The organism is Spongiactinospora sp. 9N601 (assembly GCF_044326295.1).
GTDB classification, from domain to species: domain Bacteria; phylum Actinomycetota; class Actinomycetes; order Streptosporangiales; family Streptosporangiaceae; genus Spongiactinospora; species Spongiactinospora gelatinilytica.
On the sequence record NZ_JBIRBB010000004.1, the window covers coordinates 57672 to 112949 of the forward strand.

The following is a 55278-nucleotide window of genomic DNA, read 5'->3' on the forward strand; positions in this document are numbered from 1 at the left end:
TGCTGTGCGGGCCGAGCGGGACCGGGAAGACGACGCTGCTCACCTGTGTGTTGGGACTCACCAAGCCCGAGGACGGGCGTATCTGGGTGATGGGCGAGGATATCACCGCATTGCCGCGACGCCGCCTGGCGCAGTACCGGCGCAAGCACCTCGGCATGGTGTTCCAGTTCGGTGAACTATTGCCGGAGTTGTCACCGGTGGAGAACGTGGCGCTCGCCGCCCTTCTCGCCGGGGTCGGCCGCAAGGCGGCCTTTGATTCCGCCCGTGGCCTGCTGGTGGATCTGGGTGTCCCGGTGGACGGCACGCCGGCCGCTCATCTGTCCGGTGGCGAGCGGCAGCGTACGGCTGTGGCACGGGCGTTGATCAACGACCCTCCGCTGATCCTCGCGGACGAGCCTACCGGTGCACTGGATCAGGACAGCCGGGACGCCGTCGCCGATCTGCTGTTCACGCTGCCGCGCCGACGGCGGCGCGGGGTGCTGATCGTGACGCACGACCAAGCCATCGCCGCCAGGGCGGACCGCAGGCTTGACCTGATGGCGGGTCGTTTCGTCGGGGACCACGCGTGAGGGACTCCACGGCGGCCCTGCACCTGCTTCGGTTGGGCCTGGCCGCGTCGGGCCGCGGGCAGGGGAGCAGGCTCCGCTTCACGGCGCTTGTGGCGGCCGCATTCACCGTGACGCTGGTGGTCATGGCCGGGGTCGCGGTCATCGCCACCTATGACGGCTGGGATCGGCGTGAACTCGCCCGCGGCGCCGAGCCGGCGCGAAAAGGCGACCCGGTGGTCGCCCGCTACAAATGGGCCGGCGACTCCATCGAAACGATTCCGCATCAGGTGGTCTACCTGGAGCCGGAATCGCCTGCCGTTGCGCCACCTCCGGGTATCCCCCGCTGGCCGAAGCGCGGTGAGGTGTTCCTTTCGCCGGAGCTGATCCGCGCCGGCGCGGCGGAGGGCATCACCCGGCGGTACGGCGAAATGGCGGGGACCATAGAGGCCGAGGGCCTGGCCACGCCTTCCGAGCGGCTGGCGTATGTCCGACCGGTGGTCACCGACCACCGGGGGTGGTTCGAGATCACTCGGATCGGCTCGGCGCGTGCCACCCCGATGGGGGACACGGCCGACCGGGTCTCAGTTGGCCAGTTGCTCAGCGCGATCGGGTTCACGTTCGGCGGCGCGGCGATCGTACTACTCGTGGTCGCCGCCCGCTGCGGATCGACCGCGCGCGACCGGCGTCTGCACCTGCTGGCCGCGCTCGGCGCGGGACGGCGGCACCGGACACTTATGGATGCCGGGGAGGCCGTCGTTCCTCTGGCGATCGGCACGGCCCTGGGTGCCGTGCCGTACGCAGTGATGTCCGCGGTGCCGATCCGCGTCCCAGTAGTCGACCAGGTCGCTCATCCGGCGGATCTTCGCGAGTGGGCGGGGTCAGCGGCAATCGTCGCGGTCGCTGTCTTGGCGTTGATGCTGTGCATGGTCATGGGGCTGCACCGGTATACCTCGGACGGGAAGTCGACCCGCCCGCGTACGTTCGCGGACGCCATCCCCCGGTGGCGGCTCTATGCGGGCCTGCTCGCACTGGTGGCGATCGTGGCTGCGCCCTACCTGCCGAAGGTGGTCGGGTTCCTGGCCTATGTTGGTGGTACGGCCCTGCTGTGGGGGATGCTGCCTTCGGCGGTCGGGGTGGCGATCCGCCGCTGGGGCGGCGCTGCCGCGGCGTACGGGAGACGGGTGGGCTGGGGCGCCGCCCTGATCGCGGGCCGCTGGACTCAGGCACGCCCGGGGGTCGTGGTCCGGGTCGTCGCGGTGGTGGTCATCGGTTTGGGTGTGGTGACCCAGGCCCAGGTATGGTCCAGCCGTCTCGGCGACTCCGGGCAGAACGCGCAGCTCATGCGGCAGCGGTTGCAGGACTCAGTGCTGGTGGTCACGCCACAATCAGGCACGCCCACCGCCCTGGCCGCCTTTCGCCGTACGCTGCCCGACACCGCACATGCGTTCCCGGTTACCCGCAGGGACGCGTCCGTCCTGCATGGCTCGTGCCCGGACGTGACAGCGCTCGGCATCGCTTGCCCCACGCGAAAACCCCGGCTGGCCGACGGCGATGTACGCGCCGAAGTGCTGGGGCAATACCTCCGTACCGGAAATGAGGTCGAGATCCGAGAAACCCCCGGAACGGGGTACGACGAGATAGCGGTGGTGTCTCCGCTGGGCACGACGGACCTGGCCGCGGAGGTGAAGCAGACCGCTCGCGAGGCTTTCGGCATGGCGAAGGTGGCCCGTCCCTACGACAGCTGGCTTCTGGGCTCCCAGCGTCTGGTCGCCATGGCGGACTGGGTACGGTTGCTGACCGTACTCACCTTGGGGGTGCTGGCGCTCGCCATGGCGTTCAGTTCCGCCGCGGAGTTTCTCGTGTTCACCACCGCGGTCGCACCGCTGGCGGTGCTCAACGACCGGCGCCGTTTCCTGTTCGGCACGGCGGTGTGGAACCTGACTCTGCCCACCACGATCGCCCTCATCTTCGGCGCGGCCGTCGCGGCCTGGCAGGGCTTGTTCTTCATCGCCATGTCGAACACGGGTGTCTTCTCCTGGCCCCTCCTGCTGGCGAGTACGGCAGGAGCCCTCGTCCTGGCCGTGTCCATCGGCCTGGCGGCAGGCGTGGGCGCCGTGCGCAGTGCGGCCCACTGGCGTCCCGCGACCGACTGACCATGGTGCGGGAGGGCGATCGCGATGACCTCACAGCCCGCGCGTCCGCTGCGCGGGCCATGGCTAACCTGTGCGGGTCCTTTACCCGGAACCTCTCTTGGGATTGCGGATCAGTTCGCCAATGCGGGCTTCGGTTTCGCGGGCTGGTTGGTCCCCTCGCATGCGGGCCCCATCGAGGGTGCCGCTGTCGCAGACGTCCTCCGGGTGATGGTGACGGCACCGGGGATGGCAGCCTCGCTTCTCGCTGACCGCAGCTGGAGCTTCGAAGATCGGCGTTCGGCTGCGGCCCGTCATGACGAGGGTCATCAGATCGAGTGCGATCGTTTGTGCCTCCTCATGTGTCACACCAGTTTGGCAGAGAGGGAGAGGAATCCTCGCGACGTGCTTGTGGGCTTGGATCGGGCACCTGGGTGATCGTTCAGGTGCTGGTAGGTGAGGCTGTCGGGCCAAGTACATGTTCCGCCGACTGTAGCGGCTGCCGGTGACGAGGACGGGGCCCGCCGCGGCCTGCGGTGGACCCCGTCTCGGTCGGGTGGCCCGGCTGATGCGCGTGCTGGGACTGGCCGGGCGGCATCGGCGGCGCGGGCGGCGGACGACTGTCGCGGATCCGCACGCGCATGTCCGGGCGGATCTGATCGGCTGGGACTTCGCTCCGGACGCCTCGGCGGTCGATGCCCGCTGGTGCGGGGATGTCACCTACATCGCCACCGGGCAGGGGTGGTTGTATCCGGCCACGGTGATCGACATCGCCTCGCGGCGGGTGGTGGGCTGGGCGGCGGCCGATCACCTGCGCACCGATCTGGTGGCCGAGGCGTTGCGGCAGACCTACGTTCGCCGCCGTCCGGCCGGGCGGGTGATCTTCCACTCCGACCGTGGTCGTCAGCGATCGTCCGGCGGCGTCGTTCCCAGCGCGCCTCATCGTACTCCTCGCAAAAGCGTAGGAACTGGACAGCAATTGATCTAGAATTTAGTTCTGTGTCCTCAGCGTTCTTCGCGCGGAAGCGGGACGAACTCGTCCCCGCGCCGCACGCACACGGTCCATGGTCCCCCGACATGCTGCACGGCCGCCTTCTCGGCGGGCTGGCCGCGCGTGCCATCGAGGAGCGGTACGCGGAGCCCGGGCTGCACTTCGCCCGGCTGACCGTGGACCTGTTCCGCAACAGCCCGATGATGCCCGTCACGGTCGAGACCGCCCTCGTCAGGGACGGACGCCGGATCCGCGTCGCCGACGCGACGATCACCACGGAACAGGGCGTGATCGGCCGGGCCGCCGCCGTGCTGCTCCGGCAGGGCGAGCAGCCCGGCGGTACGCGGTCCGTCGTCACGCCCGCCTGGGACGCGGCTCCGCCGTCCGGGCCGCCGGAGCGGGGCCGCTACTGGACGCCGCCGTTCGACCTGTGGCGGCTGGCCGGCTGGGAGCGGCCCGGGCCCGGGCGGGCGTGGTTGCGGGAGACGTACCCGCTGGTGGAGGACGAGCCCATAACGCCGTTCGTCCGCGCGGCGCTGGCGGCCGACTTCGCCAGCCCCCTCAGCAACGCGGGCCCTGAAGGGCTGCGGTTCATCAACGCCGACTACACGCTCACCATGGGGCGGGTGCCGGAAGGGGAGCTCATCGGAGTGGAGGCCACCGGGCACCTGAGCGCGGCCGGGGTGGCCACGGGGCAGATCACCCTGCACGACACGACGGGGCCGTTCGGCTTCTGCGTCGTGACGGCCGTGGCCAACCCGGCCCCCACCGGCTGAACGGCTCCCACGCGCCGTGCTCGGCGGCCGGCACTACGGCCCTGGCGGACGGGGCAAAGTGTCAGACCAGCCGGGCGAGGGCGGACTCGGAGGGGCTTTCCGGCGTCGCCTGGTAGACGATGATCACCTGGTGCTCGGCGCCGCCGACGGTGAGGGCCTGCCGCCGCAGGGCGAGTTCCCCGACGACCGGATGGACGAACCGTTTGAGCTCGTCGCGGGCGGGGCGCGCGTCGTGCAGCGCCCACAGGCGGCGGAAGTCCTCGTCGGCCTCCAGTTCGGCCACGAGCCGCGCGGTCCTGGGATCGCGCGGGTCGACTCGGCACGCAGGGCCGCGGCCGTCTGCGCGGCGATCTGCTGCCAGTCGGGGAACAGCCGGCGGGCCTCGGGACGGAGGAACACCTCCCGCGCCAGGTTGTGCCCGGGCTCGTACATCGGGGCGAGCGCGCGGGCCCACTTGTTGGCGGCCAGCACGTCGAACCGCCGGTTGCGCGCGTACGCCGGAGTGCCCGCCCACATGTCGAGCAGCCGCTGCACGTCCGCGCCGACCTCGGTCTCCGGCGGTCGTACGGGGTCGGGGGCGGCCAGGGCCAGCAGGTACGCCGAGGCGTCGGCGTCCAGCTCCAGCGCCCGCGCGAGGGCCCGCAGCACCTGCGGTGACGGGTGCCGGTCGATGCCCTGCTCCAGCCGGGTCAGGTACGGCTCGCTGATGCCGGCCAAGCCGGCCAGCTCATCTCTGCGCAGCCCCGCCACCCGGCGCCGGCCGATGGCGGGCGGGTTCGCCCGCGACGGCGGAACCCGTCCCCGCCTGGCCTTCAGGAATTCCCCCAAGGCGTTGTCGCTCGCCATATCCGAAGGGTAACCCTGCCGGGGTGCTGGCTGGAGGCCGGCGGACCGCGCAGGGTGGAGGCATGAAGACCTGGTTCATCACCGGCGCGTCCCGCGGCTTCGGCCGCATCTGGGCCGAAGCCGCCCTCGCCCGCGGCGACCGCGTCGCCGCCACGGCGCGCCGCCCCGAAGCCCTGCTGCCCCTCGTCGAGGCGTACGGGGACGGCGTCCTGCCGCTCCACCTCGACGTCACCGACCGGGCCACCGCCACCGCCGCGGTACGGCGGGCCGCCGACGCCTTCGGCCACCTCGACGTGGTCGTGAACAACGCGGGCTACGGCCTGTTCGGGATGGTCGAGGAGGTCACGGAAGAGCAGGCCCGTGCCCAGCTCGACACCAATCTGCTCGGTCCGCTCTGGGTGACCCAGACCGCGCTGCCGCTGATGCGCGCCCGAGGCGGCGGGCACATCGTGCAGGTGTCCAGCCTCGGCGGCCTGGCCGCCTTCCCTACCCTCGGGCTGTACAACGCCTCCAAGTGGGCGCTGGAGGGGATGAGCGAAGCGCTCGCCCAGGAGGTCGGCCCGCTCGGCATCCGCGTCACGATCGTCGAACCCGGCCCGTACGGCACCGACTGGTCCGGCGCGTCCGCGGTCCACACCGAACCCCTCGCCGCCTACGAACCGATCCGCCGCGCCCGCCAGGCCGGCGCGACCGCCCGCGCACCACAGGACCCCCGGGCCACCGCCGACGTCATCCTCGAACTGATCGACACCGACGATCCGCCCCTGCGGCTCTTCCTCGGCACCTACCCCTATCCCGTCGTCGAAGCCGCCTACCGGCAGCGGCTCGACACCTGGAACGCGTGGCGACCACTGGCCGCCAAGGCATGAGCCGGTGATCCGGCACGAAACAGGAAGTCGCGTGTCCCGCGTCCGGCACCAGGCACGCGGGGCGGCTGCGCGGCGGCCTCCACCGGCAGTGCGAGGCCGCGTGTCTCGGGATGACGGGCGTTGATCGAGGTCATGGGGCTCTTAGGAGGAGGCGGTGGCGGCGCGGTGCGCCGCCGCGGCGAGCCGGTCGTGCTCGGGGTAGGACCAGCCGAATCCGAAACGGCGGCGTGCGTAGCCGACGGCGATGCCGCTGGCGGGGTCGGCGAAGGACTCCGAGCCTGCCGAGCCGTCGTGGCCGAACGCATGGGCGCTGAGGAACCCATAGCGCCGGCCCTTGGCCTGGAACCCGAGCGCGTAGGCGCGCTGCTCGCCGCGTACCAGGTCGCCGCCGGTGGAGTGCAGCATGGATAACTCGCCGACGGTGTCCGGCTTGAGCAGCGGAGGGCGTGCGTCGATGCCCCAGACGGCCGCCGCGTACATGGCGGCCAGGCCACCCGTCCCACCTTTGCAGCTCGTCGCGCACACCAGCGTCGGTCCACCGCTTCGACCGCCGCCAGCACGTCATCCCGAGCGAGATCCCAGTTTCTGCGGCAGGGTTCGGCCGACCAATGCCGATAGGCGGCACGAAGAGTTGCCCTGCAGCAGGCCGATGCCCGGCGCGCCCTTGACAAACGATAAATAAGCATCGATTATCGATATATGTCTCGGACCCTCGCCTCCCTCCTTCAGCTGTGCTTCGGCTTCGCGATGATCGTCGGCCTCTACGCGCAGATCGTCATCATCCCAACCATCGCCGCCGACGAGGTCGCCGCTTTCCCGCCGTACGCACCGCTGGAGACGCCCCTGGTGACAGCCGCGATCACCTTCATCGCTTGCGTCCAGGTCGGGCTCCTCGCGCTGATCATCCTGCTCAGGCGGGCGGGTGCCGGCACGCTGTTCGCTGGTCCCACGTTGACCTGGGTCAACGTCGGCGTCGGGGTTGCAGCCGCAGCCACCGTGGTCACCCTCGGCCTCTTTCTGTTCGTAACGTTCGCCGACATCCCCTCCCCAACCGACGGCATGGAGACTCTCGGCCTTTGGCTCGGCTCGGCTGGCGGCGTCGCGGCAGGCGTGGTGTTGCTCCTGCTCACCCTTGTCGGCCGGCACCTGCTGGTGCAGGCGATCGCGCTACGCACCGAACTCGACGAGGTGATCTGATGAGCATCATTGTCGACATCGACGTCCAGTTGGCCCGACGCAAGATGTCCGTCGGCGAGTTCGTCACCGCGGTGAACATCTCCGCCGCGAACATCTCCGTCCTGAAGAATGGCCGTGGGAAGGCAATCCGCTTCAGCACCCTAGACGCCATCTGCAAAGCCCTCGGCTGCCAGCCCGGCGACATCCTTCGCTATGTCCCGGACGAGGACGTCAATCGGCAAGAACCCGGAAGCTGACAGCGGCGGGGCCTACGGCGCCGGTCGCGACACCTCCACTCGGCAGCGTGGCCGTCACCGACTCGGTTTAGTGCGACGTTCCTTTTGCTGCCAAAGGGTCTAGGTCTGCGCTCAAAGCGTCCGGGAAACACAGACCCCCTCCCTTCAGACCCCTCAAAACCCTTCATCTCTCTCGCACCTGGAGCGCGCGGTGACCGAGCTGACCGGCGCCGACCAGGGGAGGCGAGAGAGGTCATCGAGCTGATCCGGCGCGAACGCGCGCCGGGGAACATGCGCGCCTACCTGACCACCCTGGCCCGCAACGGCGACCTGCCCGCACGCGCCGTTCGACCCCAACCAGGTCCAGCAGATCGAAAGCCTCTACTGGCGCGCCTACGCAACCGAGCCCGACAACACCAGCTTCACCCTGCGCGACCTGCACATGCTGGAGACCATCCTCGCCGATCAGATGGACGCCGACCCCGACCCCGACGCCGACCCCGGCCCCCGGCCCCGGCCCCGGTCGGCACCGCACCCAGTCCTCACCGCCCCCCTCTCCGCTAAGGAACGGGTACTACCCGGCCCTCCAGGACCTATATGGCCAGTCATGGGCCGGCCAAACCTCGAAGATCCCTAGCCTGACCTTCTGTAATGCCGAAGCGTCTGGCGCGGATCTCTGGGTATGGAACGTCCGCCGCTTGGCATGGACGAACTCATCGAGCACTGGAAGGCAGTCGTCTGGCCTTCGCTCTGTTGCTGAAGTACTTCACGCAGCAACGGCGGTTCCCGCGCGGGCGGGCGGAGTTCCCTGACGAGGTGGTCGACTACGTCGCGAAGCAGACCAATAGGATGTCTTTTGAGCTCGCCGGGTGGCGAATATCGCCGCGACCAGGAAAAAGAACCATGGCGGCCAGTGTCCATCGGTGTCGTGGGCTGAATCGCTTCAGAGTCGGTATTGTCGCTGATTTGTGTTTTCTGTGGGGCGGTTCAGGTTGATGTGGGGGCTCTGAGGTGACGCCCGCTCGCGGGTTGCGCCGGCTGATCGCGGCGTGTGAGCTGCTCGCCAAAGTCGCCGAGCTTTCCCGGTGGCTTCGATGTGGTGACGGCGTACGTGGCGCTCGCCGACGCGTGGCTGGGCGTCCACCAGGTGATGGCGTACAGCGTGGCCTGGGCCGGCTTCGACCGTTAGGTGTCGGGGGCGTCGAGTTGGTCGGTTGCTTCGCCGAGGTGGTGCAGCGCTGAGCGGAGCATCATGACCGCGCCGTACAACGCGAGTTCGTTCTCCCCGGTGCCGTCATCTCGTGCGGTTCGACGACGGTCTGCTCGAACGCCTCGGGGGCGTCCTGCACCTCCCCGCAGCCGGAGACGGCGACGGCGAGCTTGTCCCGCGCCGCCATGTACCCGGTGGTAACCGTCATCTTCGTGGTGTCGGCCTTCTCGGCGAGCGCCGCTCGTCCGTAGACGGCACCGATATCTCCAGGTTGTAGACGTACTCGGGGGAGGCGCAAATGTTGAAGAACTACACCTGTCATGCCGGTACCTGGACAGGTCCGGCGTGATCCTTCGCAGCGATGACGTCGGGGTACAAACGCCGCTCGGGGCGGGGGTTGTCCTTGAGGACCAGCGCCAGCAGCGCGATGTCCGCAAGGCATTGCTCCAGGTCATTGGCCATCTGCCCGTTTCTTCACTTCTTGCCGGTCGGCCTTTACCCGATGCCGGATCCTCGTTCAAGTAATGACAGATTTAATGATTTAGCTATACGATCGCCGTTCGTGGCCGGAGTCGACCCTTCAAGAACCCGATTAGCCAACGACCTGTTCTTCGCCGTGCATGACAACGTGTCCGGCCGGATGAGGCTTCATGCCCGCCTGACCGGCTTGGGGTTGGCCGCTGCCATCCTGGGAGAGCTGATGCTCGCCGGGCGGACGACCTTGGCATCGGCGGCGGGGCGGACACGGCTCGTCGTTCTCGACGCGACGCCGCCCGACGACGCGCTCACCAGGACCGCCCTGGACCACATCATCGCGGAACCCTCGCATCGATTCCGTACCTGGCTGCAGTTCCTCGCCCGTACGGCGGCCACCGACGTGGCGGCCCGGATGACCGCCGACGGGCTGCTGCGCCCGTCTGCGGTCAGACGGCTGTCGCGGAGGCAGGTACCGGTCAACGCGAACATCGCGGCGCTGTCCAGGGGACGCGTCAACCTGGCGATCGACCGCGATGAGCCGCTCAACGTTCAGGACAGCGTCCTGCTGGGGCTGCTCGTCGCGACCGGAGGCAGCCGGTTGGTCCTGTGGGAGCAGAACCGGAGATACGTCTCTGATGCGATCGCCGCCCTCCCGGCGCCGCTTCGGGAACTGATCGCGCAGACCGAGGCGGCCGTAGGCGACTCCACCATCAGCCCCCGATGAACCCGCCCCCCTCATCACAAGGATGCCAATGTCAGTGACAGAACGTAGGGCCGGCGCCGTTTCCGCCGCGCTCGCCGAGGACCGCCTCGGTGTCCCATCGGTGATGTTCTTCGTCATCTCGGCGGCGGCGCCGCTGACTGTCATCGGCGGCTCGGTGACCGCTGCCTACGCCGCGACCGGCGTGACGGGCGTGCCGCTCGCCTACCTCCTGATCGGGGCCATCCTGGGCCTGTTCGCCGTCGGCTACGTGACGATGGCCCGATACATCGTCAACGCCGGGGCGTTCTACGCGTACACCGCCAGAGGACTCGGCAGGCCGGTGGGGGTGGCGACCGCGTGGGTCGCGTTGCTGGCCTACAACCCGCTCCAGGTGGGTCTCTACGGCATGATCGGTGCGGCAGCCCAGCCGCTGATCGACGACTGGTTCGGATTCGCTCCGCCCTGGTGGGTCATCGGACTGGTCGCCTGGGCGCTGACCGGGGTGCTCGGCCTCATGCGGGTCGACGTGAACGGGAAGGTCCTGGCGGTCCTGCTGCTGACGGAGATAGCCGTCATCGTCGTGTTCGACATCGCGGACCTGATCAACCCGGCGGCCTCGGGCTACAGCCTGGACGTCTTCGCCCCGTCCAGCCTTTTCGTCCCCGGGGTCGGTGCGGTGGTCGCGATCTGCATGGCGTCCTTCGCGGGCTTCGAGGCGTCGGTGGTGTTCTCCGAGGAGACCAAGGACCCGAGGCGCACGGTGCCGATCGCGACCTATGTCGCACTCGCCGTCATCTCCGGCCTCTACGCCGTTTCGTCCTGGGCGATGACCGTGCCGATCGGCTCGGACAAGATCGCCGAGACCTCACGCCAGCAGAGTTCGGCCCTGTTGTTCAACCTGGCCGGGCAGCATCTGGGCGCGACCCTCGCCACCATCGGCTCCCTCCTCTTCGTGACGAGCCTCCTCGCCGCGCTGATCGCCTTCCACAACACGATCTCCCGGTACATCTTCGCCCTCGGCAGGGAGAGGGTTCTGCCCGAGGCATTGGGTCGCACTTCCCCCCGGACCGGTGCGCCGATCAACGGCTCGCTGACGCAGAGTGTCATCGCGCTGGCCACGATCGTCATATACGCGGTCCTCGGCCTGGATCCGGTCGTCCAGCTGTTCTTCACCGTTGGATCGTTCGGCGGCCTGGGCCTGCTCATACTGCTCGCGGCCACCTCCATCTCCGTGCTGGTCTTCTTCGCCAAGAACCACCACGAGGAGAACGCCTGGCGGGCCAGGATCGCCCCGGGCGTCTCCTCGGTCCTGCTGATCGTGGTCATCGCGCTCGTCATAGCCAACTTCGACGTCGTGCTCGGCGTGGCGCCCGACTCCCCTCTGCGCTGGATCATGCCCTTCGTCTACGTCGTCGCCGTGGGGCTCGGCGTCATATGGGGACTCGCCCTGCGGGCCAACCGGCCACAGGTGTACGCGAACATCGGGAGGGGCGCCCAGTCGGCCGTGGGAGGGACCAAATGACAGAGATCATTCGCGTTCAGAACGGTCCCGGAGTCGCCGAGACCATCGGCGCGATCATCGCCACCTCCTTCCACGAGCAGGAGATCTCGGCCTGGACGATCCCACCGGACGACGACCGCCGCCGCGTGCTGCCCCCCTTGTTCTCCATGGCCGCCGAGAGCGCCCTCGTCCACGGCGAGGTCCACGCGACGGCCGACATGTCCGCCGTGGCCGTGTGGTTCCCCAAGGGGGCCGAGCCAATTCCCGAGACCCCCGACCGGGACGCCCGGGTGGAGGCGTTCGCCGGTCCCCACGCGGAGCGCATCAGGCGGATGGAGGAGGAGATGGACAAGCGCCACCCACAGGACCCGCACCACTACCTGGCGTTCCTCGCGGTGCTCCCTGGGCACCAGGGGCGGAGGACGGGGACCCGGCTGCTTGCGGAGTACCACCGCAAGCTCGACGAAGCGGGCATACCCGCATATTTGGAGGCCAGCAGCACCCGCAGCCGCAGGCTCTACCTGCGCCACGGCTATCAGGACCTTGGCGACCCGATCTTTATGCCCGACGGCCCGCCGATGTTCCCGATGTGGCGCTCCTCCAGATCGGCCGCTTCGGCGCCCCTGACGTCCTGACCATCGCTGAGGCGCCGCCTCGAGGTCGGTCGATACGTGTCAACGGGGCGTTGACGTCCGGGGGCAGATGGTCGCCGGGTGTGCTCCAGCAGCGGGGAAGGCTCTCCTGGCCGTGCCGCGCGCACCGCCTCCCAATCGACGCCGGGCATGTCCGGAAGGTCCTCCAGGTCGCCCACGGCGAACAGCGGCACCTGCACCGTTCGCCTGCCGACCGTGTAGTCGACATGGTCGGCCGGGTGCAGCCATCCGGCCTCAGCACATGGTTCAGGTCGCTGCGGCGGATCTCCAGATGCCGGGCGGCCTCATCCGGGCCGAGGAACTGCCCGCAGCGGACGCCGGCCACCAGGTCCTCGCCCTGGCACAGCCTGTCCAGTGCCGCTTGGTCGTAGCAGCCGAACCGTCCCGGGGTGATGCCGTGCCGGGCGAGGGTCTGCTGGATGTCCCGCTCCTGCCGGCCCACGACCGCGGCGGCCTCGGCAGCGTCGAGCGATGTCGCCATCCATGCGCGATGCGCGGTGACTAGCTCGACCAGGTCGCCGTGGCGGGGGTGGGCCGGGTCGGCCAGGGCGCGCAGCGCGGCCACGTCGTACTACGGCCACCGTTTGTACCAGTCGACCACCTCCACCAGGCCCCGCTCGGCCAGAGCTTTGATGTCTACGTCTTCGACCGGCAGTCCCGTCAGCTCGGCCAGCAGCGTGGCACACCGGGCGGCCCGCAGCGGCTGCGGCGGGGTGGCCTGGCGAAGGTCGCCGGCGCGGGCGATCAGCGCGGCCCGTCTGAAGATCGCCACCTGGGTCGCCGACTTCTACAACACCACCCGGCGGCACAGCGCCAACGATGGGCTGCCGCCCACCACATTCGAACGTCAGATGATCGAGAAGAGGTCAGCCTCGTCGGCCCTGCTGAGGACCGCTGTGGCATAGAACCGTCTCCACGATTTCAGGGGATTGACACCGGAGTCTCCCGCACGATCAGCGAAGACCTCAAAGCCGTCGGAGCGCATGCCGTCGCGGTGGATCTGGCCACCGCCGATGGTCCTGGCCAGGCCGTGCGCCAGGCCGTCGACCTGCTCGGCGGAATCGACATCCTGATCAACAATGTGGGCGCGTTCGACGCGCGACTGGGAGGGTTCGGCGAGATCACTGACGCTCAATGGCAGCACACGTTCGAGGTCAACTTCTTCTCCGCGGTCCGCGCGATCCGCGCGGCTCTGCCGTCCCTGCTGGAACGCCAGGGGGCGATCGTGAACGTCTCCTCCATTCGCGGGCGCTTCCCGCAGCCCGCCACGGTCGACTACGGGGCGTCCAAGGCGGCGCTGACCAACCTCGGTAAGGCTCTGGCCGAGGAACTCGGGCCGCGCGGGGTGCGGGTCAACACCGTCTCACCCGGCCCGACCCGTACCCCTGCCTGGGAGGGCGAGCACGGCATCGGAGCGGTGCTCGCCGCGGCCGGTGGCAGCACCGTGCCTGAGTTTCTGGCCGGATTCCCGGCCAGGGCGGGCTTCAACACCGGGCGGCTCACCGAGCCCGACGAGGTCGCCGCCCTCGTGCTGTTCCTGGCCTCAGGACAGGCCCGCAACATCAACGGTGGCGACTACATCATCGACGGCGGCCAGTCCAAGACCGCCTGACAGGCCGAGCCGGGGACCGAAACCCCGGGGCGGATGTCGCTTCGGGGCCACATCCGCCCCGGGTCACAGGAAGTCCGGTGGCCTGGCGAACGGCTCACGGGCTGGGGCCTGCCTAGCGGCGAGGAGGCGGCTCCGCCCCGGTGAAGAGCCGGTCGAGGTACCCATCCAGTACGGCAACCTCGGCCGCCACGTCACGCAGGTTCACCGCGTCGGGGAACGATCGGCGGGGAGGGTAGGGCAAGCTGCCACAGCGTGGCCGTCCCGATCCGGCACCGGCTCCTACTGGCAGTCACCTCGCGGATGGCAGCCCCTGCATCTGCCGGATCTGCTCGATGATGGTGAGGATCGCCCCGCGGTTCTCCGGGGTCAGGTCCCTGCTGCGCAGGGCGATCTGGAACACGTCGTTGTCGCCCATCGCGACGACGTGCTCGAGTTCGGTGTCGATCTTGGCGGCGGATTCGTCTCATGCTCCTCTTGCCATCACGGTGGACGCCTGGGCGCGGGCGGCAACAGGAGCTGCCACGGCCATGAGGCACGTCTTGGCCGGGGCGCGATGTCGAGTGTCGCAGGGGAAGGAGCTGTCGCCGCACCCGCAAGAATTATCGGTATTGTCCGGACTGATCCCCAGTCGCTGAAACGGTGGGCATCTTGACCATGGAAGAAAGTTTTCCCCAGCAGGTGGAACCGAGGGGCGGGGAGGGCTCGGGAGCCTGGTTCGGGATCCTGGGTTCGTTGGCGGTGGTCATAGGAGGGCGGCATGTCGCCATCACCGCGACCAAGCAACGCATCGTGCTGACCACCCTCCTATTGCACGTCAACCAGTACGTCTCCGGTGAACGCCTGATCGAGCACATCTGGCCGGATGAGATGCCGCGCGACGCGCGGGCGTCCCTCCGCACGCATATCGCACGGCTGAGGCAGGTGCTCGGTGATGACCAGGGCGGTGCGGGGCTGATCCGCACCCGGGACCACGGATACCTGATCGAGCTCAGCGGCGCCGATATCGACGTCGTGCAGTTCCGTGATCTCGTCGGCCGCGCAGGACTGGCGGCGGATGCGGACGCCGAGATCAGCCTGCTCCACCAAGCGCTGGCCCTGTGGCGTGGACCTGCCCTGGCCGACGTTCCGTCCGAGTCGCTGCGTCGTGTCCACGCTGACGGCCTGGACGAAGAACGGATGCGGGCACTGGAACGCTGGCTCGAACTCGGTCTTCTGGCCGGCAGGCACGAACAACTGGTCGGGGAGCTGAAGACCGCGTCGGCGTCACATCCGTTGCGCGAACGCCTGTGGGGCCAGTTGATGCTGGCGTTGTACCGGTGCGGACGCCAAGCCGAAGCGCTCCAGGCCTATCGCACGATCGGGAGCCTGCTACGCGAGGAACTAGGCGTAGACCCGGGGGATGAGCTGCGTCACCTGCACCAGTCCATCCTCCATGCCGATCCCGCCCTGCTCCTGCCGGTGAACGCTTCCTCCCCCGCCGGCGGACCGCTCAGCGTCTCGACGCCGGCGGCCGAAGTCCCGGCGGCCGAAGTCCCGGCGGCCGAAGTCCCGGTGGCAGAGCCTTCTCCAGCCGCCCTTGCTGGGCTGCCTCACCCGGCCGAATTGCCTGCTGATATCGCCGGCTTCACAGGACGCGTATCGGAGGTGGAGCGTCTGAGGCGAACATTGACCTCCCACGGTCAAGCTCCAGTGATCACGATCAGTGGAGTGGGGGGTGTCGGCAAGTCCACCCTCGCCAACCACGTCGCCCACCGCGTTTCCAGTCATTTCCCCGACGGGCAGCTCTATGTCAACCTGCACGGCGCCACGCCCGATGTGAAGCCGCTCGACCCGCACGAAGCACTCGCTCGCTTCCTGCGCTCTCTTGGGGTCGCCGACTCGGCCATCCCCCCAGAGGTGGACGAGGCTGCGGCACGATTTCGCTCCTTGATCGATGGCAAGCGGATGATCGTCGTGTTGGACAACGCTCGCGATGTCGCTCAGATTCGTCCGTTGCTCCCCGGCAGTGGATCCAGCGCCGTGCTGATCACCAGCCGTCGAATGCTGGCCTCACTTGACGGCTCCAGCCACGTACAGCTCGGCGTTCTATCAGAGGCAGAGGCAAGGACGCTGCTGGGCAACTTGATCGGCGCTGTTCGCGTCCAGGCGGATAGCCGCGCCGCCACACGGGTGATCGAGCTGTGTGAAGGGTTTCCCTTGGCGATTCGCATCGCCGCCGCCCGCCTTGTCTCGCGACCGGAGTGGCCCATTCAGCCTTTCGCCGACCGGCTCGCCCTCGAACATCATCGTCTGGCCGAGCTGCAGATCGATGATCGGGCGGTGCGTGCCACCTTCCAAGTCAGCTATCAGGATCTGCTGGAAGGTCCCGATGGCATTGGCGCAGCCCGGATGTTCCGGTTGCTCAGTTTATTGGAAGGGCCCGATGCAGGGGTCAGGGCGGCGGCTGCCGCCAGCGGCATCTCCATGGACGCGGCTCAGCGACTCCTCGACCGTCTGGCTGACGTGCACCTGATCAACACCAACGTCGTCAACCGTTACAGCATGCACGACCTGCTGCGGTTGTTCGCTCGTGAACGAGCGCAGCAGGAGGAGAGCGATCAAGCGCGGGAGCAGGCCGTACGGCGCGTCCTGCACAGCTATTTGAGCACCGCTCGAAGCGCTACCAACCTCACCCCCTCGGCCGGCTGGCGTACCGAGCTCGCTCCCCAGTCGCTGACCTGTCCAGGGGAAATCCTCACCAGTAGCGACGAGGTCACCACCTGGATCAACGGTGAGATCCGGAACTTGGTCGCTGCTGTCGCCCAGGCGACCCGCTTGGGCGACGACGGCCCGGTCCTCGCGGTCGCCCTCGCCGCCGCCCTCGACACCCCGTTGGATCGCCGTGGCCGCTGGCGGGACGAACTGGCCGTCGCTGAGCGAGCGGCGGAGGCAGCCCACCGCTCCGGCGATCCTCTGCATCAGGGAATCTCGTATACCGACCTGGGGTGGACCAAGGTGCGGGTGGGCAGGTTGGCTGAGGGAGTCGCGGATCTCAGCCAAGCCGTGGAGGCCTATGACCAGATAGGCGCTCTGGAGCGTCAGCCCGGACCGCTGTCCGGCCTGGCGGTTGCCTATCGCCAGCTCGGCGACTTCGCGCAGGCCATCAGGTATCACTCCGATCTGCTGGTGCTCAATCGGCAGTTGGGGAGCCGATTCAACGAGGCCGCCACCCTGACCAACCTTGGATTGGTCTATCAGAGCGTCGGCCGCTACGACGAGGCCATCGAGGCGCACACTCGTTCCGCGGCGATTCTGGAGGAGATCGGAGAGCGTGAAGCCAGGGTGGATCCGCTGGGGAAGCTCGCCGAATCTCACCGACAGGCGGGTGACCCGCAACGATCGATCGTCTGCTTCGAGCAGGTTCTCGCCGTCGATGAGGCCGAGGGGCACACCGGTACGTACTGGCAGGCTGAGCACCTGTGGGGCCTCGGTCGTGCCCTACACGACCTGGACAAGCAGGAGGAGGCGAAGGACTGTTGGCGCCGAGCTGCCGCCATCCTGCACTCCCTCCGGCTCATCACGACCGACGAGTTCAATGAGATCCGAACCTGGCCCGGACCGCACCCACCGAAAGTCATCGCGTTGAACCTGTGAGGCGACCACTGCCGGCAGGTCGTGGTCCCTGCGTGCCTTCTTCCTGCTCCTATGACCAGGTCCTCTCATTCCACGACCTCAACAACGGACGAGAGGAAGTCGACCAGGTGCGCGTTGACCTCGATGGGGCGCTCCTGCTGGATCCAGTGCCCGCAGCCGCGCAGCACGATGGGGTCACGCAGGTTCGGCACATACTCGCGCATGGCTTCGGCGTCCATGAAGCGCGTGGCGGTGTCCTTCTCGCCGGTGACGAACAACACCGGCTGGCGGACGGGCGTAACGCCCAGCGCGGGCAACTCCTCCCAGTCACGGTCGACGTTGCGGTAGCGGTTGAGGGCCCCGGTGAAGCCGGTGCGGCGGAATTCCTCCACGTAGTAGGCCAGGTCCGTTTCGGTCAACCAGGACGGCAGGCCATCAGGCTCGGGGATCGAATCGAGCAGCCGGGAGTCGGCCGGCAGTTCCGTCAGCAGCCTGACCGCCAGCCCGTCGGGTGCCTCCCCGGACAGGGCGTAGGAGAGGAGCCGCACCGAGAGTTCGATGTCGGCCTCCAGTTCGGCTTCAGCGAGGCCGGGGGTTTGGAAGTACAGCAGCCAGTTGAAGCGATCGCCTGCCCAACGGCGCAGATCTTGGGTCAGTGGGGTCGGTGTTCGCCGGTGGTAGGGCACGCTCAGCGCGGCCACGGCCGGGAACCGTTCCGGGAGCAGTTGGGCGCATGCCCAGGCGATTTGGGCGCCCCAGTCATGCCCGACCAACACAGCGACCGGCTCGTTGAGCGCGTCCAGTAGTCCGACGACGTCGGCCACCATCGCGCGCATGCCGTACGCCTCGACGTCGGCCGGAATGCTCGTCCGGCCGTAACCGCGCAGGTCGGGCGCGACGGCGTGGAAACCGGCCGCGGCCAGCGCGGGCAACTGGTGGCGCCACGAGTACCACAGTTCGGGGAAACCGTGCAGCAGGATGACCGGCGGACCGTCTCCGGCTTCGGCGAAATGGACGTCGATGCCGTTGGCCTTCAGCGTGCGATGTCTCACGGCCTCGATGTTGCCGCAGGCACTTGTGGCTGCGCGTCGTACCGCAGGCGGACCCTGAGGTGCGCCCAGCGGAGTAGTGTCACAGCCGCTGAAGCGCCTACTCCGGCCACCCCGCCTTCATCATCACAGCGAGACGATCGCCCAGGACGACAGATCTTCGGAGTCTCCCGCATTCTCATCGACACTTGCAGAGGCCCAGCACTCGCAGGCTGCGCCCAAGTTCTGTGCTAGGAGGGTCCCGTAACCGTTCACCACGATCACATCACCGAACGAGGCTCGGCCTCCAAGCCGCCGGGGTGGGCAACTGGACCCGCAGCGCTCGGTTCACCGGTCGCGTAGCGGTAGGACGCCGCGACCACGGTCTTGGCGATCTCCAGTTCGTTGTCCGTCCGGGGACCGTAAAGCATCACCACGTTGATCGTGGGCGAGTACAGCGGGTGCCGCTCTCCCCAGCCTTTGACGATGAGTTCGCGCTGGTCGTCCTGTGACAGGGCCAGATGCAGGCTCCCGTCAGGGTGCACGTGGACGAACTCGGCGTTCAGTCGTGGTGGCAGCAGGACCGTCCCGGATGGTGCGAGCCTGCCGTCGAGGAAGAAGGCGAGCGACCCCGGTTCGGAGATCTCACTCGGGCGGATCACGGCCCCGTGCAGGTGGTCGGTCATCCACTGCTTGAGCCGCTCGCGCAGTCCGTCGGGGCTGTTCTGGCTGAGCTGGACGTGTGGGACCGAGGGGCCGGTTCGGGGCCGCGCACCGGTACGGGCGGGCAGGCTGAACGCGGTCATGATATCGGGTCTCCCTCTCGCTGGATCCTCCAACGGAAGGAAGCTAACATCCTGGATATACTAGGTTCCTAGAAGATAGTTACTCTCCACTATGACCATGGAGGCCATGTGGCGTCCCGACCTGTCGAGGCCACCGCCGCGTGCCCCATCAGCCCTGTGGTGGACCTGGTGTTCAGCCGCTGGTCGACACCGATCCTGTGGGTGCTGAAGGAGCACGGGCGGCAGCGGTTCGTGGAGATCCAGCGTTGGCTGCCCGCCATCACCCCGAAAGTGCTCACCCAGCGCCTCCGGCAACTGGAGCGAGACGGGCTCATCACCCGCGAGTACCACGCGGAGATCCCGCCCCGGGTGGAGTACGAGATCAGCGACCTCGGACGCACCCTCAGCCCGGTCTTCGCCACCCTCACCGCATGGTCCGACGCGCATCTCGCCAGCGTGGAAGTCGCCCGCCACGCCTACGACATGGCCGGACGCCCCACCCTCTGAGGAAGAATCGCCCCTCGTCACAAAGGGGCGGTCAAGGTGCCGGCCCCCTGCGTCGTCGAGTCCCACGGCGGCCGGTGCGCTCGGGGGTGGCCAGGCGGGCCAGAGCGCAGGCGAAGGGCGTCTTCGCCACGAAGACGCCCGGCCGCAGCGGTGGTGTTCGCGGGTGCCGCACGGATGTCGCCGCTGCTGTGGCACGTGTACGGCGTCCGGACCGCGATCAATCTGTACGCCCACAGTACGCACCCGACGCCTGCGCCGACGGTGCTGCGACGCCCCGAACAGAGGCGCCACCGGCAGGCCGACGACAGGTGAGCGACAGATCGCTCCGCCACAGTTATGAGCCGCCCGGGTTCGCCTGGGCCTTGTCCGCGAATTCATAGGGGGAACCCATGAGGAAACTTGTCACGGTCACGCTGGGAGCAGCCGTCGCCTTCTCGCCCATATCCCTCGCGACCGCCCCGGCGTCCGCGGCCGTGGTCCACGTCGCGGCGGCCGACAAGCTGATGCCCGGCCAATGGCTGAAGGCAGGCCAGACCCGCCGCTCGGCCAATGGCGCATACCTGCTGGCCATGCAGTCCGATGGCAACCTGGTCATGTACGACCGCGCCAAGAAGGCCATCTGGTCCAGCGGCACGGGCAAGCAGCCGGGCGCGAGCGCCGTCATGCAAAAGGACGGCAACCTTGTCGTCTACAGCACCGCCAAGCGCCCGCTGTGGTCCTCGGGAACCGGCGACACGCCCGGCGCTTTCCTCGCCGTCCAGGGGGACGGCAATCTGGTGATCTACGCCCAGAGCGGCGAGGCGGTGTGGGAACGCAAGGCGTCGTTCGCGAGGCTGACGGCCGACCGGGAACTGCGCCCCGGTGACTATCTGCGCTCGGCCCAGCGCCGCTACAGGCTGGTCATGCAGGAGGACGGCAACCTCGTCCTGCAATCCGGTGGCGCGGCGCTGTGGAGCAGCAAGACCGGCGGGAATGCCGGGGCTTTCGCCGTGATGCAGAACGACGGCAACTTCGTCGTCTACTCCAGCGGCGACAAGCCGCTGTGGGGCACCAGGACCGCCGGGAACCCAGGCGCGTTCCTCCAGGTCCAGGATGACGGCAACATGGTCATCTACACTGCGGGCGGTGACCCCCTCTGGTCGTCCAGGTGAAATTCACGGGCCTGTGGAGTAGGTAGGCGAGCCGCGCGATGCATGGCCGGCTGCGGGCCGCCGAATCCAGAGTGCTTCTCCGTCCACCTCCGCCGGCCATCACCGGTGACAAGGGCGGAATCCATGGATCCCGGTTCACCGGTCAGAACTGAAGGGGACCGTATGGCTTCGGTGCCGACCAAAGCGGGGCGGCGGGAATGGCTGGGGCTGACTATTCTCGGGCTTCCGACATTGCTGATCTCGATGGACCTGACGGTGCTTCACCTGGCGCTGCCTGCGATATCCGCGGACTTGAAGCCGACCAACACGGAGTTGCTGTGGAGCGTCGACGTCTACGGGTTCATGGTCGCGGGTCTGCTCATCACCATGGGCGCGATCGGTGACCGGATCGGACGGCGCAAACTGCTGTTGATCGGGGCGGTCGGGTTCGGTGCCGCGTCGGTTGCCGCCGCCGTCGCCACCAGTCCGGTCATGTTGATCGGCGCTCGGGCCTTGCTCGGTATCGCCGGCGCAACGCTGATGCCGTCGACGCTGTCGTTGATCCGTAACATGTTTCACGATCCGAAGCAGCGCACCGCAGCCATCGGAATCTGGTCGATGTGTCTCGGTGTCGGCACCCTGATCGGTCCGCTTGTGGGCGGCGCGCTGCTGGCGTACTTCTGGTGGGGTTCGGTCTTCCTGCCGGCTGTACCGGTCATGATGCTGTTGCTCGCGACCGGGCCGAAGGTGTTGCCCGAGCACCGCGACTCATCGGTCGGCCGTCCCGACCTGCCGAGCGTGCTCATGTCCATCCTCACCGTGCTTTCCCTGGTTCAAGGTCTCAAGCGGATCGCTGAGCATGGGGCCGAATGGATCTCGATCGTGCTGATCATCGTGGCCTTGCTCGTCGGTTCGGGCCTGATCGTGAGGCAGCCGAAGCTGCGGACACCACTCATCGACGTGCGATTGTTCCGGTCATCGGCGTTCAGCGGGCCGCTGACGCTGCTGATGCTGGGCGTCCTGGTGATGGCCGGCTCTCAGCTGTTCGTCATGCAGTACCTGATGCTGGTCAGGGGTCTCTCCCCGATTCAGGCCGGCCTATGGTCCCTGCCGACCACTGCCGGCGTGATCATCGGCTCCATGGGCGCGCCTGCCTTGCGGCAGAAGGTCAGTCTCAGAACCGTATTCGCGACCGCCTTGTTCGTCCTGGGCATCGGCTCACTTTTGCTCTTCTTCGTCAGTGCTCCGGACGACCTGGCCATTACCGTCCTCGGGTCGGCCGTGATCGGCCTTGGCCTCGGCCCGCTCGTCACCCTCGGCACCGACTCCGTCGTCGCCGCAGCACCGCCGGAGCGGGCCGGTGCGGCGTCGGCCATCTCGGAAACCGGCACGGAACTGGGCACCGCGCTCGGTATCGCCGTCTTCGGCAGCATCGGCTTCGGCGTCTACCGGAACACGCTCGCCGCGATCTTGCCCTCCGGTGTCCCGGCTGAAGCCGCGTCGGCCGCCCGGAGCACCCTGGGCGCCGCCGTGGCCACCGCCGGGAACCTACCTGCCCCGACTGGCCCCCGCCTGCTCGATGCCGTCCGCCAGGCGTTCATCGACGGCTTCTCCACGGTCGGCCTGATCTGCTCGATCACCGCGGCCGTCCTCGGTGTGGTGGCACTGGTGTGGCTGCGTAACGCCCGCGCGCCCGCGCCGGAGGCGGCGGAACAGATGCCGGCCGGTGAACCCAAGCCCCTCTGATCGGAAATCACGTCCCCTGACCGGACCGCCTTCCCGCCGACGGCCCGCGGGGCTGCCGAACGCAACACCTGCCTCCGCGACCTCAGGTCCGGATCGCCGTGGCGAGCGCGGCTACCGCGGGGTTCATGTCACGTTCGGTGATCCTGCCATAGCCGAGAACCAAGCCGCTGCCCGGATGGCCCGAATGACTGAACTGGCTCAACGGCGCCACCTGAACACCCTTGTCAAGCGCGCGGGCCGCGATGGCGGCGTCGTCGAGGTCGGCCGGCAGCCGTAGCAGAAGGTGCATGCCGGCGGCGATCCCCTCGACCCGCAAGCCGGGCAGGCGCTCGGCGAGAGCAGCGATGAGCTGCTCGCGTCGTCGCCGGTATGCCTTGCGGGCCCGGCGCACGTGCCGATCATAGTCACCACGCTCGATCATCATGGCCAGAGCTTGCTGCTCGACCGCAGGGGGACATACGTCCATGAGGTTGCGAATACGCTGCGCCTGGGGCATGTGATGAGCAGGCAGCACCATCCAGCCCAGCCTCAATGCCGGAGCCAGGGTCTTGGACGTCGTGCCCAGATAGGCGACGTGTTCGGGGTCTAGGCCTTGCAGCGCGCGTACCGGCTGTCTGTCGTAACGGAATTCGGCGTCGTAATCGTCTTCGAGCACCAGGCCGCTCGCCCCCTTGGCCCAATCGAGAAGTGCTCGGCGGCGCTCCCCAGAAAGCACGACGCCGGTCGGGAACTGGTGGGCCGGCGTGACGAGCACGGCGTCGACTTCCAGGCCATCGACGAGCAGTCCGTCACCGTCGATCGGTATCGGTCGTGCCGCGAGGCCGTGAGCGGTGATGCGATCGATCTGGCTGGGCAAAGAGGGATCCTCCACCCCGACGCGCTGCGCACCCGCGGCCCGCAGTGTCCGCAAGAGAAGGTCAATGCCCTGTGCGGTCCCATGGACGCCCAGAATCTGCTCAGGGTCGGCTACGACGCCACGGGTTCGACCGAGGTGACCGGCGAGCACCTCACGGAACTTCTCGCTCCCGCGGGGATCACCATAGTCATACGCGCTCACCGGCATCGAACGCGCGGCCGTCGCGAGACTGGCCGCCCACTGACGAACCGGGAACTGCGAGACGTCGGGAGTCGTCGCAGTGAAGTCGAACCGTACTCGACCAGGCCTTTCACACCGCGGCGCCGGCCGGGGCATCGGTCGTGGAGCGTCCGCGACGACCGGGGCCGCTTTGGGCCGGCTCACGAGATACCCCTGCGCGGCCAACTGCTCATACGCCTCGGTGATCACACCGCGCGAAACACCTAGTTGGAGCGCGAGCGTCCGAGACGAGGGAAGCCTCACGCCTGGGCGCAAGGACCCTCCTCGGATCGCTTCGCGAACTGTGCGCTCGGCCGCATCTGCCAGCCGCTCACCAGGCAGACGCTGTAGTGACAGCCATCTGGCCTCCTCCGATTCCATAAATCTGGACCTTAACAACGAGCCAGTCTCCTCGCCACATTCGTCTTGTGACATCAGAACGTGTACGCGTGCGGAGGAGCCCTGAGCGGGGGCACTACGCGCGCACCGATATCCACGAGGTGCTGGATGCCGCGATAGTGGCGCACGTTGCCTTCGTCGAGGCCGGCCGGCCATATTGCCTGCCGTTTCTGCACGTCCGTGTGGGCGAAACCCTGTACATCCACGGCTCGACCGGTAGCCGGGCGCTCCGCATACTTCAAGACGGTGCTCCGGCCTGTGTGACGATCACGATGGTCGACGGGCTGGTTCTGGCCAGGTCGGTGTTCGAGCACTCCGCCAACTACCGTTCCGCCGTTCTCCTCGGCCGGTTCACGCCGGTACCGGCCGAAGAGTGCGATGCGGCGCTGAAGGCGTTCACGAATCGTCTGGTTCCAGGTCGCTGGACGGAGGTTCGCAGACCTTCACCCAAGGAACTCGCCAAGACGAGCCTGCTCGCCCTGACGATCGATGAAGCGTCCGTCAAAGTGCGAACCGGGCCACCGAGCGACGGCGACTCATCCGATGCCACAGACGATGTATGGGCCGGGGTGTTGCCCATGACGACTCGGCTGGAGCCGCCCGAACCCGCTCCCGAACTGCGCCATGATCTCCCGCTGCCGCAGAGCGTGCGCCACCTGTACGCGGCGGCGAACAACGACGACCACAGGAGCGGGCGATGGTCGACCTTCGGTTCCGGGTCATGAGCCTCTCGCTGCTCAACGACGAACCTCCGCCCGATCCGGAGTTGCGCGAGCCGAGCGGCCGGCTCTGGGTACTTGCCCGGGCCTGCGCGGCTGCCGACCGGCTCTTCGGCCAGCAAGCGCTCCGGGCCCTCTATGCCGCCTTGGGTCAGCGGCTGCACAACGAAGGCACGAAGAACATGACGGTATTGGCGCCGGCGCTCGCTGACGCGGGTCTTCCAGCCGATCTGAGCGAGTCCGCATGGTCGACGGATCACGATGACTTTCTGCGCGCCAGCCATGCCGAAGGCATGGCCCCGCTGGGCTGGTCGCCCGGGACACCCGCCTTGCACTTCGACGGACAAGCCCTGTTCGGGCCGGTCCTGACCGGCATCCCCCGAGGCCCTCAAGCCGTCGCCGTCTTCAACGCGGTGAGGACGTTGGCCGCCTGCCCGGATTGGGCGGAGATGAAGCGAGACAGCACACAGGAGTTGACTTTCGCATGACTATCACGTTGCGCAGCCAAAGAGAGGAATGATGAGCATGAGTGCCTCTCTCGACGAGGCGTACCTGCGACTGCACGGCACGGGCCCGGAATTCGGAGGTGACCAGGAGGGTGACCACGGACTCGCCAACCATGGGCCGATGGCCGCGGAAGTTCTCGTTCGCCACGGATATGGAGACCAGGTGTCCACCTGGCTCGACCATTACGTCGCACGGTTGATCGATATGCCCCCGGCTCGCGAACCCATCACCGCGCAGAACCTCCGCGACTCGCTGGGCGGAGGGCGTGCCAGGCTCGGCGACTGGACGGAGTACTTCACCCGCCAGATGACCGAGCGGCCCTGGCAGGACATCCTCGCGAGGTGGTGGCCGATCCTCCTGCCCGGCATAACCGCCGGCGCGACCCACGGCGCGATCCGGGTGGGCCACGCGGTTCGCAGTCTCACCGGCGGCGGCGGGGAACTCGCGGAGTCCGAGCTCGCGCACGGACTCGCCTTCTGGGCAGCGCGTAGCCGGCCCACGCCAGGCGCCACCGCTCCGTCCGGCGACCTGAGCCCCGAACAGGCCTTGGCCGGCATTCCCCTCCTACCCGACCAGTCCGGGCTTCTCGCCCATCGGCTTGCCCGGCTCGCCGACCTGCCGGCCTGGCCGGCCGCCCAGGCGGCGCTGCGCGCTCCGGCCGACGCCGACGACGTACCCGTTCTCCTGGAGCAGTTGGTCCGGGCGGCGACGGTGCGCTATCTTCATCAAGCTCACGGCAGCCCCATTCTGCTGGTCCACACGGCCACGGCGCCCAACGCCGTCAGGCACACTCTGCCCGCCTTGCCCAAGGAGATGTGGGTACCGAGCTTGGCCGCGGTGTGGTCCGCCGCCGCGGCGATCGTGTCCGCCTACGCGCCCGATCACACAGTTCCACGGGTGGAGTTGCCGGAGCCTCCACGCGTGGACGATCCCGTCGCGGACCTCCTGGAACGCGCCGTGGCAAACGGAGACGAGCATGTCATCAAGTTCACCGACACCGCCGTGCAGGTGTACCGGTCCAGCGGCGACCCCGACGCGCTGGCGGCGGCCGTCCGGGCACGGGAGCTCATCGAGCCTGAGGTGTGAGAGCGGGATCGCAGAATTCAGGCGCGATGCCCGGCGCGCCGCCGCGGCTGTTGCCAACCCAGGTGCCGCGCACGGGTGGGGGGCGATTCCGGCCGGGCCGACCGGTTGTTGCCTTGCAACGTCTCCTTTCCACGGCCTCCGAAGCTCTGAGCTGATTCATGCCGGCCGGCGGGAGGTGAGGCGACGTCGCGGGATCCATATCGTCGACGACCTCGACGCCGAACTCGACCTGCTCCGCAGCCACAGGGGTTCCGGCGGCGGGCTACAGTGGGCGGGACGACGCGATCGATCATCGGAGCGAGGGGGAGCGTGGCTCAGTCCGTCGAAGGCGGCCCGCGTGCGGCTTACGTCCGGACGTTCGACCGCGGACTGGACGTTTTGACGTGCTTCTCGAAGAGCAAGCCCGCGTTGACCGTGTCGGAGGTCGCCGCCGCGTGTGATCTCGACCGGGCCGCGGCGCGGCGCTCACTGCTGACGCTGCGCGCGCTCGGATACGTGGAACAGGCCGGTTCGCGCTATCGGCTGACGGCCCGGGTGCTCCGGCTGGGCTACGCGGCGCTGGCGTCGCAGTCGTTCGCCGACCTGGTGCGACCTTACCTCGACGATCTCGCGCGCACTGTGGATCAGTCCTGTTCGCTGGGCGTGTTCGACGGCGAGGCCGCCGTCTTCGTGGCGCGCGCCGCCGTACGGCGGGTGATGACCATAGCCTTGGCCCCCGGCACCCGGGTCCCCGCGGCGGCCTCGGCGATGGGCCGCGCCCTGCTGTCCGGACTGCCGGACGACGAACTGGCGGCCTATCTCGACCGGGTCAGCCCGATGGCGTACACCGACCGGACCGTGACCGATGTCGGGGAGCTCACCCGGCTGATTCGCGGCGTGCGCCGTGCCGGGTGGGCGCTACTGGACCAGGAACTGGAGAAGGGCGTGCGCAGCATCGCGGTTCCCGTCCACGATCATGCGGGCGATGTCGTGGCCGCCATCTCGATCGGCACCAACGTCGGCGTGATCGACGAGGCCACCCTGGTCGGGTTCATCCTGCCGAAACTCATCGAGTGCGCCGCCCGCGTCGAGAAGGATCTGACCGCTCAGCCGTTGCCGCCGCCCGGCACCGGCGCCGTCCCGCGATACTTCGCGGCCAGGTAGACCGTGGCGACGTCCAGCAGCCGTCTCTCACCGTCCCAAGGGCCGATCATCTGCAACCCGACCGGCAACCCTTCCGACACCCCCGCCGGAACGGAGACCGCCGGGGTCCCCGCCATGCTCACGGGATAGGTCAGGGCGACCAGAGTCCTGGTGACCTCTTCTTGGTCCGCCCCGACCCGCGGCGCGGTGCTGGGCGTGGTGGCGCTGACCAGGATGTCGGCCTCGGCGAAGGTCCGCGAGACGAGCCGCCGCCAGCGTTCCCGCCGATCCTGCGCGGCCCGGTAGTCGGCGGCGGAGATCCGGTCCCCATCGCGGAGCCGCCGCAGGATGGCGGGGTTGGCGGTGTGGCCGCCGGTGAACTCCCGGTAGCCGCGGGCCGCCTCGGCCCACACGATGGTCCTTCCCGCGGCCAGCACGTCCTCGACGCCCGGCAGGAGTACCGGCTCGCACCTGGCGCCGAGCGAGGACAGTTCGGCCACCGCCCCGTCCACCTGGGCCAGGACCCCGGCGGAACAGCGTTCGCGGAACCAGCCGTGCAGGACGCCGACGCGAAGGCCGGCCAGCGGGAGGGGGAAGGCCCGGCCGTGCGGCCCGGGTTCCTGGGCGCCGAGGACATCCGCGACCGCGCGCAGGTCGGTGACCCGGGCGGCCAGCACGCCGACGGTGTCGAGCGTGGGGCTGGACAGGACCACGCCCGCGGTGCTGATCCGGCCGGAGGTGGGCCGCAGCCCGCAGATGCCGGTGAGCGCGGCCGGAATCAGGACCGACCCTCCGGTGTCGGTGCCGAGCGCGAACGGCACCAGGCCCCCGCTCACCGCGGCGGCCGATCCGCCGCTGGACCCGCCCGCCCCGTGCGAGGGGTCCCAGGGGTTGCGGCAGACGCCGTACCAGGGGTTTTCCGTCACGGCCGCGCAGGCGAGTTCGGACATGTTCGTGGTGCCGACGAGTACGGCTCCCGCACGGGTCAACAAAGTGATCGCCGCTGCCGTGGTGCCCGCGGGCTCCCGCCCGGCGCCGTCCGTGCCCGCGTGGGTCACCCTTCCCCGCACGTCGAAGTTGTCCTTGACGCCGAACGGCACGCCCGCCAGCGGTCCTTCGCCGGTCGCGGCCGGGGGCAGCGTCGAGGTGAACGCGCGCCAGCGCCGGTCGTCGCGTCCGATGCGCAGGAGGGCGTCCCGCGCGGGCTCCGCCGGTGGTGTCCGCCCGGTCCGGACGTCAGCGGCCATCGCCGTGATCTCCGGCCACCTGACGATGGGGTCGTTCACCGGGAGGGCCTCCGCTCGTGGGCGCGGACCGCCCGCTCCACCACGGCGCCAAGCCGGTACAGCGTCGTCTCGGTCTCCGGCCGTCCGATGAGCTGAAGTCCGATCGGGAGACCGTCGTCGTCGAAGCCGCACGGCACGCTGAGCGCGGGCAGACCGGTCACCGAGGCGAGCGTGCAGAAGCGCATCATCGCCGAGGCCCGGGGCTCGGTCCGCCCGGGTGCCAGTTCCACCTCCTCGGCTCCCAGCGGGGTCGCGGTGAACGGCAGAGTGGGGGTGACGATCGCGTCGGCGTCGCCCATCAAGCCGAGCACATCGGCGATGAGCGTCCGGCGTGCGCGTTGCGCCCGCACGTACTCCACCACCGGTACGGCCGCGCCCGCGGTGAGCAGCTCGCGTACGTCGGCCCCGTAGTCCTCGGGCCGCTCGGTGATCCAGCGTTCGTGCACCGCCGCGGCCTCGGCCAGCAGAATGGTGCCGCAGACGCCGGTCAGATCCTTCAGCCCCGGCATCCGCGCCGAGCCGCGCACGACTCCTGAGGCGGTGAGCACGTCCAGCGCGGTCTGCGTGGCCGCGGCCACGGCGGGCTGGACGTCCTCCAGCCACAGCCCTTCCACGGTGAGCACCCGCAGGCCGGCCGCGTCCGCGCGGACCTGCTCGGCGGCCACCCCGGCCAGCACCGCGAACGCCAGCGCGTTGTCCGCCACCGTGCGGGTCAGCGGGCCGACCGTGTCAAGGCTGGGCGCGAGCGGGAACGTCAGGTCCGCGGGGACGCGCCCCCGTGTCGGCCGCAACCCGACCACCCCGGTCAGCGCCGCCGGGAACCGTACCGACCCCGCCGTGTCCGTCCCCAGCGCCAGCGGGACGCAGCGGGCCGCCACGGCGACCGCCGATCCGCCGGAGGAACCACCCGCGAACCTGGACGGATCCCACGGATTGCGCACCGCGCCGTAGTACGGATTGTCGCTGGTCCCGCCCCAGGCGAACTCGTGCATGTTGGCGCTCGCCACGACGATCGCGCCCGCGTCGCGGAGCCGCCGCACCGCGGGCGCGTCCGTCACCGGCCGGTGACCGGCGAGGATCGCGCTGCCCGCGGTCATCGGCAGCCCGGCGACCGCGATGTTGTCCTTCACGGCCAGCGGCACGCCGTTCAGCGGCCCGTGAGAGCCGGAGGGTAGCCGGTCGAGACGCCCGGCGTCCTCGGCGGCGCCGTCCGCGCGGACCGAGACGAACGCCTTGAGCCCGGCGACGGACTCGATCCGGCGCAGCGACGCCCCGACGACCTCGCGGGCGGACGTCCGCCCTGCCGCGATGGAGGCGACGACCCCGGACGCGGTGAGCTCGTCCAGCGGCACCCCGGTGTCCTGCTCAGCGGCCGTCATGGACACGCTCTCCCTCCTGAAGTTCCCGCAGGTCCCGCCGCCCGGTCTCCGGTACGGCCAGCGCGCACACCGCCGTCACCAGGCAGATCAGCGCGATGAAGCCGGACACGAGCCAGGTGCTCGTCCCGCCCCCCGCGGCGGCGAGCAGCCCCGCCGCGATGAGGGGACCGGCCCCCGACCCGAGGACTGACGCGGTCTGGTAGGCCAGCGACACCCCGGTGTACCGGACCTCCGTCGGAAACAACTCCGCCAGCAGCGCTGCGGACTGCCCGAACATCATGCTGAACACCAGCGATCCCAGCCCGAACGCGAGCAGCAGCAACAGCGGGACACGCGTGTTCACCAACCACATCATCACGAAGCCATTCACCGCAAGGCAAAGGGCCCCATAGAGGTAGAGCGGCCGTCGCCCCAGCCGGTCCGCGAGCACACCGAATCCCGGCAGCGCGACCAACTGAATCGCCGCCCCCAAGATCAGCGCCCAGAGGGTCACCGAGCGGGAGTATCCGATCTGGTTCGCGTACGAAGCGACCCAGACCACGAGGATCATCTGCGCGCCCAGCGGGCCGAATACCAGCCCGGCGCTGAGCAGCAGCGGCCTGCGGCAGGTGAGGAAGACCTCGGCGATCGGGTGCCGTCGCGGTTCTGCGTGCGCCCCGCGCCCGGCGGCGAAGACCGGTGTTTCGAGGGTCCGGAACCGGACGAAGAGCCCGACCCCGGCCAGCAGGATGGACAGCAGGAACGGGACACGCCATCCCCATGCCAGGAAATCGCTTTCGGGGAGGGCCGCGAACAGCGCGAAGATCGGCGTGGAGAGCAGCAACCCGGACGCCGAGCCGAGCTGGGAGATGCTGCCCCACAGCCCCCGGCGGTCGCGCGGCGCGTGCTCCACCGCCATGAGCGCCGCGCCGCCCCACTCGCCGCCGAGCGCCACCCCCTGAACGAACCGCAGCACCGCCAGCAGAACCGGCGCGCCCACGCCGATCTGCTCGTAGGTGGGCAGCAGGCCGATCGCGAAGCTGCCGAGACCCATCAGCAGCATCGTGGTCATCAGGACCGACTTGCGGCCCACCCGGTCACCGAAGTGACCGAAGATCGCGGCGCCGATCGGCCGGGACAGCTCGCCCACGGCGAAGGTGGCGAGGGCGGCGATCGTCCCGGTCAGGGGGTCCGCGTCGGGGAAGAACAGTTCGCCGAAGACCAGGGCGGCGGCGGTGCCGTACAACAGGAAGCTGTACCACTCGATGACGCTGCCCACGTAGCTCGACAGCAGCGCTCGGCGGGCCGCACGGTCCGCGGGCGATCGCGATTCCGGCGGTGGGGGTGTCACGTGAGTGTTGTTCAGAGCCATGTGCGCTCCATCATTGCTGGGTGCTACCAGGGGTTCAGGTGGGGGTGTGGTCCGGTTCGAGCGGGCTGTCGACCACCGCGCCTTGGTCGCGCAGCAGTGCGCGCAGTTCGGGGACCGGGACCCGGCGGGGCGGCACGCCGTACTTGATGGCCAGGGCGGCGGCCACCCCTGCGGCGTGACCCATGGCCATGGCGGTGCCCATGTGCCGCATCGCCCCCATCGCCCGCTCCGTCGCGGCGGCGCACCGGCCCGCCACCAGGAGGTCGTCCACCGGGCGGGGGAGCAGCGCGCGGTAGGGGACGGAGAACGGCCGGGGCGTGTCCATCAGCGTCATTCCGGGGCCGTCGTGGTCGTGCACGTCCAGCGGCCCCCCGCCCTGGGCGACCGCGTCGGGGAACTGCCGCCCGCCGAGCACGTCGGCTTCGGTGACCACGTGATCACCGTCGATCCGCCACGTCTCGCGCACGCCGATCCATGAGCCGTGCGCGCACAGGTAGGCGCGCTCGAAGCCGGGGACCTCCCTGCGCAGGAACGCCACGACGTCCCTGACCTGACGGCGGCCCTCCGCCTCCGCCCGGCTCACGTCCCGGCTGTCGGAACCGTCGAATCCGCTCACCCGTGTCATCAGGACGAAGGCGTCGGTTCCGGACGGCGAGCTGATCACTGAGAGCAACTGCTGGGCGAGCCGCCCGGTCTCGACCCCGTGCCGCGCCAGACGCCGCTTGTCCTCCCGGGAGAGGGCTCTGAACCGGGTGACATCGACGTTCGCCAGCCGCGCCATCATCGTCATCGGCTGGCGGGCCCGCGGGTCGCCACCGGCGTTCTCCAGGTGGCATCCCGCCTTCCTGGCCAGTACGGCGTTGCCGGTCGCGTCGATGACGACGGCCGCGGAGACCACTTCGGCGTCGTAGAGGCCCTGGGCGACCACTCCCGTGACGTGCCCGTCCCGAAGCAGCGGCTCGACTGCCTGGGTGTGCAGCCACACCTCGACGCCGGCCTCCTCGGCCATCTCGTCGAGCACCGGCTTGAGCACCTCTGGATCGAACGGGAAGGTACGCACGCGCGCCGGTCGCTCGCCGGCCTCCGCGAGAACGTAGGGGGTGAACCCGCCGGACCCGCCCGCCTGCGTCAGCCGCTGGGTGATCTCAAGCCCGATTCCGCCGCCGACCAGCAGGTCACGCCAGTAGAACCCCATGAAGCTGGCCACCATCGCGCCGGTGGCCGTACCGCCCAGGAAGGGCCCGCGTTCGAGGAGCACGACCCGGGCCCCGGCCTGGGCGGCGGCCACGGCGGCGCAGAAACCCGCGGGACCGCCCCCGGCCACCACGACGTCGGCGTCCGAGTGGCGGGCGTGTGGCGGTACGAAGCCCGCTGACCTGGCCACCGGTTCCTCCGCGCTCTCGGCGATGTGGGCCGGACCGGTCATCGCGCACCTCCGATGAGCCGATCGACCGTCTCGGCCGCGTGCCTGACCGCCAGGGCGCTCCAGCCGCCCTTCCCGGCGGCGTCCCCGACGGGTACGACGGTCTTCGCGGGGCCCGCCGCCCGCATCGACGCGATGCGGACGTGGTGATCCGTCGGCGCGCCGTCGAGGTCACAGTGGTCGCGTTCCATGGGCGCCGCCGTCACCTGGTTGCGCAGCGTCAGCGGTCCGAGCCGGACGGGCGTGCGCAGCACCGCGGCGGTCACGACGACCTCACCGTGATCACCGTCTTGCCCACGCCGTCCGGTGCGTCGTGCGCCAGGGCGAGCGCGTCCTGGGTCCGCTCCAGGGGAAATCGGTGGGTGATCAACGTCTCGGCGATCGCCCGGTTACGGGCGACGAACTCGGCGGCCTGCGGGATCAGCCCGCGGCTGTTCCGGCTGCCCAGCAGATCGAGTTCCTTGTACGGCAGGGCGCTCATGGACAGCGGCGCCACGGCGGTGGAGATCCCCACGGCCACCACCGTCCCCGCGTTGGCCACCACGTCGATCGCCGCCATCAGCGCGTCTGGTGAACCGGTCGCTTCGATCACCACCGGCGGGCCCTCTCCGCCCGCCCAGCCGGTCAGCTCCGCCCGCTGCCGCGCGCCGGGGTATCCCTGGTCGTCCACCACGTGGACCAGTTCCGCGCCGAACCGCCGCGCGGCGGACGCGCGTGCGGCGACCCGGTCGGCGGCGGCCACCGCGACGCCCCGCTCGACGAGGCGCCGGACGGCGAGCAGCCCCACGGCTCCGCAGCCCAGCACCAGCGCGGACGAGCCCGGCGCGGCGCCCGACCGGTTCACCGCCTGCATGGCGATCGAAGCGGGCTCGACCAGGGTGGCCGTCTCGGCGTCCAGGCCCTCCACCCGGTGGACCCTGGCCGCAGGGACGGCGATCGCGTCACACAGCGCGCCGTCGGCATGGACGCCGATGACGCGCATCCGGGCACACGCGTTGGACCGCCCGATCCGGCACGCGTGGCACTCACCGCACGCGATCGCGGGGTCCACCACGACAAGGTCGTCACCGACCCGGCCGGCCACCTCGTGCCCCTGGACCAACGGGAACCGGACCGCCGGGTAGTGGCCCGCCCACATGTGCGCGTCCGTGCCGCACAGGCCCACGCACTCGACCGCGACGAGAACGTCGTCGTCCGACGGCCGGGGGTCCGCGCGATCGACGATCGTCACCCGCTGGACGCCCGTCGTCATCGCTGCTCGCATCCGGCCACCTCCAGTTTGAGCGCTATGCGCACAGAAGTTTGTATAGTGCTCACTGTGCCGTCACTTGGGATGATTTGTCAACGATGGCGGCGACGGAGGGTGACCATGAATCATCTGGGGGCGGTCTCGGGTAAAGTCCGACACCGACGCGGTGTGTTCGTGGGGAGGTCCAGGCCATGGGCGAGGACGCCGACTTCCTGACGTCCCTGGCGCGTGGGCTGGCCGTGCTGGAGGCGTTCGACGCCGACCATCCGGCGATGAGCCTCGCCGACGTCGCGCGCGTCACCAGCCTGGACCGCTCGGCGGTCCGGCGTCTCCTGCACACGCTGGTGGAGCGGGGCTATGTACGCACCGATGGGCAGTCGTTCGCGCTGCATCCGTCGGTGCTGCGGATCGGCACCGCCTATCTGTCCAGCCTGGCCCTGCCCGAGGTGGCCGTTCCCCATCTGAGGCGCATCGCCGACCAAGTCCAGGAGTCGGCGTCGGTGGCGGTGCTCGAAGGCGACGAGATCGTCTACGTCGCGCACGTGCCGACCAGGCGCCTGATGTCGATGTCACTGACGGTCGGCAGCAGGCTGCCCGCGTACGCCACGTCGATGGGCCGGGTCCTGCTGGCCCACAAGGACGACGAATGGCTCGACGCGTACTTCGGCGCGGCGGTCCTCACGCCGCTGACCCGGCGTACCGAGACCGACCCCGCGCGGCTGAGGGCCGAGTTCGCCGCCATCAGGAAACGTGGCTGGGCCGTGGCGGACGAGGAGCTGGAAGCCGGTCTGCGCTCGATCGCGGCGCCGATCGAGGACGCCGCCGGTGAGGTGGTGGCCGCCGTCAACGTGTCGAGCCACGCGGGCAGGCTGAGTGTTCAGGAGCTCGTGGCGGTCGCGCGAGAGCCCCTGTGCGCCGCGGCGCGGGCCATCTCGGTGGAGACGGCCGACGCTGGACGCGGCGCGAGATCGGTCAGTCGATGAGCCGGGCGCCCGGTTCGTTCTCCGAGTACAGCCGGCCGTGGGCGATGGCGCCGTCCCGGGCTGGGCGGGCACGAGAAGCCCGGCACGGTCTGGTACGACTCGCGAGACGGTCCTGATCGAGCATGTTGCGCCCGTCTGCAGCCGGGAGCGGCGTACTACGGCGGGCTTGAGCCCAAGGCCCGGGTCAGGGCAAGGAGCAGGGTGTCGCGGGTGAGGGGGCGCAGTACGCGGAGGCGGTGGTCGCGGGTGCCGCGTACATCATCGATCGGTGACGAGGCCGCGACGACATGTTCGCAGGCGTGAGCGATCGCCTCGTCGTCACATGTCGTGCCCACCAGCGTCTCGGCGGCGGCGGGAACCAGGCGTGGTGTCGGCGCGACGGCACCGATCGCGATCGCCGCATCCACGCACACCCCATCCTCGATGGACAACCACGCGGCCACCCCGACGACCGCGAGGTCCATCGAACGCCGGTAGGTGAAACGCCGATAAGCCGAACCGCCCTCCCGCACCGGAACTCGGATGGAGACCAGCGCCTCCGATGGCTTCTTGACATTGCGGCTCGGACCGGTGAAAAAGTCCCGGACCGGAACGTGGCGGATGCCGTCGAGCGACTGTAGTTCGGCGACCGCGTCGAGGACGAGCAGGCCGCACAATGTGTCACCGGCCGGCGATGAGCGGCAGAGATTGCCGCCCAGGGTGCCTCGTTCGCGGGTCTGTGCCGCGCCGACGATCTTCGCCCCGTCGAGGATCGCGTCCAGCGACCGGTCATCACGCTCGCCGAGATCGGCCAGCGTGGTCGCGGCGCCGATCCGTATCACGTCGCCTTCGGTTTCGACACCGCGAAGCCCGGCCACGTGCTTGACATCGACCAGGACAGCCGGGGTGATCGCGCCGGCGGCCCGGAGCGGGACGAGGTCGGTGCCGCCCGCCAGCGCGAACGCTCCCGGTTCTGCCAGGTCACGAATGAGATCGGCCACCGTGAGTGGTCGCAGGTACGTAAATCCCGTGGTGGGCATGACGAGGTCCTAATGGAGGAACGACGCGCCGGTGGCGTCGATGGTCGATCCCGTGGAATATCGTGCCCGGCCCGTCGACAAGAAGAGGATCAGCTCGGAGATGTCGCGGGCCGTACCGAACTCTCCCATCGGAATCTCCGCCAGGTACCGGTCGGGGCCGCCATGGCTGTCGACCTGCGCCCGAGCCTGTTCGGTATCGATGATCCCGCCCGAGATCAGATAGGTGAGGATGTCGTCCTTCGCGAAACCGCGGGCGACTCCGCGCAGCAACGAGTTCAAGCCGCCCTTCGCGGCGCCGTCCTGTAGATAGTCCGGGTAGTCGCCACGCACCGCGATCCGGCCGGTCAGGCCGATGATGACGCCCTGGCGGCCCCGTTCGAGGAAGTGGTGGATCGCGAACCGCGACAGGTGCGCGGGGGCGACAAGGTTGACCCGGAGTGCGGCCATCCAGTGGCGATCCCACTCCTCGGCCGACACGTCGAGCGCGATGGGCTCGCGTACCGACGCGTTGTTGACGACCACGTCGATTCCGCCCTTCCAGGCCACCGCCTCCTCCCACAGGCGTTCGACATCCCGGAGCTCGGCGAGGTCGGCGCGGGTCGCGGCCGTCCGCTCCGAGCCCAGTTCGGCGACGAGCTCATCGGAGCGCCGCGAGCTGGCCCGGTAGTTGAAGAAGACGTTCGCGCCCGTCGCCACGAAGTCCCGGACGGCGGCCTCGCCGATTCCCCGGGAGCCGCCGGTCACCAGCACGTTCTTGCCACGAAGTTCGGGGTACCGCATATCACTGGACATGGTCCGGCTACGCCTCCTTGGTGGTCAGTTGCAGGTCGGGTTCCGCCCCGTCCCGGCCGAGCAGTTCGGTGTAGGCGTCCATCAGCCGCTTGGTGGCCGGCCCCATGGTGCCGTCTCCGATCCGGCGTCCGTCGATCGACTCGACGAACGCGACCCCGCTTCCGGTGCCCACGATGAACACCTCCTCCGCGGTGAACAGGTCGTATGCGGTCATCACACGCTGGACGACCCGCAATCCTGGGCCCGCGGCACCCTCGGCGACCAGCCGCAGGACCGTCTCCCGGGTGATCCCGGCGAGAATCCCGTTGGACGGGGGCGTCGCCAAGGTGTCGCCGTGGCGCGCGAAGATGTTCGCCACCGGAAGCTCCGCGACGTTGCCTTCGAGATCGAGCATGATCGCGTCGTCGGCTCCCGCCGCGATCGCCTCGAGTTTCGCGACAATGTGGTTGAGGTAATTGTTCGACTTCACCCGCGGCTCAAGACAGATCGGCGGGGTCCGTCGTGTGGAGGCGATCGCCAGCTTGACCCCGACGTCGGGGGGACGGGTCACCGCCGGGGCACCCTGCATCGAGATGACCAGCTTGGGCTTGAGAGCCTTGCGGGGATCGGATACCGGATATCCTTCACCGCGGCTGATCACCACCCGCACGTAACCGTCGGAAAGCTCGTTGCGCTTCGCCAGTTCGGTGATGAACGCGGTTATCTGCTCTTGGTCGTACGGGGGCGTGATCTGGAGGTACTGGCAGGACGCCCACAGCCGATCGAGATGCGGGCGCAACGCGAACAGCCGCCCGCCGCGGCAAATGATCGTCTCGAACACTCCGTCGCCGTAGAGAAAACTGTGGTCGAAGATCGAGACCGAGGCCGTGGCCGCGGGCACGAATTCACCGTCCACACAGGCGAAGCCACGTTTGTACTCCGCTACCGCTGCTTCGGGAACGTTTTCAGACATCGGATGGTCCTTCTTCTTCGGCTGGGCGGATCTTGTATTCGAACCAGAAGCGCGGTCCGGCTGCCGCCACCTGCTGTGTCATGAGGTTCCGTTCTGTTCCGGATCGCCGGGACCGGACCGCACATTGGCGGTGATGAACCGTACGATCTCGTCGATCTTCGTCGCCGGATGGAAGATCTCATCGACGCCGAACTCGCGTAGCGGCTGGACATCGACGTCGGGGATGACCCCGCCGACGAGCAGCAGGACGTCGTCCAGCCCGTGCTCCTTCATGAGCGCGCAGACGCGGCGCAGCAGCGGCACGTGCGCACCGGACAGGATGCTTATCCCGATGACATCGCAATCCTCCTGCAACGCGGTCGCCACTACCTGTTCGGGCGTACGGCGCAAACCGGTGTAGATGACCTCCATGCCGGCGTCCACCAGCCCACGGGCCACCACCCGCGCGCCCACCTCATGTCCGTCGAGGCCGACCTTGGCCACCACGATGCGCACTGCCTGCCGCCCGCTCAGAACGTCTGGTCCGGTACCCATTCGCCGAACACCTCCCTGAGCACATCTGAGATCTCGCCGATCGTCGCGTAGGCCCGCACGGCCTCCAGCACCGTCGCGACGGAGTTGTCGCCGCGCCGCACAGCGGCCTCCACGTCACGCAGCGCGCCGGTCACCCGCCTGCCGTCTCGAACGCGCCGCAATTCGGCCAGGTCCGTGCGGCGGCGCTCCTCCGCGGCCTCGGACATCACCGAGGTGGGGCGCACCGCCCAGGAGTCGTCGTCGGCCACCGCGAGCCGGTCCACGCCGACCATCGGCCGGACTCCCGCCTCGTAGCGTTCCTGCCGGCGGACCGCGCCGTCGCTGATGATCTCGCGGATGAAGCCCGAGTCGATGCACGCCCGCGCCCCGCCCGCCGCCTCGACCGCGGCGAATCGCTCGCGGATGCCTGCCTCGAGTTCGCTGGTGAGCGATTCGAGGTAGTACGACCCCCCGAGCGGATCCGCGGTGAGACCGAGGCCGATCTCAAGGCCCATGATCTGCTGCATCCGCACCGCGATCTTCACGGCCTCGTCCGACGGCGTCTGTATCACTTCGTCGTACGAGGCCGTGTACAAGCTCTGTACTCCGGCCAGGTAATAGGCAAGCGACCCGAGCGTGATCCGGACGATGTTGTTCAACGGTTCCTTGCGAGTCTCCCGGCCGTGCCCGTACGCGGTGACCTCCAGCGCCATCGACTTCGGATCGACCGCGCCGAAACGGTCGCGCAGCAACTCCGCCCATATCCGCCTGGTCGCCCGCACGTTGGCGATCGCGGCGAAGAAGTCCTCCCGCTCGTCGAGGAACAACTGGATCTGCGGGGCGAACGCGTCGATCGGAAGGCCGCGGTCGATCAGGGTCTGGATGTAATGGGTCGCGTTGCCAAGGGCGAACGCCGTGCCCCAGGTCGATCCCGCTCCCGCGGCGTTGAGGTGGTTGACGCACACGTCGAGCGGATAGAAGTGCGGCGCGTGCCGGGCGGACCACTCGACCACATCGGCGGCCAGCTGTACCGCATCTTCGACCGGCAGGAACTGCGTCCCCCTGGCGACGTACTCCTTGAGCGGGTCGTTCTGCAGGTCGAGGACGAAGTCGTCGACCTGGCACCCCTGGCGTTCGGCGAGCGCGAGGAACAGCGCCAGCGCGATCGGCCCGATCGCGTTACCGAGCATGCCGACCCGGCGGAGCCGTGACACCGGCACGCCGTCGAAGACGCACTCCAGGTCGCGCAGCGACGCGATCGACACCCCCGAGCGTCCCACCTCGCCCGCGGACATGATGTGGTCCGGGTCATAGCCGATCTGCGCCGGCAGGTCGACAGCGAGCTGGACGATCTCCGCGCCCCAGTCGACCAGCTTGCGCACCCGGCGATTGGTGTCATCGGGGGTTCCCAGCCCGGTGTACACCTTCACCAGGGTCGGCGCGGTCCGCTGCCCGTCGGGATGGATGCCCCGGGTGAACGGGAATGCCCCGGGGGCCCCGATCCGCTCGTCGTAGACGTCGCGCCGGGACAGGTCGCCCCGGTCATACGCGGCCTGCACGGCCGGACCGGCGTCGAGCCGGAAGAACTCCTGATCGGCCGGCACCCCCCAGGGCCGCCGCCGCGTCCCGGTCATCGGGTGTCCACCTCCCGGAGACCGGCGAGCAGATCCGGTGTGGAGACCTTGCCGTAGGCGTTGCGCGGCAGGCTCGCCCGGACCTCGACCCGGCGCGGTCTTTGGTAACCGAGCTCGGCCCTCGTGTAGGCGATGATCTCCTCGACGCTCACGTCCCGGCCGGGCCGCGGGCTCACGAAGGCGGTGACCTGCTGACCGAGCGTGTCGTGCGGCAGGCCGATGACGGCGGATTCCAGGATCGCCGGGTGCCGGTTGAGGACGTCCTCGACGACGCGGGGCGCGATGTTGAAGCCACCGCTGATGATCATTTCGTCGGTGCGGCCGAGCAGGTAGAGGTAGCCGCGATCATCCAGCTCGGCCATGTCACGCGTGTGGACGTAGCCATCACGCAACACCTCTGTGGTCATTTCCGGCTGTTTCCAGTATCCGGCCATCAGATGCGGGCCGCGTACGATCACCTCGCCGGGCTCACCCGGGGCGACGTCCCGGCCGTCCGCGTCGACCACCCGCACCTCCACGCCGCGCCAGGGACGTCCGGCGGACGACAGCAGCCGGCCACCGGCGGCGTGGTCGCGCTCGTCGAGCACAGTGATGGACATCGGAGCTTCGGCCTGCCCGTACAACTGGGCGAAGACGGCTCCGAACGTGCCGATCAGCTCCTCAAGCTGCGTGGCCGGCATCGGCGAGGCACCGTAGATGATCTTTCGTAGCGCCGGCAGGTCGGACGCGGTGACGCCTGCCGAGAGCATCTGCAGCAGCATGGTCGGCACCACCTTGAGCGTCTGCGCGCCATGGCGTTCGGTGAGTTCGATACAGCCGGCCGGATCGAACCTCTCCATGACGACGCAGGTCGCGCCGCTCATGAACCACGGCAGCAGGAAGAACCCGCCACCGTGGCTGAGCGGCTGAGTGAGCACGATCTTGTCTCCGGCGCACACCGGCCCGAATTCCAGCAGCAGATTGTGCGCCACGGCGACATACGCCGAGGGGGTGAGTATGACGCCCTTCGGGCGGCCGGTCGTGCCCGAGGTGTAGAAGAGGCAGTACGGCGTGCCCGGCTCGGCGTCGCCGGGAGGCGGTGTGTCCGGGGCGGCGGCCAGCGCGGCGTCGTAGTCGGAGATCTCCGTGGCGGTCGTGTCCCCTTCGAGGCGCAGCACCGCCGGTACGTCGGCCGTACGGAGAATCTCCCCGGCCGCCGCTGCGAACCGTTCCGCGTAGATCAACGCCTTCGCGCCGGAGTCGGTCACCACGTCCACCTGCTGACGCGCCGGGGCACGGGTGTTCAGCGAGACCCGGACATATCCAGCCAGCGCCAGGCCGATGTCGATTTCCAGATATTCGGGGCAGTTGTGCAGCAGGACCGCGACCCGGTCACCGGGCCGGCACCCTCGCGCGGCGAGCGCGTTTGCCAGCCGCTTGGCGCGTTCGTACACGACCGCGAAGGTCCGTGCCGTCTCGCCGCACACCACGGCCACCCGGTCACCGTGCATGCGCACGGTCCGCTCTATGAGATGACGGTAGTACATCCTGCTCCCATCAAGCCCGGGTCTCGCCCGCCGCGTCCACGACGAGTAGTCCGTCGTCCAGCCGGTCCCCGGTGGCGAACCGGCTGAAGTGGAAGGGCCGGAGGCGCCGGTCCAGCACTCCGGTGTTCAAGTAGTCGGCGATCAGCCGCCCGGTCCCGACCGACACCATGTAGCCCTCCCCGCCCCACCCGCAGTCCAGGAAGAACCCCGGGCGTTCCTCCGCCTCACCCACCAGACCGGCCCCGTCGGGGGTCATGTCGATCAGGCCGGCCCACGTCCGCAGGATGTTCACACCGCGTAGATCGGGAAACAGCCGGGCGATGACGGCGGCCGACTGGCGAAGGGCCGCATAGCTCGTGGTCAGCCTGGGGGTGCCCGTATGGCCGGTGGGCTCGGCGCCACCGACGAACTCCCCCCGCGAGGTCTGCATGATGTACGCCTGATCCTCGATCACCGAGACGATCGGGTCGAGAAAGGCCCGGTACGGCTCGGTGACGAACATCTCCAGCGCCAGCTTGCGGGTCGGGAGCGCGACGCCGGCCATCTCGGCCACCTCGGCCGAGCCCGAACCCGCGCAGTTGACGACGAGGTCCGTGGCGATCGTCCCGCGATTGGTGACGATCCGGTTCACCCGCCCCCCGATCACCTGCATGCCGGTCACCGCCGTTTCCAGGTGCACGGCGACGCCGAGCCGGTCGGCCGCGTGCGCGTAGGCCCAGACGAGGGCGTCGTGCCGCGAGACACCGGCGGTCGGATCATGGATGCCGCCGAGCATCCCCTGGGTGTTCAGCTGGGGGACCGCCTCGGCGAGTTCCCCGGGCGAGACGAACCGGGTGGGAATGCCGAGCGAGTTCTGCATCGTCACCGCGTCCTTGGCGACGGCGATCGAACGCTCGTCGCGGATGCACAGGTAGGAGCCGCGCTCGGTCAGCATGACGTTGTAGTCCAGCTCCACCGAGATCTGACTCCAGATCTGCCGGCAGTACCAGACCAGCTCCGCCCACGCCCGTTGCTGCCAGGAGCTACGGATGAGGGCGAGGTTGCGCCCGCTCGCGCCCGCGCCGAGATAGGAGCGCTCGAACACCGCGATGTTCTTCCGCCCGGATTTCGCCAGGTTGTAGGCGAGCGAGAGCCCGTGTACGCCGCCACCGACGATCGCGATCTCGCAGTCGCGCAGCGGTCGCGCGGCCGGGAGGATCCTACGAGGCATCGGAGCCTCCCAGACCCGCCAGCAGCCCCAGCCGGACCGGGTGCGCCGGCGGGCGCAGCGTCGGGCGACGCAGCGACTCCGGATCGACGCCCGTCTTGTGGGCAAGCCGTTCGAGAATCGTGTCCATGCACGACTTTCCCTGACAGGGCCCCATGAAGCCGGCCGTGTAGCGCTTGAGCGTCTCGGCGTCGGTGAAGCCTTCCTCGATCGCGCGGTCGAGATCGTGCTCGGTGATGTCCAGGCACAGGCAGAGGATGATCTTGTCAGCCATGACTTCCTCCCGGGACGTCGCCGCCGCGCAGGGCGGCCAGCGCGCCGGCGATCAGCTCCGTTCCTCCCGCGACGCGCGCCGCGGCCCACGCTCCCGCCACCGCGCCCTCGGCGAAGGCCGTGCCGGGATCCGTCGTCCCGGTCACCGCGCCGACCCCCTGCAACACCGGCAGCGGGGCGTGCTCCCATCCGGCGGGGTCGATACGGGTCGCGCGCTGTCCGTCCACCACCGCGTCGCCGCCGCTGGTCGCGCTGTAACGCAGTTCGTCGGCTCGCTGCCAGCCACCGCTCATCCCGACCACGTCGCACCTGATCGTTCGCCGGCCACCGGCGGTTTCCACCACCACGCCGGTGATCCGGCGCCTGCCGCGCACGCGGGTGACTCGCGCCCCGGTCAGCACTTCGATGTCCGGCGGCGGATCCGCGATCGGTCCAGGCCCGTCCGGGCGGCTGTCCACGATGGCCCGCACGCCGAGCCCGGCCCGATGGAGGTCGCCGGCCAGGCGGTACGCGGTGTCGTTCTCCGTCACCAGCACGGCCTGGGCGCCGGTGAGCACCTGATCCTCCAGCACGAGCCGGTGCAGGCCACTGGTCAGCAGGACGCCCGGCCGATCGTTGCCGGCGAAGGCCACGGCTCGCTCGTACGCGCCGGTCGCCAGCACGCTCGCGGCGGCGGTCACTTCGACGACCCGGTCGCCCCGGTCGACCAGGTACTGTTCACCGAACCCGGCGACCACCGTCGCCGGCGCGATCACCGTCACGTTCGCGGCGGTGCGCACCAGGTCGATGGCCTGGCGCAACTCCGCGCTCGCGGCACCGTCGGACACCGCGGGCGCGGCGGAGCCGCCGAGGCGGGCCCGCCGTCCGGCCAGCACCACGTGGAGCCCGGCCTTGGCCGCCGTGGCGGCGGCACCGAGGCCCGCGGGGCCGGCGCCGACCACGAGCAGATCGGCGCGAAGACGCTCAGCCGCGGGGATCTCGAAGGAAGCCGGAATCTCGGTCTCGGCGGCCAGCTCGCGCAGCCGGCCCTCCCACAACCGCCAGGCCAGGTTCTGCCGCTTGAACCAGCGGTACTGGAAGCCCACCGGGAAGAACCGCCCGAAGGCGCCGATCGAGCGATAGACGTCGAAACGCCTGCCCGTGGCCCCCTCCGTCGCCACCAGCATGCCCGGCCGCGCGGGGACGAGGCAGGAGCGGACATGCGGCACACCGTCCACCCGCACCAGACAGTTGGGGCAGTGACCGTGCGCGCAGTAGACACCGCGGGCGCGGCGGTACTTGGCGCTGCGGCTCAGTTCCGCCTGGCCGCCGGCCAGCAACGCCGCGGCCACCGACTGCCCGGGCGCGGCCTTGACCTTCTTGCCGTTGAAGGAGAACTCGATCTGATCGCGCCCGCTCATCGCTGCGCCCTCCGCCGCGCGGCGCGCAGATCCCGCGTGGCGGCCTGGTCGACGACACCGGCGCTGTCAAGGACCACACCGTACGACGTCGCCGCCTTCCGCACGCTCAGCAGACCGGCGACCACATCGGCGGAGACCCGCTCGACCTCCCGGTCGAACGGGTGACCGTATCCGCCGCCGCCGGACAGCCAGGTGGTGACGACATCGCCGTGGTCGAGCTGGTAAGTGCCCTTCGAACCCAGCACCACGGGATCCGCGCCGCCGGCGTTGAGGACCGTCCGGCCGACGGCGCCGGCCTCGCCGCCCAGGATTCCGGGCGGCGCGAATCGCTGCCGGTCGGTGAGGTTCGAGAACGTCATGCTCTCGCCGAGCACGGTGACGTCCTTGCGAACGCCGTGGCCGCCGCGGTTGCGGCCGGCTCCCGCCGAGTCGGGGATCAGCTCCAGCCGCTCGACGCGCACCGGGTAGGAGTTCTCGTTGACCTCCACCGGAATGGCGTCGATGTTGAACGCGCTGGGGGTGGCCTCCATGCCGTCGGAGTCCGGCCGGCCGCCGAAACCGCCGATGATGATGTCGTAGTGCACGAAGCGGCGCCCGGTTCTCGGGTCGAAGCCGCCGAGATTGGGGTTGGCCCAGTGCGAACTGGGCGCGATGACCCGGTCGGGCAACACCTCGGAGAACGCCTGCATGAGTACGTCGACGAAGCGTTGCTGCATGATCGCTCGTGCCCCGGAGCCGGCCGGCGGCTGAGCGTTCACCACCGATCCCGGTTCGGCCACGAAGTTGATCGGCCGCAGGCAACCGCCGTTCTGCGGTATGGTCCCACCGCTGGTGATGCATTTGACGGTGTAGTAGCAGAACGCGCGGACATAGGTGAGCACCGCGTTGATCCCTGACCGGGTCTGCGGGCTCGACCCGGTGAAGTCGATGGTCACCGAGCTCCCGTCCACGGTGACGGTGACCTCGATCCGCAGCGGCTCGGTCCCCGGACCGTAGTCGTCGAAGTAGTCGACCGCGTGGTAGGTGCCGTCGGGCATCTCGCTGATCGCGGCCCGCATCGCCGCCTCCGACCGGTCGAGGATCTCCGTGCAGGCCTCGTCGTAGCGATTCATCCCGTACTTGCCGATCAAGTGCGCGAGCCGCTGCTCCACGATCCGGTTGCAGTTGCGCATCGCCATGAGGTCACCGAGCAGTTTGTCCGGAACCCGGACGTTCGCTTCGATGATGCGCAGGATCTCCTTGTTCGGCTGTCCCTCGCTCCACACCCGGGTCGGCCACAGGCGCAACCCCTCCTGAAACTGATCGTTGATCCCCTCGACCTGCTGCGATCCGGGCGCGGCGCCGCCGACGTCGATCATGTGCGTGCAGTTGACGGCGTAGCCGACGATCGTGCCGTCGACGAAACAGGGGCTGAGCATGAAGAAGTCGGGTAGATGCCCGGAGCCCATCCAGGGATCGTTCAGAATGAGACAGTCGCCGGGGCGCAGGTCCTCGGCGTCGTAGTACCGCAGGAAGTTCGTGACGGCGGATGGCATCGACCCGAGGTGCCCGGGGCTGAAGTCTCCCTGGACGATCATCCGTTCGTGCCGGTCGAACAGGCCGACCGAGAAGTCGCGGCCTTCACGGACCGCCTCCGAGTACGCTGTCCGGCGCAGCACGGTACCGGCGTCATTGGTCAGGGCGACCATGCCGCGCCACATCACACCGAGCGTGAGCGGGTCCATGTCAGTCCCTTCCTGTCGTGGTGCCCGTGGTCGGGTCGCCCGCCGCGGGGGCGGAGTTTCTACCGACGCGGGCGAGTACGTTGCGGTGGCCGTCGACGGTGGCCGTGTCACCGGGCAGCAGCAGAATCGCGCACTGGCCGTCCTCGATGACCGCGGGGCCTTCGACCTGTGTGCCGGTGGGCAGCTCATCTCGCCGGTGCACCGCGCACCGCACATAGCCGGACAGCTCGGGAAAGTACACGTGGCGGCTCTCGTCCCTGCCCCTGGTCTCGGTCGCGGCGTTGGGCGGAAGCTCGAAAGCGGCGGGTGCGGCGCTGCCGGCGACCGTGATGGACGTGATCTGTGCCTGCGCGTCCGGATAGCGATAGCCGTACATCGCGGCGTAGTCCGTGTCGAAGCGCTCCCGCAGGGCGCCGGCCAGTTCGCCGGCGGGGCAACGCGGAATCTCGACCTCGACGACGTGACCTTGGCCCGCGTACTGCATGTCCGCCCGGTACGTGATGGACCGTTCCGCCCCGGGAGTCACGTTGTCCAGGAGCTGGTTCACAGCGGCGTCCAGCTCGGCCAGTTCGGACCCCAGCCGGGCCATCCCCGGCTCGTCCAGAGGCGATACGAAGGTGCGGATCAGGTCCACCCGGGGCGCGGCCTGCAGGAGACCGACGGCGGAGGCGATGCCGGCCGCCGCGGGGAAGATCACCTCACCGATGCCGAGGTTGCGAGCCAGCCGCGCGGCGTGGGTCGGGCCCGCACCCCCCAAGGCCACGAGGGTCAGATCCCGGGGGTCACGGCCCCGCTCGATCGACACGGCGCGGATGGCGTGCTCCATGTTCGCGGTGACCGCCTCGTGAACGCCCCACGCGGCTTCCCCCGCGTCGAGACCGAGCGGTGCTCCGACCTGGGCGGCGATCGCCTCGCGAGCACCATCGACGTCCAGGCTCATCCGGCCGCCGAGAAAGAAGTCCGGGTTCAGGTATCCGAGCACGACGTTGGCGTCGGTCACGGTCGGCCGTGTTCCGCCACGCCCGTAGCAGATCGGGCCGGGCTCGGCCCCCGCGCTCTCCGGCCCTACCTCGATGATCCCCAGCCCGACCCGGGCGATGCTGCCGCCGCCGGCGCCGATCTCGATGAGGTCGACCGACGGGGTCACCACGGGGAGTCCGGTGCCCACGCGCATCAAGGTCTGATCCACGTCGAAGACGCGTTCCATCTTCGGCTCGCCATCCTCGATGAGACATGCCTTGGCGGTGGTCCCGCCCATGTCGAAGGCGACGAGGTCACCGCGCCCGTGCGCCCGCCCGATCCACGCGGCCATCGACACCCCCGCCGCCGGGCCCGACTCAAGGGCCCGGATCGGCAGGTGGACGACCTCGGCCGGCGTCGTCAGGCCGCCGTTGCCCTGGTTGATGAAGACCTGGCCGGTGAAGCCGCGCTCGGCCAGCGCGCGCTCCAAGGAATCGAGATAGCGCCGGAACGCGGGCTGGATATAGGCGTTGACCACTGTCGTGCTGGTGCGCTCGTACTCGCCGGTGATCGGCGCCACCTCGTGCGAGAGCGACGTCGACGCCTCGGGGAGGAGTTCGGAGACGAGCTTGCCGACCCGCGTCTCGTGATCGTTGGCCGCGTAGGAATGCAGCAGGGAAACCGCGACCGCTTCGATGCCGGCGGCGCGCAGCTCCTCCAGCGAGCTTCGCAGATCGGTCTCGTCCAGCTCGCGGACGACGGTCCCGTCATAGGCCATGCGCTCGCGGACCGGCACCACATGATGTCGTGGAACGAGCGGTTCATGCTTGTCGAACCACAGGTCGTAGGTGCTGTACCGGGCCGGCCGCTGCATGATCAGCAGATCGCGGAACCCGTCCGTGACCAGCAGCGCCGTCACGGCGCCCTTGCGCTCGATCACGATGTTCGCCCCGATCGTCGTCCCGTGCACGACCTGGCCGACCTCGTCCATCGAGCCGCCGACCAGCCCGAGCAGGTCATCGATCCCCGCCAGGGCGCCGACCGACGGGTCCGTGTTCGTGGACAGCCGCTTCCAGACATGCAGTTCGCCGGTCTGGCTGTCGTGCAGCGCGAAGTCGGTGAACGTGCCGCCGATGTCGAAGCCGATGCGGTACCGCTTACGCGCGCCCGCCGATGCCTCATGGCTCTCCGGAGTCAACGATTGCCACCTTCCCCAGTCAATTCCGCGATCAACCATCGTGCGGCGCTCTCGGGCGTACGGTGCCCGGCGGCGACCGCTTCGAGCGCCGCACGGCCTTCGTCGCCGCCGTGCAGCAGCCGCTCAACGCGTAACCGCAGCCCGTCCGTCGCGAGGCGGACGATCTCGCGTTGGGCCGCGGTCTGCCGGCCCGCGCTTCGCCGGCCGTGCTCTCGGCTCCGATGCCCGGCGATGACATCGGCCAGCTCGGCGATCCCATCGCCGGTCAGGGCGTTGGTCTTCACGATCGGCGCGGTCCGCGCGCGGAACCTCGCCGTGCGCCTCAGTTCTCTGACCAGGTCGTCCGCCCGCGGGTGGTCGGCCTTGTTGACCACGAGGACGTCCGGGATCTCCATCAGCCCGGCTTTGATCGCCTGGAGCGTGTCGCCGGCGCCGGGCATGAGGACGACCACGGTGGTATCGGCCTGACCGGCGATATCCACCTCGGCCTGTCCGATCCCGACGGTCTCGATCAGCACCTGCGAGTAGCCGGCGGCATCGGCCAGCAGCGCCGCCGGGCGGACCGCCGCCGCCAGGCCGCCGAGGGAGCCGCGGCTGGCCAGGGAACGGATGAACACCCCCTCGTCGAGGAAGTGGTCGGCCAGGCGAATCCGGTCACCCAGCAGAGCGCCGCCGGTGAAAGGGGACGTGGGATCGACCGACAGCACGGCGACCCGGTCGTCCCGTGTCCGAAGTTCACGCACGAGCGCGCCGACCAGCGTCGACTTGCCGACTCCCGGCGGGCCGGTGATGCCGGTGATCGCGGCCGTACCGGCGTGCGCACTCGCCTGGACGACCAGCCTCTCTCCGGCCGGGTCGCCGCGCTCGACGAGGGAGATCGCGCGCGCCAGCGCGCGGGGTTCACCGGCGAGCAATGTGCGCAGCAGCGTCATGGCCGCCGCGTCTCGTCGACGCCGTCGAGGAACGCGGCGACCCGGATCGGGTCGAAAGGCAACGCGCGCGGCTGATCCCCGAGGATGTCGCGAAGCGCGGCACCGATCGCGGCGGCCGGAATGATGACCGGCGCCTCGCCGATGCCCTTCGCGCCGCGCGGACCGCTTGGTCCTGGATGCCCCGCGACGAAAACGGTTTCGATCTGCCGGGGAACGTCGGCGATGGTGGGCAGCCGGTAGTCGACGAGGTCGGCATTGCGGACGGTACCGTCCGCGCCGACGTCGAGCACCTCGCTCAGCGCGTAACCCAGACCCTGCACGACCCCTCCCTCCACCTGCCCACGGGCACCGTCGGGATTGAGCACCGTCCCGATCTCGTGTACTGCCAGGTAACGCAGCACCTCGATGCGGCCGGTCTCCGGATCGAGCTCGATCTCGGCGGCATGGCAGTGAAAGGTGGCCTCGTTGAACGCGTCGAAGCGCATGCCGTCGAGGACCGAGCCCTCCAGCGGGACGGGCGCACCGCGGAACCGCCCGGTGCCGACGACCGGGCCGGTCCGGTTGATCGCGCCCACCACCAGGTCGGCGAGTGCCACCGACGCCTGTGGCAGGCCGCGGACGCCGACCCGCCCATCGGCGAGCACAAGATCCTCTGGTGCGGCTTCGAGCTGCTCGGCCGCCTCATCGCGCAACTGCCCGGCGACCGCCTCCGCCGCCATGAGCGCCGCGTTGCCGACGCCGAAGAGGGTGCGGCTGCCCTTCGAGCCGGAGTCGTAGGGGCCCACATCGGTGCTGCCCGAGCGTACGGTGACCCGTTCGAGGGGCAGGCCGAGTGTGTCCGCGACGAGGGCGGCGACTCCGACGACGACGGCACCGGTGCCGATCTCCGTTCCTCCGGTGGTCACGGTCGCGGTGCCGTCCTCGTTCATGGTCACCGTCGCGCCGGCGGGGGCGCCCGAGGTCAGCCACCACGCGCACGCGAGGCCGTAGCCACGGCGGCGTCCGCGCCCGGGGGTCGGCTCGTCGCGGCGCCACTCCTCCAGCCGCCGCGCGGCCAGCTCCAGGCACTCGCCCATGGTGACGTCGGGCAGCAGCTCTCCGGACGGTCCGCGATCGCCGGAACGCAGCAGGTTGCGCCGTCGGACCTCCGTCGGGCTGAGCCCGGTGGCGGCGGCGATCTCGTTCATGTGCGTCTCGACGGCGTATACCATCTGGGGCCCGGACGGGCCGCGAAAGGACCCGGTGGGGCAGGTGTTCGTGGCCACCGGAACGGCCGCCAGGTCGATCGCGTCCACCCGGTAGGGCCCGGTGCCCATGAGCGCGGCGATCGAGGCGATCATCGGGGTGTCGAAGGCATAGGCGCCGGAGTCGAGATAGGCCACCGCGCGACGCGCGAGGATCCGGCCCGAACGGTCGACGGCGCTGGTCAGCTCCACGATCGAGTTCTCTCGCGGATTACCGGCCCGCATGTCCTCCGCGCGGGAGCAGACCACCCGCACCGGCCGGCCCGTGGCCAGGCATGTCACCGCCGCCAGGGGGGCGAGTCCGAGATGGAGTTTTCCGCCGAATCCGCCGCCGAGCGCCGGCACCCGTACGGAGATCTTCGACATCGGCAGATCCAGCAGCGCCGCGAGTCCCTGACGGACCACGAAGGGCGCCTGCGAGGCGGTGGTCACCGCGATCCCGCCCGCGCCGTCCGGTTCGGCGAGGGTGGCCCGCGGCTCGATATAGCCCTGGTGCACGCGATGCGACTCGATGCGGGTGGTCACCACGAAAGGCGCGTCCAGCATGCACGCGTCCACGTCGCCCCGGCGGATCCGTGCCGCCTCTCGGCGGTTCGGCTGCCCCTCGTGTACCGGCCAAGCGTCCTCGCGCAGCGCGTCGGCCATCGTCACCGAGGCCGGCAGCGGGTCGAGGCGCAACTCGACCAGCTCCGCCGCCTGGTTCGCCGCCGCCTTGCTCTCGGCCGCGATCAGCGCGATCGGCTCGCCCGCGAACCGTACGACGTCACGGGCCAGCACGGGCTGATCACGTATCACCGTTCCCCACCGCCGGTCCGGGAGGTCCGCGGCGGTCAGGATCCGCACCACTCCGGGGACGTCCGCCGCCCGAGCGGTATCGACGCCCAGAATGCGCGCCGACGCGAGCGGCGATCGCACCACTGCGCAGTGCAGCAGGCCATCGGGCTGGAAGTCCTCGGTATAGCGGGCGCTTCCATCGGCTTTGGCGGCCGAATCGGGGCGGTGCAGCGCCGAACCCAGCAGTGTCATGCCGGCTCCCGCTGGTCCGCGACCCGTCGCGCCGCGGCTTCCACGGCCCTCACGATCGGCAGGTAGCCCGTGCAACGGCACAGGTTGCCGCTCAACGCGGTCTCGATGTCGGCGCGGTCAGGCGTGGGATTCGATCTGACCAGGCTGGTCGCCATGACGAGCACACCCGGCGTGCAGATTCCGCACTGTACCGCGCCCGCCGTGACGAGCTCTTCGGCGAGTATCCGCCCAGCGTCGTCCTGCGACACTCGCTCCACGGTCTCGACTTCGCGCGCGACGCACTCGACCGCGTAGACGAGACAGGAGTTGACCGGCCGGCCGTCCAGCAACACGGTGCACGCGCCGCAGTCACCGGTGCCGCATCCGAGCTTGGTTCCGGTCAACCGGAGGTCCTCGCGCAGCACATCGATCAGCAAACGCTGGTCGAACCGGCCGACCTGGCGGTCCTCTCCGTTGCAGCGGAACCGGGTCATGCCATCGAACTCTCCGACGCCAGGCAACACGCCCCCCCGTCCTTCTGTGACAGCATCCGCAGCAGCAGATCGAACAGTCTATAGACTATAATCTTGGACATTAGGCGTCGCTCCAAACCAAAGTCAATGGGTGGGAGCGACCCGGAGCCGCCGGCTACTGTGCGTCGTCGAGCGGGAAGCCCTTCGTGAAGGCGTCGAGCGTGCGACTGAGATCTTCCTTGAGCACGGCCTCGCAGGTGGCACCGTCACCTGCGCGAACGGCATCGAGCAGCGATCGGTGGTTCGCCAGGGTGTCTTCCATGCTGACCTTGGGCATTCGGTACGCGACCCGGGCATATCGCTCCGTCGCGACCCGCAGGTTCATGATGCGGCGAACGAGCGACTCGCGGTTGGTCGCGCGGTAGTGCAGCCGGTGGAATTGGTGATCGGCCTCATAGAAGCGGTCGAAGTCGGCCGCCCTGGCCGCGTGCTCCATCTCGGTCAGCAGCTCCGCCATCTGCTCGACGCCTTCGCGGGCGATGCGCTCGGCCCCGAGTCGTGCCGCGAAGCCCTCGATGCCGATCCGCATGAGATAGAGCTCTTCGTACTCCTCGACGGTCAACGGGGAGACCTGCGCGCCGCGGAACGCGTCGTTCTGAATGAGGCCCTCGCTCGTCAGAAGCTGGATCGCCTCTCTGGCGGGCGTCTGGCTCACTCCGAGCCGCTCGGCCACCTCCTGTGGAGTCAACTTGGTGCCGGGTGGCAGCCGCCCGCTCACGATCCCGCGCCGCAGTTCTTCCGCGACCACGTCGCGAGCGGTGAGCCGACGGCGCCGCACTGACTCCCGCGGCGTGAACTCGGGCAAACTCATGCTCTCCCCAAGGTGGGCTTGCTTGCCGGATGTGAACCTTGCATGCTTAGCTCTATATTTTACAGACTATGGCAGGAGGGTGATGATCACCACCCCGCGCCCGCCCGGACCGACCTTAGCCATTTCCCTGCCGTTGACGTATCGCTGGGCGACGAGGAGCGCCTTGACCACGGCACTGTGCGCGCCTACTTCGCCGAGCGGGTGATCCCTCGCGCCGGCAGCCGGTTCGCTGGAGCGACCGTTTCCCGCGGACCTCGCGGCCACGTCTCCGCACCGGGCTCACCGTCGATCTGCGCGATCCGCCGACGGAGCTCGGAGGAACAGAAGAACACCAGGCCACCCCGGAGCCGCGAGCCTGCGTCTCGGCCGCATTCGACCACGGCGCCGACCGTGCTCGGTACGGCGGGCCGATCGCGTCTTTTCCGCCCGCTCAACAGAAAATCGCCGCCATGGCACTCGAAGTCAGCCGCGCCACCCTTCTCGCTCACCACCTCGGACGGATGAAGGACTCCTGCCGGCCACGCCCCGGCGACATCGGCCTGGGCGGACCCGCCGACGCGGGCGGCGCCGACGCGAGGCCGGCCCTTGGGGCCACGAGGGCACGGCCGACATCCATGCGCCCGTCGTCGACGCGAAACCCGCGGACATCGACGCGTTCCGCCGAACCGCCTTCCCGATAGGCGATCTCGCCTGTGCGCGGGCAGCCGGCGAGGCCTCTCGCCATTGACTATGGAATATAAAAAGTATTATACATCGATCGACAGAACCATCCCCGGAGGTGGGGAAGATGCTGTGGAAAGCGGGCAAGGAGCGACCCAAGGAAGATCCTGCTGTGCGTGCCGAGCAGGGCTTGGTCGTCAGCGAGATCGAGGTCGGCTACCACCGGGGCCCGGCCATTCTGCGCGACCTGTCGCTCACGGTGGGAGCAGGCGAGATCTTCGCGGTGGTCGGTCGCAACGGGGCGGGCAAGACCACGTTGCTGCGCGCGCTGTCGGGCCTGTTGCCCTGCCGGCGAGGGAGTGTGCGTTTGCAGGGGCGGGATTTCACCGGCCTGTCCGCCGAACGAGTCGCCCGCAGTGGAATCGCCCATGTTCCGGCTGGACGACGGGTGATCCCCGGAATGACGGCGCTGGACAACTTGAAACTCGGCGGATATCAGCATTCCCGTACCGCCCTGGCGTCGGCGTTGGACGACGTTCTTGCCATGCTGCCCGCCCTCGCGACCTGGGGCGCGCGTCGGGCGGGAACCCTCAGCGGCGGTGAACAGCAACTGCTCGCGATTGGCCGGGCGCTCATGTCACGGCCGGTGGCGCTGCTGCTGGACGAGCCGTTGACGGGGTTGTCACCCGCCTACCAGCAGGACGTACTCGAGGAAATGACCAAGATCGCGAAAGGCGGCACCGCGATTCTTCTCGTCGAGCAGAACGTCCGCAAGAGCCTGCGCACGGCGGATCGAGGAATGGTTCTCGACGAGGGGCGAGGAGTGCTGACCGGAGCCGCCGCCGAACTGCTGGCCGCGGATCGACTTCGGGACGGCTATCTCGGTGTGGGCGACGCCCGGAGGGCGTGACGCCGGCGGGGATGGTCATGACGACCCGCCGGCGCGGCGACGACCAACGATATGGGGTTCGGTGATGGCCGCCGGCCCGAGGCTCAGAAAATCGGAAGTGAAAGATGAGAACCACGCACGGCCATGACCCAGCCCGCAGGGTCACGACGCTGATAGCCGGAGGTGCTGTCACCGCCCTCGCCCTGACCGGATGCGGCAGCGGTACCGAGGCGGCGGAAGACGCTCCGATCACGGTGGGAATAGCGGCGCCTTACTCCGGTGACGCGGCCTATTATGGCGAATGGCTTGACGACGCATGGGAGCTCGCTTTCGGTGAGCTCGGCCGCGAAGCCGGCGGCAGACCGATCGCGCTCGCCAAGTCCGATGCCAAATGCGAGCCGTCCGCCGCGGTCGCCGCCACCCGCACGGTCCTCGCCAAGAACCCCATCGCTGTGATCACCGTCTGTTCCGGTGACACCCGAGCGGCGATACCGCTCACCCAAGCCAAGAAAGTGTCCATTGTGTCGGGCAGCTTCGATCCGTCGCTGACCGCGGAGGGCAACAAGTACATCTTCCGCGTGCAAACTCACGACGGGCTGACCAACAAGATCTACGCAAAGTGGATTCACGATAAGTCGGACAAGAAGGGCAAGGTCGGTGTCATCACCGACACGACCCCCTACGGGCTGGCCAACAACAAGACGATCACAGCCGGCTTCGCCGACCTCGGCGTCACCCCGGCGGTGAATTCGACCTATGAGTACGCCGCCACCGACTACGCCGGGCAGTTGCTCGCGCTGAAACGCGCCGGTATCGGTGTGGCCTACATGGAGGGCTACGACCTCCAGGCCGCACGCCTGGCCAAACAGGCCTATCAGCTCGGCCTGGACGC

The 55278-nt window shown here is 69.3% G+C and carries 53 protein-coding genes and 1 pseudogene (2 of these 54 running past the window's edge); 24 read left to right on the forward strand and 30 right to left on the reverse strand.

Annotated features, from left to right (window positions below; genetic code table 11):
- The 4 genes from ACH34R_RS10160 to ACH34R_RS10175 all read left to right on the forward strand — a co-directional run.
- Positions 1–569, forward strand: the 3' portion of a protein-coding gene (locus ACH34R_RS10160; protein ID WP_397561506.1) for an ABC transporter ATP-binding protein. It extends 106 nt beyond the left edge of the window; only the last 569 of its 675 coding nucleotides appear in the window; the start codon falls outside the window, past its left edge; its stop codon occupies positions 567–569.
- A 107-nt stretch (positions 570–676) separates the two neighbouring features.
- Complete coding sequence (locus ACH34R_RS10165; protein ID WP_397561089.1) at positions 677–2701, forward strand: FtsX-like permease family protein; 2025 nt, start codon at positions 677–679, stop codon at positions 2699–2701.
- 544 nt (positions 2702–3245) lie between these two features.
- Entirely contained in the window at positions 3246–3665 is a 420-nt protein-coding gene (locus tag ACH34R_RS10170) for a transposase (protein ID WP_397561090.1), read from the forward strand.
- Between the two features lie 11 nt (positions 3666–3676).
- A complete protein-coding gene (locus ACH34R_RS10175; protein ID WP_397561091.1) occupies positions 3677–4444 on the forward strand; it encodes an acyl-CoA thioesterase domain-containing protein in 768 nt (255 codons plus the stop codon).
- Positions 4445–4505: 61 nt separating this feature from the next.
- Here ACH34R_RS10175 and ACH34R_RS10180 read toward each other — a convergent pair.
- Positions 4506–5290: pseudogene (locus ACH34R_RS10180) on the reverse strand (helix-turn-helix domain-containing protein).
- A 62-nt stretch (positions 5291–5352) separates the two neighbouring features.
- On the opposite strand from ACH34R_RS10180, the gene ACH34R_RS10185 reads away from it, so the two are divergent.
- Positions 5353–6159, forward strand: a complete 807-nt coding sequence (locus ACH34R_RS10185) for an SDR family NAD(P)-dependent oxidoreductase (protein WP_397561092.1) — start codon at positions 5353–5355, stop codon at positions 6157–6159.
- Between the two features lie 141 nt (positions 6160–6300).
- Here the strand turns inward: ACH34R_RS10185 and ACH34R_RS10190 are convergent, their stop codons facing one another.
- Positions 6301–6639, reverse strand: coding sequence for a serine hydrolase (locus tag ACH34R_RS10190; protein WP_397561093.1), 339 nt, complete (start codon positions 6637–6639; stop codon positions 6301–6303).
- A 219-nt stretch (positions 6640–6858) separates the two neighbouring features.
- On the opposite strand from ACH34R_RS10190, the gene ACH34R_RS10195 reads away from it, so the two are divergent.
- From ACH34R_RS10195 to ACH34R_RS10205, 3 genes are all read left to right on the forward strand, one after another.
- Positions 6859–7356: a DUF2975 domain-containing protein gene (locus ACH34R_RS10195; RefSeq protein ID WP_397561094.1), complete on the forward strand. Its 498-nt coding sequence runs from the start codon at positions 6859–6861 to the stop codon at positions 7354–7356.
- Positions 7356–7592 (forward strand): helix-turn-helix domain-containing protein, encoded by a 237-nt coding sequence (locus ACH34R_RS10200; RefSeq protein WP_397561095.1) that lies wholly within the window; start codon positions 7356–7358, stop codon positions 7590–7592. Before ACH34R_RS10195 ends, ACH34R_RS10200 begins: the two co-directional genes overlap by 1 nt.
- Positions 7593–8222: 630 nt before the next feature.
- A complete protein-coding gene (locus ACH34R_RS10205; RefSeq protein ID WP_397561096.1) occupies positions 8223–8567 on the forward strand; it encodes a DUF4158 domain-containing protein in 345 nt (114 codons plus the stop codon).
- A 254-nt stretch (positions 8568–8821) separates the two neighbouring features.
- Here ACH34R_RS10205 and ACH34R_RS10210 read toward each other — a convergent pair whose 3' ends face one another.
- Together ACH34R_RS10210 and ACH34R_RS10215 are read right to left on the reverse strand one after the other, a co-directional pair.
- On the reverse strand, positions 8822–8989 hold the full coding sequence (locus ACH34R_RS10210) for a hypothetical protein (RefSeq protein WP_397561097.1): 168 nt from the start codon (positions 8987–8989) through the stop codon (positions 8822–8824).
- A 110-nt stretch (positions 8990–9099) separates the two neighbouring features.
- Positions 9100–9243 carry a hypothetical protein gene (locus ACH34R_RS10215; protein ID WP_397561098.1) on the reverse strand — a complete coding sequence of 48 codons (144 nt, stop codon included), beginning with the start codon at positions 9241–9243 and terminating at the stop codon, positions 9100–9102.
- Positions 9244–9283: 40 nt separating this feature from the next.
- Here ACH34R_RS10215 and ACH34R_RS10220 point away from each other — a divergent pair, with 40 nt between their 5' ends.
- The 3 genes from ACH34R_RS10220 to ACH34R_RS10230 are packed head-to-tail and all read left to right on the forward strand — an operon-like array spanning position 9284 to position 12097.
- The gene (locus ACH34R_RS10220; RefSeq protein ID WP_397561099.1) at positions 9284–9982 is read left to right on the forward strand and encodes a GPP34 family phosphoprotein; all 699 of its coding nucleotides are present in this window, start codon (positions 9284–9286) and stop codon (positions 9980–9982) included.
- Between the two features lie 28 nt (positions 9983–10010).
- Positions 10011–11483 carry an APC family permease gene (locus ACH34R_RS10225; RefSeq protein WP_397561100.1) on the forward strand — a complete coding sequence of 491 codons (1473 nt, stop codon included), beginning with the start codon at positions 10011–10013 and terminating at the stop codon, positions 11481–11483.
- A complete protein-coding gene (locus tag ACH34R_RS10230) occupies positions 11480–12097 on the forward strand; it encodes a GNAT family N-acetyltransferase (RefSeq protein ID WP_397561101.1) in 618 nt (205 codons plus the stop codon). Before ACH34R_RS10225 ends, ACH34R_RS10230 begins: the two co-directional genes overlap by 4 nt.
- 589 nt (positions 12098–12686) lie before the next feature.
- Here ACH34R_RS10230 and ACH34R_RS10235 read toward each other — a convergent pair.
- A complete protein-coding gene (locus ACH34R_RS10235; protein WP_397561517.1) occupies positions 12687–12887 on the reverse strand; it encodes a hypothetical protein in 201 nt (66 codons plus the stop codon).
- Positions 12888–13067: 180 nt separating this feature from the next.
- On the opposite strand from ACH34R_RS10235, the gene ACH34R_RS10240 reads away from it, so the two are divergent.
- Positions 13068–13727, forward strand: a complete 660-nt coding sequence (locus ACH34R_RS10240; RefSeq protein ID WP_397561507.1) for an SDR family oxidoreductase — start codon at positions 13068–13070, stop codon at positions 13725–13727.
- 289 nt (positions 13728–14016) lie between these two features.
- Here ACH34R_RS10240 and ACH34R_RS10245 read toward each other — a convergent pair whose 3' ends face one another.
- Positions 14017–14142, reverse strand: a complete 126-nt coding sequence (locus tag ACH34R_RS10245) for a hypothetical protein (RefSeq protein ID WP_397561102.1) — start codon at positions 14140–14142, stop codon at positions 14017–14019.
- A 239-nt stretch (positions 14143–14381) separates the two neighbouring features.
- On the opposite strand from ACH34R_RS10245, the gene ACH34R_RS10250 reads away from it, so the two are divergent.
- Positions 14382–17360, forward strand: coding sequence for an AfsR/SARP family transcriptional regulator (locus tag ACH34R_RS10250; protein ID WP_397561508.1), 2979 nt, complete (start codon positions 14382–14384; stop codon positions 17358–17360).
- Between the two features lie 65 nt (positions 17361–17425).
- Here the strand turns inward: ACH34R_RS10250 and ACH34R_RS10255 are convergent, their stop codons facing one another.
- Together ACH34R_RS10255 and ACH34R_RS10260 are read right to left on the reverse strand one after the other, a co-directional pair.
- Positions 17426–18391 (reverse strand): alpha/beta fold hydrolase, encoded by a 966-nt coding sequence (locus tag ACH34R_RS10255; RefSeq protein ID WP_397561103.1) that lies wholly within the window; start codon positions 18389–18391, stop codon positions 17426–17428.
- A 257-nt stretch (positions 18392–18648) separates the two neighbouring features.
- A complete protein-coding gene (locus ACH34R_RS10260) occupies positions 18649–19173 on the reverse strand; it encodes a luciferase family protein (RefSeq protein WP_397561104.1) in 525 nt (174 codons plus the stop codon).
- Between the two features lie 108 nt (positions 19174–19281).
- Here ACH34R_RS10260 and ACH34R_RS10265 point away from each other — a divergent pair, with 108 nt between their 5' ends.
- From ACH34R_RS10265 to ACH34R_RS10275, 3 genes are all read left to right on the forward strand, one after another.
- The gene (locus ACH34R_RS10265; RefSeq protein ID WP_397561105.1) at positions 19282–19659 is read left to right on the forward strand and encodes a winged helix-turn-helix transcriptional regulator; all 378 of its coding nucleotides are present in this window, start codon (positions 19282–19284) and stop codon (positions 19657–19659) included.
- A gap of 389 nt (positions 19660–20048) precedes the next feature.
- Positions 20049–20810, forward strand: a complete 762-nt coding sequence (locus ACH34R_RS10270) for a hypothetical protein (RefSeq protein ID WP_397561106.1) — start codon at positions 20049–20051, stop codon at positions 20808–20810.
- 162 nt (positions 20811–20972) lie between these two features.
- Complete coding sequence (locus tag ACH34R_RS10275; protein WP_397561107.1) at positions 20973–22535, forward strand: MFS transporter; 1563 nt, start codon at positions 20973–20975, stop codon at positions 22533–22535.
- Between the two features lie 82 nt (positions 22536–22617).
- Here ACH34R_RS10275 and ACH34R_RS10280 read toward each other — a convergent pair whose 3' ends face one another.
- Positions 22618–24045 carry a PLP-dependent aminotransferase family protein gene (locus tag ACH34R_RS10280; RefSeq protein WP_397561108.1) on the reverse strand — a complete coding sequence of 476 codons (1428 nt, stop codon included), beginning with the start codon at positions 24043–24045 and terminating at the stop codon, positions 22618–22620.
- Between ACH34R_RS10280 and ACH34R_RS10285 the strand changes: the two genes are divergently transcribed.
- The 4 genes from ACH34R_RS10285 (at position 24039) to ACH34R_RS10300 (ending at position 27464) form a co-directional block, all read left to right on the forward strand.
- A complete protein-coding gene (locus ACH34R_RS10285; protein WP_397561109.1) occupies positions 24039–24734 on the forward strand; it encodes a pyridoxamine 5'-phosphate oxidase family protein in 696 nt (231 codons plus the stop codon). The two genes, ACH34R_RS10280 and ACH34R_RS10285, sit on opposite strands and share 7 nt — an antisense overlap.
- Entirely contained in the window at positions 24707–25216 is a 510-nt protein-coding gene (locus ACH34R_RS10290; RefSeq protein ID WP_397561110.1) for a disulfide bond formation protein DsbA, read from the forward strand. The genes ACH34R_RS10285 and ACH34R_RS10290 overlap by 28 nt, the downstream gene beginning before the upstream one ends.
- Positions 25217–25253: 37 nt before the next feature.
- Positions 25254–26321 carry a hypothetical protein gene (locus ACH34R_RS10295; RefSeq protein ID WP_397561111.1) on the forward strand — a complete coding sequence of 356 codons (1068 nt, stop codon included), beginning with the start codon at positions 25254–25256 and terminating at the stop codon, positions 26319–26321.
- Positions 26322–26630: 309 nt separating this feature from the next.
- A complete protein-coding gene (locus ACH34R_RS10300; protein WP_397561112.1) occupies positions 26631–27464 on the forward strand; it encodes an IclR family transcriptional regulator C-terminal domain-containing protein in 834 nt (277 codons plus the stop codon).
- Here ACH34R_RS10300 and ACH34R_RS10305 read toward each other — a convergent pair.
- The 6 genes from ACH34R_RS10305 to ACH34R_RS10330 are packed head-to-tail and all read right to left on the reverse strand — an operon-like array spanning position 27407 to position 34146.
- Positions 27407–28729, reverse strand: coding sequence for an amidase (locus tag ACH34R_RS10305; protein WP_397561113.1), 1323 nt, complete (start codon positions 28727–28729; stop codon positions 27407–27409). The genes ACH34R_RS10300 and ACH34R_RS10305 overlap by 58 nt on opposite strands.
- A complete protein-coding gene (locus ACH34R_RS10310) occupies positions 28726–30108 on the reverse strand; it encodes an amidase (protein WP_397561114.1) in 1383 nt (460 codons plus the stop codon). The genes ACH34R_RS10305 and ACH34R_RS10310 overlap by 4 nt, the downstream gene beginning before the upstream one ends.
- Positions 30095–31459: an MFS transporter gene (locus tag ACH34R_RS10315; RefSeq protein WP_397561115.1), complete on the reverse strand. Its 1365-nt coding sequence runs from the start codon at positions 31457–31459 to the stop codon at positions 30095–30097. The genes ACH34R_RS10310 and ACH34R_RS10315 overlap by 14 nt, the downstream gene beginning before the upstream one ends.
- 34 nt (positions 31460–31493) lie before the next feature.
- Positions 31494–32885: an FAD-dependent oxidoreductase gene (locus ACH34R_RS10320; RefSeq protein ID WP_397561116.1), complete on the reverse strand. Its 1392-nt coding sequence runs from the start codon at positions 32883–32885 to the stop codon at positions 31494–31496.
- On the reverse strand, positions 32882–33148 hold the full coding sequence (locus tag ACH34R_RS10325) for a hypothetical protein (RefSeq protein ID WP_397561117.1): 267 nt from the start codon (positions 33146–33148) through the stop codon (positions 32882–32884). The genes ACH34R_RS10320 and ACH34R_RS10325 overlap by 4 nt, the downstream gene beginning before the upstream one ends.
- Positions 33145–34146 (reverse strand): alcohol dehydrogenase catalytic domain-containing protein, encoded by a 1002-nt coding sequence (locus ACH34R_RS10330; RefSeq protein ID WP_397561118.1) that lies wholly within the window; start codon positions 34144–34146, stop codon positions 33145–33147. The genes ACH34R_RS10325 and ACH34R_RS10330 overlap by 4 nt, the downstream gene beginning before the upstream one ends.
- Before the next feature lie 176 nt (positions 34147–34322).
- Between ACH34R_RS10330 and ACH34R_RS10335 the strand changes: the two genes are divergently transcribed.
- Entirely contained in the window at positions 34323–35114 is a 792-nt protein-coding gene (locus ACH34R_RS10335) for an IclR family transcriptional regulator C-terminal domain-containing protein (protein ID WP_397561119.1), read from the forward strand.
- A gap of 155 nt (positions 35115–35269) precedes the next feature.
- Here ACH34R_RS10335 and ACH34R_RS10340 read toward each other — a convergent pair whose 3' ends face one another.
- The 15 genes from ACH34R_RS10340 to ACH34R_RS10410 form a co-directional block, all read right to left on the reverse strand.
- On the reverse strand, positions 35270–36133 hold the full coding sequence (locus tag ACH34R_RS10340; RefSeq protein ID WP_397561120.1) for an FAD binding domain-containing protein: 864 nt from the start codon (positions 36131–36133) through the stop codon (positions 35270–35272).
- A gap of 9 nt (positions 36134–36142) precedes the next feature.
- A complete protein-coding gene (locus ACH34R_RS10345) occupies positions 36143–36925 on the reverse strand; it encodes an SDR family NAD(P)-dependent oxidoreductase (RefSeq protein ID WP_397561121.1) in 783 nt (260 codons plus the stop codon).
- Between the two features lie 7 nt (positions 36926–36932).
- Positions 36933–37877: an aminotransferase class IV gene (locus tag ACH34R_RS10350; protein WP_397561122.1), complete on the reverse strand. Its 945-nt coding sequence runs from the start codon at positions 37875–37877 to the stop codon at positions 36933–36935.
- 78 nt (positions 37878–37955) lie between these two features.
- Positions 37956–38411, reverse strand: a complete 456-nt coding sequence (locus ACH34R_RS10355) for a cobalamin B12-binding domain-containing protein (RefSeq protein ID WP_397561123.1) — start codon at positions 38409–38411, stop codon at positions 37956–37958.
- Complete coding sequence (locus ACH34R_RS10360; protein ID WP_397561124.1) at positions 38387–40024, reverse strand: methylmalonyl-CoA mutase family protein; 1638 nt, start codon at positions 40022–40024, stop codon at positions 38387–38389. The genes ACH34R_RS10355 and ACH34R_RS10360 overlap by 25 nt, the downstream gene beginning before the upstream one ends.
- A complete protein-coding gene (locus tag ACH34R_RS10365; RefSeq protein ID WP_397561125.1) occupies positions 40021–41520 on the reverse strand; it encodes an AMP-binding protein in 1500 nt (499 codons plus the stop codon). Before ACH34R_RS10365 ends, ACH34R_RS10360 begins: the two co-directional genes overlap by 4 nt.
- Positions 41521–41560: 40 nt before the next feature.
- Entirely contained in the window at positions 41561–42760 is a 1200-nt protein-coding gene (locus ACH34R_RS10370; protein ID WP_397561126.1) for an NAD(P)/FAD-dependent oxidoreductase, read from the reverse strand.
- A complete protein-coding gene (locus ACH34R_RS10375) occupies positions 42750–43031 on the reverse strand; it encodes a (2Fe-2S)-binding protein (protein WP_397561127.1) in 282 nt (93 codons plus the stop codon). The genes ACH34R_RS10370 and ACH34R_RS10375 overlap by 11 nt, the downstream gene beginning before the upstream one ends.
- Positions 43024–44430 carry a (2Fe-2S)-binding protein gene (locus tag ACH34R_RS10380; protein ID WP_397561128.1) on the reverse strand — a complete coding sequence of 469 codons (1407 nt, stop codon included), beginning with the start codon at positions 44428–44430 and terminating at the stop codon, positions 43024–43026. The genes ACH34R_RS10375 and ACH34R_RS10380 overlap by 8 nt, the downstream gene beginning before the upstream one ends.
- The gene (locus tag ACH34R_RS10385) at positions 44427–46154 is read right to left on the reverse strand and encodes a hydantoinase B/oxoprolinase family protein (RefSeq protein WP_397561129.1); all 1728 of its coding nucleotides are present in this window, start codon (positions 46152–46154) and stop codon (positions 44427–44429) included. Before ACH34R_RS10385 ends, ACH34R_RS10380 begins: the two co-directional genes overlap by 4 nt.
- A gap of 1 nt (position 46155) precedes the next feature.
- Positions 46156–48312, reverse strand: a complete 2157-nt coding sequence (locus tag ACH34R_RS10390) for a hydantoinase/oxoprolinase family protein (RefSeq protein WP_397561130.1) — start codon at positions 48310–48312, stop codon at positions 46156–46158.
- Entirely contained in the window at positions 48309–49244 is a 936-nt protein-coding gene (gene meaB / locus ACH34R_RS10395; RefSeq protein WP_397561131.1) for a methylmalonyl Co-A mutase-associated GTPase MeaB, read from the reverse strand. The genes ACH34R_RS10390 and meaB overlap by 4 nt, the downstream gene beginning before the upstream one ends.
- Positions 49241–51514 (reverse strand): xanthine dehydrogenase family protein molybdopterin-binding subunit, encoded by a 2274-nt coding sequence (locus ACH34R_RS10400; protein WP_397561132.1) that lies wholly within the window; start codon positions 51512–51514, stop codon positions 49241–49243. The genes meaB and ACH34R_RS10400 overlap by 4 nt, the downstream gene beginning before the upstream one ends.
- Positions 51511–51987, reverse strand: a complete 477-nt coding sequence (locus ACH34R_RS10405) for a (2Fe-2S)-binding protein (RefSeq protein ID WP_397561133.1) — start codon at positions 51985–51987, stop codon at positions 51511–51513. The genes ACH34R_RS10400 and ACH34R_RS10405 overlap by 4 nt, the downstream gene beginning before the upstream one ends.
- Before the next feature lie 154 nt (positions 51988–52141).
- Complete coding sequence (locus ACH34R_RS10410) at positions 52142–52837, reverse strand: GntR family transcriptional regulator (RefSeq protein WP_397561134.1); 696 nt, start codon at positions 52835–52837, stop codon at positions 52142–52144.
- A gap of 290 nt (positions 52838–53127) precedes the next feature.
- Here ACH34R_RS10410 and ACH34R_RS10415 point away from each other — a divergent pair, with 290 nt between their 5' ends.
- The 3 genes from ACH34R_RS10415 to ACH34R_RS10425 all read left to right on the forward strand — a co-directional run.
- Positions 53128–53517, forward strand: a complete 390-nt coding sequence (locus ACH34R_RS10415) for an acyl-CoA dehydrogenase family protein (RefSeq protein ID WP_397561509.1) — start codon at positions 53128–53130, stop codon at positions 53515–53517.
- Between the two features lie 107 nt (positions 53518–53624).
- Positions 53625–54407 carry an ABC transporter ATP-binding protein gene (locus ACH34R_RS10420; RefSeq protein WP_397561135.1) on the forward strand — a complete coding sequence of 261 codons (783 nt, stop codon included), beginning with the start codon at positions 53625–53627 and terminating at the stop codon, positions 54405–54407.
- A 104-nt stretch (positions 54408–54511) separates the two neighbouring features.
- Positions 54512–55278, forward strand: the 5' portion of a protein-coding gene (locus ACH34R_RS10425; RefSeq protein WP_397561136.1) for a branched-chain amino acid ABC transporter substrate-binding protein. The gene runs 415 nt beyond the window's last position; 767 of the gene's 1182 nt are visible here — the first part of the coding sequence; the start codon lies at positions 54512–54514; the stop codon falls past the right edge of the window.

What these genes read in the sequence shown, in the direction of transcription:
- ACH34R_RS10170 (WP_397561090.1), top strand. Translation starts at nt 3,246, where the DNA reads ATGCGCGTGCTGGGACTGGCCGGGCGGCATCGGCGGCGCGGGCGGCGG.
- ACH34R_RS10185 (WP_397561092.1), top strand. Translation starts at nt 5,353, where the DNA reads ATGAAGACCTGGTTCATCACCGGCGCGTCCCGCGGCTTCGGCCGCATC.
- ACH34R_RS10190 (WP_397561093.1), bottom strand. Translation starts at nt 6,639, where the DNA reads ATGTACGCGGCGGCCGTCTGGGGCATCGACGCACGCCCTCCGCTGCTC.
- ACH34R_RS10195 (WP_397561094.1), top strand. Translation starts at nt 6,859, where the DNA reads ATGTCTCGGACCCTCGCCTCCCTCCTTCAGCTGTGCTTCGGCTTCGCG.
- ACH34R_RS10200 (WP_397561095.1), top strand. Translation starts at nt 7,356, where the DNA reads ATGAGCATCATTGTCGACATCGACGTCCAGTTGGCCCGACGCAAGATG.
- ACH34R_RS10205 (WP_397561096.1), top strand. Translation starts at nt 8,223, where the DNA reads ATGCCGAAGCGTCTGGCGCGGATCTCTGGGTATGGAACGTCCGCCGCT.
- ACH34R_RS10210 (WP_397561097.1), bottom strand. Translation starts at nt 8,989, where the DNA reads ATGACGGTTACCACCGGGTACATGGCGGCGCGGGACAAGCTCGCCGTC.
- ACH34R_RS10215 (WP_397561098.1), bottom strand. Translation starts at nt 9,243, where the DNA reads ATGGCCAATGACCTGGAGCAATGCCTTGCGGACATCGCGCTGCTGGCG.
- ACH34R_RS10220 (WP_397561099.1), top strand. Translation starts at nt 9,284, where the DNA reads ATGCCGGATCCTCGTTCAAGTAATGACAGATTTAATGATTTAGCTATA.
- ACH34R_RS10225 (WP_397561100.1), top strand. Translation starts at nt 10,011, where the DNA reads ATGTCAGTGACAGAACGTAGGGCCGGCGCCGTTTCCGCCGCGCTCGCC.
- ACH34R_RS10230 (WP_397561101.1), top strand. Translation starts at nt 11,480, where the DNA reads ATGACAGAGATCATTCGCGTTCAGAACGGTCCCGGAGTCGCCGAGACC.
- ACH34R_RS10245 (WP_397561102.1), bottom strand. Translation starts at nt 14,142, where the DNA reads ATGGGCGACAACGACGTGTTCCAGATCGCCCTGCGCAGCAGGGACCTG.
- ACH34R_RS10250 (WP_397561508.1), top strand. Translation starts at nt 14,382, where the DNA reads ATGGAAGAAAGTTTTCCCCAGCAGGTGGAACCGAGGGGCGGGGAGGGC.
- ACH34R_RS10260 (WP_397561104.1), bottom strand. Translation starts at nt 19,173, where the DNA reads ATGACCGCGTTCAGCCTGCCCGCCCGTACCGGTGCGCGGCCCCGAACC.
- ACH34R_RS10270 (WP_397561106.1), top strand. Translation starts at nt 20,049, where the DNA reads ATGAGGAAACTTGTCACGGTCACGCTGGGAGCAGCCGTCGCCTTCTCG.
- ACH34R_RS10275 (WP_397561107.1), top strand. Translation starts at nt 20,973, where the DNA reads ATGGCTTCGGTGCCGACCAAAGCGGGGCGGCGGGAATGGCTGGGGCTG.
- ACH34R_RS10280 (WP_397561108.1), bottom strand. Translation starts at nt 24,045, where the DNA reads ATGTCACAAGACGAATGTGGCGAGGAGACTGGCTCGTTGTTAAGGTCC.
- ACH34R_RS10290 (WP_397561110.1), top strand. Translation starts at nt 24,707, where the DNA reads ATGGTCGACCTTCGGTTCCGGGTCATGAGCCTCTCGCTGCTCAACGAC.
- ACH34R_RS10295 (WP_397561111.1), top strand. Translation starts at nt 25,254, where the DNA reads ATGAGTGCCTCTCTCGACGAGGCGTACCTGCGACTGCACGGCACGGGC.
- ACH34R_RS10310 (WP_397561114.1), bottom strand. Translation starts at nt 30,108, where the DNA reads ATGACGGCCGCTGAGCAGGACACCGGGGTGCCGCTGGACGAGCTCACC.
- ACH34R_RS10315 (WP_397561115.1), bottom strand. Translation starts at nt 31,459, where the DNA reads ATGGCTCTGAACAACACTCACGTGACACCCCCACCGCCGGAATCGCGA.
- ACH34R_RS10320 (WP_397561116.1), bottom strand. Translation starts at nt 32,885, where the DNA reads ATGACCGGTCCGGCCCACATCGCCGAGAGCGCGGAGGAACCGGTGGCC.
- ACH34R_RS10330 (WP_397561118.1), bottom strand. Translation starts at nt 34,146, where the DNA reads ATGCGAGCAGCGATGACGACGGGCGTCCAGCGGGTGACGATCGTCGAT.
- ACH34R_RS10335 (WP_397561119.1), top strand. Translation starts at nt 34,323, where the DNA reads ATGGGCGAGGACGCCGACTTCCTGACGTCCCTGGCGCGTGGGCTGGCC.
- ACH34R_RS10340 (WP_397561120.1), bottom strand. Translation starts at nt 36,133, where the DNA reads ATGCCCACCACGGGATTTACGTACCTGCGACCACTCACGGTGGCCGAT.
- ACH34R_RS10345 (WP_397561121.1), bottom strand. Translation starts at nt 36,925, where the DNA reads ATGTCCAGTGATATGCGGTACCCCGAACTTCGTGGCAAGAACGTGCTG.
- ACH34R_RS10350 (WP_397561122.1), bottom strand. Translation starts at nt 37,877, where the DNA reads ATGTCTGAAAACGTTCCCGAAGCAGCGGTAGCGGAGTACAAACGTGGC.
- ACH34R_RS10355 (WP_397561123.1), bottom strand. Translation starts at nt 38,411, where the DNA reads ATGGGTACCGGACCAGACGTTCTGAGCGGGCGGCAGGCAGTGCGCATC.
- ACH34R_RS10360 (WP_397561124.1), bottom strand. Translation starts at nt 40,024, where the DNA reads ATGACCGGGACGCGGCGGCGGCCCTGGGGGGTGCCGGCCGATCAGGAG.
- ACH34R_RS10370 (WP_397561126.1), bottom strand. Translation starts at nt 42,760, where the DNA reads ATGCCTCGTAGGATCCTCCCGGCCGCGCGACCGCTGCGCGACTGCGAG.
- ACH34R_RS10375 (WP_397561127.1), bottom strand. Translation starts at nt 43,031, where the DNA reads ATGGCTGACAAGATCATCCTCTGCCTGTGCCTGGACATCACCGAGCAC.
- ACH34R_RS10380 (WP_397561128.1), bottom strand. Translation starts at nt 44,430, where the DNA reads ATGAGCGGGCGCGATCAGATCGAGTTCTCCTTCAACGGCAAGAAGGTC.
- ACH34R_RS10385 (WP_397561129.1), bottom strand. Translation starts at nt 46,154, where the DNA reads ATGGACCCGCTCACGCTCGGTGTGATGTGGCGCGGCATGGTCGCCCTG.
- meaB (WP_397561131.1), bottom strand. Translation starts at nt 49,244, where the DNA reads ATGACGCTGCTGCGCACATTGCTCGCCGGTGAACCCCGCGCGCTGGCG.
- ACH34R_RS10400 (WP_397561132.1), bottom strand. Translation starts at nt 51,514, where the DNA reads ATGACACTGCTGGGTTCGGCGCTGCACCGCCCCGATTCGGCCGCCAAA.
- ACH34R_RS10405 (WP_397561133.1), bottom strand. Translation starts at nt 51,987, where the DNA reads ATGACCCGGTTCCGCTGCAACGGAGAGGACCGCCAGGTCGGCCGGTTC.
- ACH34R_RS10410 (WP_397561134.1), bottom strand. Translation starts at nt 52,837, where the DNA reads ATGAGTTTGCCCGAGTTCACGCCGCGGGAGTCAGTGCGGCGCCGTCGG.
- ACH34R_RS10420 (WP_397561135.1), top strand. Translation starts at nt 53,625, where the DNA reads ATGCTGTGGAAAGCGGGCAAGGAGCGACCCAAGGAAGATCCTGCTGTG.